The organism is Bifidobacterium sp. LH_512 (assembly GCF_056356435.1).
In genome coordinates this window covers 57,672-115,342 of the sequence record NZ_JBKEUE010000003.1, presented here as the reverse complement: position 1 = coordinate 115,342, position 57,671 = coordinate 57,672, and the positions used below count along the sequence as shown (strand labels likewise).

42 protein-coding genes, 1 tRNA gene and 4 pseudogenes (1 of these 47 only partly in view) are annotated in these 57,671 nt (G+C 58.2%); 39 read left to right on the top strand and 8 right to left on the bottom strand.

Translation table 11 applies throughout. The features are described 5' to 3' along the window. Nucleotides 1-143: 143 nt before the first annotated feature. On the bottom strand, nucleotides 144-1,127 hold the full coding sequence (locus tag AC1AWD_RS07275; RefSeq protein WP_476565134.1) for an FKBP-type peptidyl-prolyl cis-trans isomerase: 984 nt from the start codon (nucleotides 1,125-1,127) through the stop codon (nucleotides 144-146). Nucleotides 1,128-1,215: 88 nt separating this feature from the next. Between AC1AWD_RS07275 and AC1AWD_RS07270 the strand changes: the two genes are divergently transcribed. The 4 genes from AC1AWD_RS07270 (at nucleotide 1,216) to AC1AWD_RS07255 (ending at nucleotide 4,910) form a co-directional block, all read left to right on the top strand. After that, on the top strand, nucleotides 1,216-2,499 hold the full coding sequence (locus AC1AWD_RS07270) for a hypothetical protein (RefSeq protein ID WP_476565132.1): 1,284 nt from the start codon (nucleotides 1,216-1,218) through the stop codon (nucleotides 2,497-2,499). After that, a complete protein-coding gene (locus AC1AWD_RS07265; protein WP_476565130.1) occupies nucleotides 2,499-3,512 on the top strand; it encodes a DUF8094 domain-containing protein in 1,014 nt (337 codons plus the stop codon). Before AC1AWD_RS07270 ends, AC1AWD_RS07265 begins: the two co-directional genes overlap by 1 nt. Nucleotides 3,513-3,676: 164 nt before the next feature. Beyond that, nucleotides 3,677-4,642 (top strand): tetratricopeptide repeat protein, encoded by a 966-nt coding sequence (locus tag AC1AWD_RS07260; protein ID WP_476565128.1) that lies wholly within the window; start codon nucleotides 3,677-3,679, stop codon nucleotides 4,640-4,642. 195 nt (nucleotides 4,643-4,837) lie between these two features. Further along, nucleotides 4,838-4,910: transfer RNA gene (locus AC1AWD_RS07255), tRNA-Arg, on the top strand. A 525-nt stretch (nucleotides 4,911-5,435) separates the two neighbouring features. Here the strand turns inward: AC1AWD_RS07255 and AC1AWD_RS07250 are convergent. Further along, nucleotides 5,436-5,855: a hypothetical protein gene (locus AC1AWD_RS07250; protein WP_476565277.1), complete on the bottom strand. Its 420-nt coding sequence runs from the start codon at nucleotides 5,853-5,855 to the stop codon at nucleotides 5,436-5,438. On the opposite strand from AC1AWD_RS07250, the gene AC1AWD_RS07245 reads away from it, so the two are divergent. The 5 genes and pseudogenes from AC1AWD_RS07245 to AC1AWD_RS07225 all read left to right on the top strand — a co-directional run. Next, a complete protein-coding gene (locus AC1AWD_RS07245; protein WP_476565267.1) occupies nucleotides 5,772-6,485 on the top strand; it encodes a glycerophosphodiester phosphodiesterase family protein in 714 nt (237 codons plus the stop codon). The genes AC1AWD_RS07250 and AC1AWD_RS07245 overlap by 84 nt on opposite strands. A gap of 153 nt (nucleotides 6,486-6,638) precedes the next feature. After that, nucleotides 6,639-7,028: a Rid family detoxifying hydrolase gene (locus AC1AWD_RS07240; protein ID WP_476565126.1), complete on the top strand. Its 390-nt coding sequence runs from the start codon at nucleotides 6,639-6,641 to the stop codon at nucleotides 7,026-7,028. A gap of 312 nt (nucleotides 7,029-7,340) precedes the next feature. Then, nucleotides 7,341-9,137, top strand: coding sequence for an arginine--tRNA ligase (gene argS / locus AC1AWD_RS07235; RefSeq protein WP_476565124.1), 1,797 nt, complete (start codon nucleotides 7,341-7,343; stop codon nucleotides 9,135-9,137). Nucleotides 9,138-9,376: 239 nt separating this feature from the next. Next, nucleotides 9,377-10,021: pseudogene (locus tag AC1AWD_RS07230) on the top strand (diaminopimelate decarboxylase family protein); the annotation flags it as partial. A 111-nt stretch (nucleotides 10,022-10,132) separates the two neighbouring features. Then, nucleotides 10,133-11,029, top strand: a pseudogene (locus tag AC1AWD_RS07225) (diaminopimelate decarboxylase family protein); the annotation flags it as partial. A gap of 313 nt (nucleotides 11,030-11,342) precedes the next feature. Here AC1AWD_RS07225 and AC1AWD_RS07220 read toward each other — a convergent pair. Further along, nucleotides 11,343-11,903 (bottom strand): PTS sugar transporter subunit IIA, encoded by a 561-nt coding sequence (locus tag AC1AWD_RS07220; protein ID WP_476565122.1) that lies wholly within the window; start codon nucleotides 11,901-11,903, stop codon nucleotides 11,343-11,345. An 82-nt stretch (nucleotides 11,904-11,985) separates the two neighbouring features. Next, nucleotides 11,986-13,539 (bottom strand): N-acetylglucosamine-specific PTS transporter subunit IIBC, encoded by a 1,554-nt coding sequence (nagE, locus tag AC1AWD_RS07215; RefSeq protein WP_476565120.1) that lies wholly within the window; start codon nucleotides 13,537-13,539, stop codon nucleotides 11,986-11,988. 387 nt (nucleotides 13,540-13,926) lie between these two features. On the opposite strand from nagE, the gene AC1AWD_RS07210 reads away from it, so the two are divergent. From AC1AWD_RS07210 to araA, 7 genes are all read left to right on the top strand, one after another. Then, on the top strand, nucleotides 13,927-15,240 hold the full coding sequence (locus tag AC1AWD_RS07210; RefSeq protein WP_476565118.1) for a homoserine dehydrogenase: 1,314 nt from the start codon (nucleotides 13,927-13,929) through the stop codon (nucleotides 15,238-15,240). 312 nt (nucleotides 15,241-15,552) lie between these two features. Then, nucleotides 15,553-16,569, top strand: coding sequence for a homoserine kinase (thrB, locus tag AC1AWD_RS07205; RefSeq protein ID WP_476565116.1), 1,017 nt, complete (start codon nucleotides 15,553-15,555; stop codon nucleotides 16,567-16,569). A gap of 309 nt (nucleotides 16,570-16,878) precedes the next feature. Continuing rightward, the gene (locus AC1AWD_RS07200; protein ID WP_476565114.1) at nucleotides 16,879-18,291 is read left to right on the top strand and encodes a Maf family protein; all 1,413 of its coding nucleotides are present in this window, start codon (nucleotides 16,879-16,881) and stop codon (nucleotides 18,289-18,291) included. 102 nt (nucleotides 18,292-18,393) lie between these two features. After that, nucleotides 18,394-19,512, top strand: coding sequence for a LacI family DNA-binding transcriptional regulator (locus tag AC1AWD_RS07195; RefSeq protein ID WP_476565112.1), 1,119 nt, complete (start codon nucleotides 18,394-18,396; stop codon nucleotides 19,510-19,512). Nucleotides 19,513-19,778: 266 nt separating this feature from the next. After that, a complete protein-coding gene (locus AC1AWD_RS07190; protein ID WP_476565110.1) occupies nucleotides 19,779-21,416 on the top strand; it encodes a xylulokinase in 1,638 nt (545 codons plus the stop codon). A 99-nt stretch (nucleotides 21,417-21,515) separates the two neighbouring features. Continuing rightward, entirely contained in the window at nucleotides 21,516-22,208 is a 693-nt protein-coding gene (locus tag AC1AWD_RS07185; RefSeq protein WP_476565108.1) for an L-ribulose-5-phosphate 4-epimerase, read from the top strand. A gap of 47 nt (nucleotides 22,209-22,255) precedes the next feature. Further along, entirely contained in the window at nucleotides 22,256-23,773 is a 1,518-nt protein-coding gene (araA, locus tag AC1AWD_RS07180; RefSeq protein ID WP_476565106.1) for an L-arabinose isomerase, read from the top strand. A 148-nt stretch (nucleotides 23,774-23,921) separates the two neighbouring features. On the opposite strand, the gene AC1AWD_RS07175 is transcribed toward araA, so the two are convergent. After that, nucleotides 23,922-25,742 (bottom strand): AMP-dependent synthetase/ligase, encoded by a 1,821-nt coding sequence (locus AC1AWD_RS07175; RefSeq protein WP_476565104.1) that lies wholly within the window; start codon nucleotides 25,740-25,742, stop codon nucleotides 23,922-23,924. 598 nt (nucleotides 25,743-26,340) lie between these two features. Here AC1AWD_RS07175 and AC1AWD_RS07170 point away from each other — a divergent pair. From AC1AWD_RS07170 to AC1AWD_RS07120, 11 genes and pseudogenes are all read left to right on the top strand, one after another. Continuing rightward, nucleotides 26,341-30,306, top strand: coding sequence for a thiol reductant ABC exporter subunit CydD/CydC (locus tag AC1AWD_RS07170; protein ID WP_476565265.1), 3,966 nt, complete (start codon nucleotides 26,341-26,343; stop codon nucleotides 30,304-30,306). Between the two features lie 239 nt (nucleotides 30,307-30,545). After that, on the top strand, nucleotides 30,546-31,862 hold the full coding sequence (locus tag AC1AWD_RS07165; protein WP_476565103.1) for an ABC transporter substrate-binding protein: 1,317 nt from the start codon (nucleotides 30,546-30,548) through the stop codon (nucleotides 31,860-31,862). A gap of 58 nt (nucleotides 31,863-31,920) precedes the next feature. Further along, a pseudogene (locus tag AC1AWD_RS07160) lies at nucleotides 31,921-32,495 on the top strand (beta-galactosidase). Continuing rightward, on the top strand, nucleotides 32,378-33,208 hold the full coding sequence (locus tag AC1AWD_RS07155) for a beta-galactosidase (RefSeq protein WP_476565101.1): 831 nt from the start codon (nucleotides 32,378-32,380) through the stop codon (nucleotides 33,206-33,208). The pseudogene AC1AWD_RS07160 and the gene AC1AWD_RS07155 overlap by 118 nt, the downstream one beginning before the upstream one ends. A 46-nt stretch (nucleotides 33,209-33,254) precedes the next feature. Then, nucleotides 33,255-34,222, top strand: a pseudogene (locus AC1AWD_RS07150) (LacI family DNA-binding transcriptional regulator). A 107-nt stretch (nucleotides 34,223-34,329) separates the two neighbouring features. Further along, nucleotides 34,330-35,193 carry an aldo/keto reductase gene (locus AC1AWD_RS07145; protein WP_476565099.1) on the top strand — a complete coding sequence of 288 codons (864 nt, stop codon included), beginning with the start codon at nucleotides 34,330-34,332 and terminating at the stop codon, nucleotides 35,191-35,193. A 208-nt stretch (nucleotides 35,194-35,401) separates the two neighbouring features. After that, nucleotides 35,402-36,187, top strand: coding sequence for an HNH endonuclease family protein (locus tag AC1AWD_RS07140; RefSeq protein WP_476565097.1), 786 nt, complete (start codon nucleotides 35,402-35,404; stop codon nucleotides 36,185-36,187). A gap of 18 nt (nucleotides 36,188-36,205) precedes the next feature. Next, the gene (locus tag AC1AWD_RS07135) at nucleotides 36,206-37,429 is read left to right on the top strand and encodes an Nramp family divalent metal transporter (RefSeq protein ID WP_476565095.1); all 1,224 of its coding nucleotides are present in this window, start codon (nucleotides 36,206-36,208) and stop codon (nucleotides 37,427-37,429) included. 519 nt (nucleotides 37,430-37,948) lie between these two features. Then, nucleotides 37,949-38,287, top strand: coding sequence for a helix-turn-helix domain-containing protein (locus tag AC1AWD_RS07130; protein WP_476565093.1), 339 nt, complete (start codon nucleotides 37,949-37,951; stop codon nucleotides 38,285-38,287). Beyond that, entirely contained in the window at nucleotides 38,284-39,285 is a 1,002-nt protein-coding gene (locus AC1AWD_RS07125; RefSeq protein WP_476565091.1) for a HipA domain-containing protein, read from the top strand. The genes AC1AWD_RS07130 and AC1AWD_RS07125 overlap by 4 nt, the downstream gene beginning before the upstream one ends. Continuing rightward, nucleotides 39,231-39,647 (top strand): HipA domain-containing protein, encoded by a 417-nt coding sequence (locus tag AC1AWD_RS07120; protein ID WP_476565089.1) that lies wholly within the window; start codon nucleotides 39,231-39,233, stop codon nucleotides 39,645-39,647. The genes AC1AWD_RS07125 and AC1AWD_RS07120 overlap by 55 nt, the downstream gene beginning before the upstream one ends. A 38-nt stretch (nucleotides 39,648-39,685) precedes the next feature. Here AC1AWD_RS07120 and AC1AWD_RS07115 read toward each other — a convergent pair whose 3' ends face one another. After that, on the bottom strand, nucleotides 39,686-41,326 hold the full coding sequence (locus tag AC1AWD_RS07115) for an MDR family MFS transporter (protein ID WP_476565087.1): 1,641 nt from the start codon (nucleotides 41,324-41,326) through the stop codon (nucleotides 39,686-39,688). Between the two features lie 254 nt (nucleotides 41,327-41,580). Between AC1AWD_RS07115 and AC1AWD_RS07110 the strand changes: the two genes are divergently transcribed. Continuing rightward, nucleotides 41,581-42,012 carry a hypothetical protein gene (locus AC1AWD_RS07110; RefSeq protein ID WP_476565263.1) on the top strand — a complete coding sequence of 144 codons (432 nt, stop codon included), beginning with the start codon at nucleotides 41,581-41,583 and terminating at the stop codon, nucleotides 42,010-42,012. A gap of 179 nt (nucleotides 42,013-42,191) precedes the next feature. Here AC1AWD_RS07110 and AC1AWD_RS07105 read toward each other — a convergent pair whose 3' ends face one another. Both AC1AWD_RS07105 and trxA read right to left on the bottom strand, forming a co-directional pair. Next, complete coding sequence (locus tag AC1AWD_RS07105) at nucleotides 42,192-43,202, bottom strand: aggregation-promoting factor C-terminal-like domain-containing protein (protein WP_476565085.1); 1,011 nt, start codon at nucleotides 43,200-43,202, stop codon at nucleotides 42,192-42,194. A 307-nt stretch (nucleotides 43,203-43,509) separates the two neighbouring features. Next, nucleotides 43,510-43,863, bottom strand: coding sequence for a thioredoxin (gene trxA / locus AC1AWD_RS07100; RefSeq protein ID WP_476565083.1), 354 nt, complete (start codon nucleotides 43,861-43,863; stop codon nucleotides 43,510-43,512). A 365-nt stretch (nucleotides 43,864-44,228) separates the two neighbouring features. Between trxA and AC1AWD_RS07095 the strand changes: the two genes are divergently transcribed. The 11 genes from AC1AWD_RS07095 to AC1AWD_RS07045 form a co-directional block, all read left to right on the top strand. Further along, on the top strand, nucleotides 44,229-44,855 hold the full coding sequence (locus tag AC1AWD_RS07095; protein ID WP_476565081.1) for an NUDIX hydrolase family protein: 627 nt from the start codon (nucleotides 44,229-44,231) through the stop codon (nucleotides 44,853-44,855). A gap of 158 nt (nucleotides 44,856-45,013) precedes the next feature. Further along, nucleotides 45,014-45,892, top strand: coding sequence for an alpha/beta fold hydrolase (locus AC1AWD_RS07090; protein ID WP_476565079.1), 879 nt, complete (start codon nucleotides 45,014-45,016; stop codon nucleotides 45,890-45,892). 318 nt (nucleotides 45,893-46,210) lie between these two features. After that, a complete protein-coding gene (nudC, locus tag AC1AWD_RS07085; protein WP_476565077.1) occupies nucleotides 46,211-47,314 on the top strand; it encodes an NAD(+) diphosphatase in 1,104 nt (367 codons plus the stop codon). A 187-nt stretch (nucleotides 47,315-47,501) separates the two neighbouring features. Then, nucleotides 47,502-47,900 carry a glycine cleavage system protein GcvH gene (gene gcvH / locus AC1AWD_RS07080; protein ID WP_476565075.1) on the top strand — a complete coding sequence of 133 codons (399 nt, stop codon included), beginning with the start codon at nucleotides 47,502-47,504 and terminating at the stop codon, nucleotides 47,898-47,900. Between the two features lie 172 nt (nucleotides 47,901-48,072). Then, nucleotides 48,073-49,305 (top strand): App1 family protein, encoded by a 1,233-nt coding sequence (locus tag AC1AWD_RS07075; RefSeq protein WP_476565073.1) that lies wholly within the window; start codon nucleotides 48,073-48,075, stop codon nucleotides 49,303-49,305. A gap of 221 nt (nucleotides 49,306-49,526) precedes the next feature. Beyond that, the gene (locus AC1AWD_RS07070) at nucleotides 49,527-52,022 is read left to right on the top strand and encodes a S9 family peptidase (protein WP_476565261.1); all 2,496 of its coding nucleotides are present in this window, start codon (nucleotides 49,527-49,529) and stop codon (nucleotides 52,020-52,022) included. 98 nt (nucleotides 52,023-52,120) lie between these two features. Beyond that, on the top strand, nucleotides 52,121-53,161 hold the full coding sequence (locus AC1AWD_RS07065) for a 3-isopropylmalate dehydrogenase (protein WP_476565071.1): 1,041 nt from the start codon (nucleotides 52,121-52,123) through the stop codon (nucleotides 53,159-53,161). Nucleotides 53,162-53,274: 113 nt separating this feature from the next. Further along, entirely contained in the window at nucleotides 53,275-53,856 is a 582-nt protein-coding gene (locus AC1AWD_RS07060) for a TM2 domain-containing protein (protein WP_476565069.1), read from the top strand. Continuing rightward, a complete protein-coding gene (locus tag AC1AWD_RS07055) occupies nucleotides 53,856-54,938 on the top strand; it encodes a lipoate--protein ligase family protein (RefSeq protein WP_476565067.1) in 1,083 nt (360 codons plus the stop codon). Before AC1AWD_RS07060 ends, AC1AWD_RS07055 begins: the two co-directional genes overlap by 1 nt. Nucleotides 54,939-54,987: 49 nt before the next feature. After that, nucleotides 54,988-55,707, top strand: coding sequence for a Crp/Fnr family transcriptional regulator (locus tag AC1AWD_RS07050; protein WP_476565065.1), 720 nt, complete (start codon nucleotides 54,988-54,990; stop codon nucleotides 55,705-55,707). A gap of 121 nt (nucleotides 55,708-55,828) precedes the next feature. Beyond that, nucleotides 55,829-57,671, top strand: partial view of a transglycosylase domain-containing protein gene (locus AC1AWD_RS07045; RefSeq protein WP_476565063.1) — the 5' portion only. Its footprint extends 590 nt past the window's final position; the window shows 1,843 of its 2,433 coding nt (coding positions 1-1,843); it begins with the start codon at nucleotides 55,829-55,831; its stop codon lies beyond the right edge, outside the window.

Genomic DNA, 57,671 nt, shown 5'->3' with positions numbered 1-57,671 from the left:
GACGAAAAAATGGGCCGCATCCGACGCAGTAGTTGGATGCGGCCCGAATTCATTGACCAGGTAGGTTGGATTGTTTGGGGTGTTTGAGTTTTGAATGCGCCTTGCTTAAAGATGCCCGGCTTGCCTCAAACGAATCCACCGGTTCAGCTGAAATCGGTCTGGTAGGCGGCAAGAATATCAACGACGAACACCAGCGTCGAATTTGCAGGAATGGAACCCTGCTCGGTGTCGCCATATCCCAGATCCGGAGGAATCACCATCAGCACCTGGGAGCCGACGGTCTGTCCGACCATGCCCTGCTGCCATCCTTCAATCACGGTGCTGTTGCCGCCGCTGTATGCGTCTGCGGTGAACGTGCTGCCGCGGTCCCACGAAGAATCAAACTGCGTGCCGTCCAGCAGCCAGCCCGAATACTTCACAACGACACTGTCTTTTTCGGTAACGGCGGCGCCTTTGCCCTTGATCAGGGGCTGAGCGATCAGCGTATCGCTGCCCTTGTAGCCGTTCATATCGATCGACGGCTTACCGTTCTTGGCACGAGTCACCTTCGGCAGATCGGCCGGAATATCGGTGACTTCATCGCCGGTGGCCTGCGTGTAATCCTTCGACTTGGATACCAGCGTGTATGCCATAATGTAGGACACGCCAGTCGAGGAGCTCGTATCATTCGAGCCGAAGGCGACCGTCGCATTCAGCTTCAACGATTTGAAAATATTGTAATAATCGGAGTTCAGCGAATCCGACGAAACCAGCACGGAGCAATCCGGGGTGTTGTCTTCCCACGAGCTCGCAATTTCGGTGCCATCCTGCGCATTCAATGCAATGGCCTGCATGCACAGACGGTCGCCGTCTTCAATCTGATCGCCATTGCCTTCCTGCAACACAACATAGCTGTTGTCCTCAACAGTCATCGGCGCCTTAAAAGCGATTTCAGGCTTTTCGCCAGGTTCACCGGTGGCGGTGACACCTGCGATTTGATTCATCGAAATGGACGAATCAGAGGAAGTGGAGGAATCCGATGATTTGGAAGAATCAGAAGAGGATTCGCCGCACGCGGAAACGCCCAAGCACAGCACCAATGCGGATGCCGCGGCCAAGGTCTTAAGGAATTTCGAAGTATTGCGCATGATTCCATAGCCTAGCCGCAAACCCTGATTTATAAACGTCTGCAGCTTCCAGAATGCATCAAGGTTGGATTGTAGAATGGAACGTGTTATGACTATTGAGCAGGAAAACAGCGGATCCGAACAGGACACTGCACAAGCATCCGAAACCGAGCGTGTGTTCGCGAAGCCTACCAAACGTGCGAAGATCATGCGCGGGATCGTTACGCCTATTTTTGGCTTGCTGGCGGTGGCCTGCATCGTTTTGGGCGTTCTGAACGCAACCGAATGGAAGCCGAGTACGTCGGTGACGGCTTCGGCGAGCGTCTCCGGTAGCCGATATATCGTCACGGATCCAGGCGTTCTGCCGCTGGTTGACAAGCAGACGAAGCTTACCGTTTCAACGACGGGGTCGAGCGTGGATGTTTGCATTGCCGTCGGCTCGGCCAAGGACGTCGCCGGGTGGATCGCAGGCGAATCATATACGCGTATTACAGGTCTGGCCGATTGGACGACGCTGTCTACCGACAAGGCGCGGGCGCAGGGGAGTGCCGATACTTCCGAGAACCCCGTAGCGATGGAAGATTCCGACATGTGGATTTCCGCACAATGCGGCACGCGCGAAGTCTCCTTGAATGTTGATGAGCAGGATTTGGGGCCTACTGAAACGAATGTCGCTTTGATTGATTTAGGCGCGAAGAAAAACGCCGATATCGCCATGCACTGGACTCGTACAACAGTGCCAGATTTTGCGATGCCGTTCTATTTGTGTGCAGTGTTGCTTGCGATTATGGCGGTGCTGTCGGCTTCGGTTTTTGCGATGCCGCCGCAGAAGCGCCGTCATCATTCGACAGTGGAAGGCGCTGAAACTGTTGGGGAGACGGTGGAGGAAGTAGCCGTTGGCGCTCCGTCGCCTTGGGCCACGGCGGTGCTGAACGCCATTCCGTCGGCAGCTTCGACGTCGTCATCGCAGCGTCCTCGTCGCCGCCACGCGTCGCATCGTGCTGGAGCCCATACGGCTGAAAGCGTCGATACCGCTGTTTCTGCTGCTGGCGGGCAGCCGGCAACGCCAAGCATCGTGGATCCGAGCACACGCAATCTGGTGATTGAGCATACGGCGGACAGCGCGGCTGGTTCAGGCAGTGCGGACAGTGCAACGAACGGCGCAAATTCTGCGGATACGGAAAGCAGCAGCGCGAATGCTGCAAACGGCGGTGCGGATAATCATGACTCCTTTGAAGATGTCGGCGAAACGACTTCTGTGATCACACCGGACGAATTGCAAGCATATTTCGCGCGTCTCGCGCAGGAGGCCGCTGAACAGGAGGCCGCCAACGCGCAATCACAATCAGACAATAATGAATCTGCACATAGCGAAGACGACAAGGAGGCATGATGGCAAAGAAATCACGCATCACCGCAATCATGGCGCTCGCTGCCGCCATCTGTATGCCTTTCGGCTTGGGCGCGTGTGAAGGCCAAGTGCCAACGGTTTCCGGCACCACCTCATCCGAAGCTACGGCGTCCCCGGATTTGACGGAAACTCAGGAAAAGAAAATCCGTACGCAAATCCTGGAAACGCTTGACCAGGCAAATCAGGATCGCAATATCGATATTCTGCCCACAATTATGTCGGGGCCTGCCCTGCAAGTGCGCACCAGCGAACTGATCACCGCGCGCGCGACGGGTCAGCTGGATAAGAAGGCCACTATTCCAACCGACATTTCACAAACGATCATCCCAACCGATAGCGGCTGGCCTCGTACCGTTTTTGCTATCACCACAACAACGGAAGACCAGCAATCCAAGCGACTGCTGGTGCTGAAGCAGGATTCGCCGCGTCAGAATTACAAGCTGTGGGGCGTTGCGCGACTGTTCCAAGGCGCGCAGCTGCCGAAATTCGCCATTGCCAGCATCGGCTCGCAGATGGGCGATGACGATGATGCCGGTCTGGTGGCAGCACCGAAGGAAGCCGTCGCACAATATGTGGACGTGTTGCAAAATAGCGCGAACAGTCAGTATGCGTCCTTAATTGCGGACGATTATTTCCGTCAGGCGATGGTATCGCAGACGCAAACCGTGCAGGAAGGCATGCAACGAAACGAAGGCACATTGCAGCAGACGTTCAGTGCCGTTGACGGATCCCTTGCTTGTATGCGTGCTGCGGATGGCGGCGAGCTGGTTGTGGCGCAGATCAATAATGAAATGATTCGCGAAGCCGGTGCCGGACGTCAATCGCTGCCGGCCTCCGATTCGGAAACCGCGCTGTTTGGCAGTGCGACGGCCACCAGCACGATGAAAGTCACATATGTGAGCATGGTCGCGCTGTATATTCCTCCGGAAGGATCCGACCAGCAGATCACGGCGGTCGGCGCCGAATGGCAGCCGGTGAAGGTGGAAGCGCTGTAAATTTGCGGGCATCACCTTGGATTACAGCTTGCTGGCTGTAAGCGCAATCACAGCGCGGAATTCTGTGACGCGCAACTATAGTTGGATGCAGCAATGATTTTTGAATAATGCCCTTTCCTAATCGGTGAAAGCGATTGACGAAAGAGCATGAGTCGGGAGGCATAATGGCAGGTCAGTTCAATCCTGGTGTGTCCCTTGCGGGCGCGGTTGATTTGGAAGCGTTGAAGCATCAGGTCAAGGCGGAGCCCGGCGAAGTCGGTGGCGCTCCGGCCGCAGGCGGCTATGTGATTGATGTTTCGGAGAACACGTTCCAGGCGATGGTGCAGACTTCGGCCACATTCCCGATCGTGCTGCTGCTATGGGTGCCGACGGATGACCGCCTGTTCCCGATGGCTCAGAAGCTGGGCGACGCTGTAAATGCGATGAACGGTCAGATTCAGCTGGCTCGTATTGATATTGCTGAGAATCCGTCCATTGCACAGGCTTTCCAAGTGACGGGCGCGCCTGCATTGTTCGGTTTGATTGGCGGCCGTCCGATGCCGATTCTGCAAGGCCTACCGTCGGATACTGAATTGCAGCAGATTGCGGATGAGGTGATTCCGAAGCTGGTTGCCGTCGCACAGCAGGCTGGCGTTGTCGGCAGTGCGCCATACTCGGGAGATTCGGATCAGACCACTGCGGGTGGTGTGGATGCTGGTGCTTCGAGTGAGCCGCAGATTCCTGCGGAACATATGGATGCGTACATGTTGGCGCAGCAGGGTGATTATGCCGGTGCGGCCGCCGCGTATGGCAAGGTGTTGGAAGCTGATCCGAGTGATACGCTGGCCGCGCGCGAGCGTGCGAAAGCGCTGCTGCTGGCCAGGTCCGGCGCGGCTGATGTGCGCGTCGTGCGTGAGGCCGCTGCGGCGCATCCGGATGATGTTGACGCGCAACTCGCCGTCGCTGATGTCGATATGATCGGCGGCCAAATCCAGGATGCGTTCGATCGTTTGCTGGACTTCCTTGCGGCGGGTCATCGCGCCGATATCGAGCCGGTGCGACAGCGCATGCTGGAATATTTCCTGATTCCGCCGGCTGATGACGAACGCCTGAAGCGCGCTCGCCGTCGCCTTGCGACGCTGATGTACTGATACGCTGGCCGCCGTCCACCGGCGGCCGCTTCCCCTGCAAATGTGACCGTTTTTAGGCCTTAAAACGGTCACACCTGCTGACGGGATGCGTGCTGGACAGCAAGTGTGACCGTTGTGGATGGCTCTGATCGCACATCAGAGTATTTTTGGTGTGCTGGTTTAGTCCATGCATGGCATAGAATAGTCAAGTTACTCGGGTTCGTAGCTCAGTGGATAGAGCGTCTGTCTCCGGAACAGAAGGTCGTGGGTTCGATCCCCATCGAGCCCACAAAACCGTGTAATTCCAAGGGGTGTTGGGACACCTTTCATCGCCGCTGTTTAGTCGTGGTTTTGCCGATTCGGTCGCGAACCATATGGTTTTCTGATACCCGTCCATCGCCTTTGCCCAGTTGGGCAACATTCTGGGCATATGGGAATGCTGCCGGCAAGCGTCATTGTCGGTCAATCAACATCGGCGAGCATGCGACAATCGAGTGCCATATTCTCTACTCGTTGTTTTGCTGCTCAGCGACACAAATCTGTGGGTAAATTCTGTTTGGCGTGTCGCTAAGTGCGCGTCGGTGACATGCGGAAAATGCTTGACTACAGATTTGTGTCGCTGGCGGAAATTCGGGGTTTTGAGAAGGTCTTTCGCAGGTTGGCGTCGCTGATGGGTGTTTGGAGTGACGAAGAAGTCCTTTGCGGTTTGATGCATTGATGAGTGTGCGGAATCATGTAAGGCTGACCCTGAGCGTTCCCTGAATTTCTCTTATGTGTTCCCTGATTTTGGCCTGTTCCCGACGCTTTTGCGGTGTTAATTTGCGACAATACAAGTATCCGAAAACAACAACGAAGATGTAATTATCGGTGATTTCGCTTGATATCGATGTGCGGCACTTTTAGTGTGTGAGGAGGCGGCATGAACAATAAGAGGATCGCGCATGAGCTGCTGCAATACGTTGCAACAGCTCGATGGAACATTCGTTGTATGCTTCAGGCGTTTGTCGCCATACTGCTGATTGCGGTATCGCTTGCCGATGTTTCCATGTTTTGGCATGCGGTTGATGTCGTTGCGTCGCAACGGCGGGTTGCGCCTGTTGTCATTGCGCATCGCGGCGATGCGGGCAGTGCTGAAAATTCGTTGCAGGCTGTGTTCCAGGCGGCGAAGAATGGTGCTGATTATGCGGAAATCGATGTTCGTTTGACAAAAGATGGCTGGCCTGTCGCCTTTCATGATCGTAGAACCGGACGTTTGTCTTTGGAGGGACGCGATGTGACCGTGTCGCACGTTTCGTTACGTACGCTGCAGGGGATGCGCATGTACTCGAAGGGTATGCAGTATCGCGTGCCGACATTACGTCAGATGTTTGCTGCCGCGCATTCTTCGGGCATCGGATTGTTGCTTGATTTGAAGGCGGGAAATGATGACGCCATACGCATTGCACGCGCGATTTCACGTGAAACATATCTTGCCGGATATAAAGGTCCTGTGATGGCAATGTCGGCAAATCCGATGGTGATGCATGAAATGCGCCGTTTCCGCCCTGAATGGACGGTCGGCTATTGTGCGAGCGGCAAACCGGAATCTGTTGATTGGAGGGATGACTTTGATTTTGTGGTGTTACGTGGTCGTGAAATGACGATGTCGTTCGCCGATGATGCGCGACGGTGGGGAGTGCCGGTATTTGCGGGATCTGTGGGGGATTCGCGCACCGCGTCATATTGTTTGTTTGAGGGCGTGGAAGGCATGCTGGGAGACGATATGACGATGCTGCATCATTCCGTTGAAAACAGTGAGACGAAGCCGGCGCGAATATTGAGTAGCGTATTGGAAATTTTGGATGTGCATGTCGGTCTCATATAGTCGTCGGATTTTGGTGGGAGTCGCCTTTGCCGACGTATGATGTCGGGCATCGAAAGGATTGATGATTCGGGCTGATGATTTGATTCAAAAAATTGATGTGATGATTTGATTCGATGATTGAACCCGATGATTGAGACCAATGAAGGAGCAGCAATGAACGAACGGCTTGAAGCAGTGGGCACGACAAGTGCGCCGGCCGCATTGGGCGCATACAGCCAGGCTGTGAAGGTGAACGGTTTCGTGTTCGTGTCCGGACAACTGGGCATCGATCCGGTGACCGGCGAACTGGTGGGTGAAACCGCAGGCGAGCAGGCCACGCAGGCGCTGAAGAATATCGCCCACATTCTTGAGGCTGCCGGAACTGGTCTGAACAACGTGGTGCGTACCACGATTTACATGAAGAACGTGGAAGACTTCAAAGAAGTTGACGCCCATTATTCCGAAGTGTTCGTCAGTGGCGTTAAGCCGGCTCGCTGCGCGTTCGGCGGCAACGATATCCCCAAGGGCGCCCTCGTCGAAATCGACGCCATCGCAGCGCTGTAAATCACAAGACCGATAATCGCAAAATTAGAAAGTATTATCGTCGTCACAACGCGGCGGCAGCCTCCAGCCAGTAATCATCGTTGACCGCAGGCCGCTGTCGCGTTGTGCATATACGGCGCCTATACAGAGGCAGCGGATTCTCCGCTTCGGTGACGGGCAGCGACCGATACGCCGTCAAGGCGTCTAATTTTGACAAATCGATAGTCGCGTATGTCATCGGAGTTTACTTGATTGTTCGAATGCTGCTTCCATGCTGCTTCTTTTAATAATGGATGGGCCGCCGCTGTCTGCGTGCTCGGTATTCTTAGAAGAATGAGCCCTGAAGCATTGAGTGAATTGATTTCCGCCATCGCGCACGATCTTGTTGCCGCCGGTGAAGCGGGTAATCTGACTGAAGACCTGATTCCTGACACGTCCAAGCTTGCCGTGATGCGCCCGAAGGATCGCGCGCACGGCGATTGGGCTTCGAATGCCGCCATGCAGCTGGCCAAGAAGGCCGGCATGAAGCCGCATGATCTGGCTGACTTGTTCGCCGCACGCCTTGCCGCCGCCGAGGGCATCAGCAAGGTGGAAGTGGCCGGCCCCGGTTTTATCAACATCACATTGGATTCCGCTTCCGCAGCCGCCGTTGTGGACGCTGTGCTCGAAGCCGGCGCCGCATATGGCAAGAACGACCATTTGGGCGGTGAAACGCTGAATCTGGAATTCGTGTCTGCCAATCCGACCGGCCCGATTCATATCGGCGGCACCCGTTGGGCGGCTGTCGGCGACTCCATGGCCCGCGTGTTGGAAGCGAACGGCGCGAAGGTCGTGCGTGAATACTATTTCAACGATCACGGTGAACAGATCAACCGTTTCGCCAAGTCGCTGGTGGCCGCCGCGCACGGCGAGGAATGCCCGATCGACGGCTACAAGGGCGCGTATATCGATGAAATCGCGCAGCGCGTGATCGACGAGGCCAAGGCTGAAGGCATTGACGCTTTGTCGCTGCCGCGCGTCGACGGCGGCGTCGACAATGACGGTAATCCGCTTGGCGAAGGCGATTCCGAGCAGCGTGAGGAATTCCGCAAGCGCGCAGTGCCGATGATGTTCGACGAGATCCGTCGCTCGATGAAGAACTTCCGCGTCGATTTCGACGTGTGGTTCCACGAGAACAGCCTGTACGAGCAGGGCGCGGTCGACAAGGCGATCGCCGACCTGCGCGAACGCGGCGACATTTTCGAAAAGGACGGAGCCACCTGGTTCGCTTCCACCAAGCATGGTGATGACAAGGACCGTGTCATCATCAAGTCCGACGGCAACGCCGCATATTTCGCTGCGGATATCGCTTACTACTATAACAAGCGTCATCGCGAGCAGGATCCGGCCGATGTGGCGATCTACATGCTGGGCGCCGACCATCACGGATACATCGGCCGCATGATGGCCATGTGCGCCGCCTTTGGCGACGAGCCTGGCAAGAACATGCAGATCCTCATCGGACAGCTCGTCAACGTGATGAAGGACGGCAAGCCCGTGCGCATGTCGAAGCGCGCCGGCAACGTCGTGACGATCGACGACCTGACCGAAGCGATCGGCGTGGACGCAGCCCGCTACTCGCTGGCCCGCACCGACTACAATTCGCCGGTCGACATCGACCTGAACCTGCTGGCCTCCCATTCCAACGAGAATCCGGTGTACTACGTGCAGTACGCGCACGCGCGCTCCTGCAACGTGGACCGCAATGCCGCCGAAGCCGGCATCAGCTACGAGGGCGCCGATCTGGCATTGCTGAATACCGTCGCCGACGGCGAAGTGCTTGCCGCCCTGGCGCAGTGGCCGGCTGTGCTGCGTGAAGCCGGCGACCTGCGCGCCCCGCATCGCGTGGCCCACTATTTGGAAGACCTCGCCGCCACGTACCACAAGTGGTACAACGTGGAACGCGTCGTTCCGATGGCCCTGACCGAGCCGGAAGAGCGTGCCGATGATGCCGAACGCGAAGCCATGCGCATCGCCAAAGCTCCGGAACCGGCCCGTGCCGCAGCCCGTCTGAAGCTCAACGACGCCGTACAGGCCGTCATCGCCTCCGGCCTTGACCTTCTGGGCGTCACCGCACCGGACAAGATGTGACATAACGCCCGGCCCCCTCGCCAATGCAACACTGCATAATGTGACGCCACGGAATGTGACGCTACGGAATGTGACGCCACATAACGCGAGGGGGTCGTCGCGTATCCATCGCCAATCCCAGATCGTCATAACAGTACTGATATGACAAAAATGCAGGCCAAGATCACATGTCACAAATACCAATAGCAAGTATCAGTAGCAAACATCAATACCTAGCGGAACATTTGCGAAGGAGCATTATGCCAGTCACTCCGATTTGGCCCAAGGCCAGTAGTGTCAACGACGACGGCGTCATTGAATTCCACGGTCGTACCGCCGAATCATTGCTGAACGAATTCGGTTCGCCGCTTTACCTCATCGACACCGACGAAGTCGCGGATCGCGCGGCGCATTTCGTCAAAGCCGCGGCAACCGCCTTCTCCACCACGACCACGCACGTCAGCTTCGCAGCCAAAGCGTTCATATCCAAGGAAATCGTGCGCATCGTCACTGAACAAGGCATGCTCGTCGACACCTGCACCATGGGCGAAATGCGCATCGCGCTCGCCGCGGGCGTACCAGGCCGCCGCCTCGTGCTGCACGGCAACAACAAAAGCGATGAGGAAATCGCGCTCGCCATTGAACAGGGCTTTGCGAAGATCGTCGTCGACGAACCGAATGAGCCGGCTCGCATCGAACGCATCGCCAAACAGTTGGGCAAGCGTGCGCGTGTGATGTTGCGCGTTACGTCCGGCATTCACGCGGGCGGTCACGAATTCGTGTCCACCGCGCATGAGGATCAGAAGTTCGGCGTGCCGCTACTGCCGGTCGGCGCGGATGCCTCCGTGCTGGATATGCTGGAGGATTTGGCTGAGGTGACGCCGGCTGGGGCGAATGCACGGCTGCGCGAGCATGCCGTTAATGCTGCTGCCGGTGTTGCCATTTCCACTGATGCCGCTGTTCATGCTGCCGACGATACCATTGCCGTCGAGGTTGGAGAAACAACTCAGCAAGGCCGCGCCCTGCGTTATGACATCAAGTATCCGTACGATCTGAACGCCGCCGACGTGTCCGATGATGATCGCATGCTGGCCGCCGCTATGGAAACTGTGGCCGAGGGTCCGGCGATTGCCGTGCTGAAAGACATTCTGCGCCGCAGCGACACGCTGGAATTGGTCGGTGTACATTCGCATATCGGATCAAATATCCACGATGCGGACGCCTTCATCCAGGCGGCCCGCCGCATGATGCTGCTGCGCAAAACCTTCTACGCCACCGACGCCTACACGCTGCCGGAAGTCGATCTGGGAGGCGGCTATTCCGTGGCGTATACGGATGGCGAAGATTCCATGGACGTGGATGTTGAACTGGCCCGCCTTGCCAAAGCGGTCACCGGTGTGAATCGTGCGTTGGGAATGCCCGCTCCGGTGATCTCCTTCGAACCGGGCCGTTGGATCGTGGCGCCGGCCGGTGTGACGCTGTACCGTGTGGGCACTGTCAAAACCGTGGCGCTGAGCGACGCCAAAGACGAGCGGGACAATCCGGTGACCGAACGTGTGTACGTGTCCGTCGACGGAGGTATGAGCGACAACATTCGCCCGGCCCTATACGGCTCAAAATACGCGGCGCATATGGCGAATCGCGTGGGTGCGGCCGAAACAAAGCTATGCCGCATCGTCGGCATGCATTGCGAATCGGGCGACATCATCGTCAGCGAATGCCAGTTACCAGCCGACATTCAGCGCGGCGACATTCTGGTTGTGCCGGTGACGGGCGCATACGGTCGCACGATGGCGAGCAATTACAATCAGGCGCTGATTCCGGCGGTGGTCGCGGTAAGCGAGGCCGATGCGCATGTAATGATTCGCCGTCAGACTGTCGACGATTTGCTGGCCTTGGACGTCAGCGAATGATTGATCGATATGGATGATGTGGATTAAGGCCGCCGGACTGCGGAATTGCCGTTTTATGGCCCGTGTCGTTTTACGGCGCGTGACATTGTGCGGTGTGTAGCGCTGTGCGGCGGCCACTTCACAGAAGAGCACGCCGGTGAGACGTTCACTGGCAGGGCCCAATATGCGATAGGTCGTGATTGCGTTCGGTATTTTTTCGTTGCGGTGATTACCGGATTGTCGATGCCGGTGATCACCGCAACGTCCGTGATGTCGGTGGTGACGATGGTGTCGTCGATGTCCACGACGTCCATGACACCATCACCGATACCGGTTACGCTTTGACGACGAGTTTGCCGATTTCCGTGCCGGCTGCGACTGCGCCCGGTTCGGGTACCGTCAACGTTTCAATGCGGTCGGGATTGGTGAATACGACGATTACGTCAGTGGCTTTTTCTGCGGCGACAACCGCGTTAATATCGACGTCCACAATCGGATCGCCGGCCTGAACGGTTTGACCGGTGGTCACATGCATGGTGAACGGAGCACCGTTCAGCTGCACGGTGTCCACGCCAATATGGATCAGTACCTCAACGCCGCCTGGAGTAGTAATACCGACGGCATGCTTGGCATTGGCGATAGTGGTGATGGTGCCGCTGACCGGAGCGAGTACCGATCTCGTCGTCGGCACGACTCCAAAGCCGTCGCCAAGGATCTTTGCTGCGAAGGTTTCATCGGGGACCTCGTCGATGGGCTTGCAAGCGCCATCGACCGGAGCGATGATCGGCAACGTAATCGGCTGGCTCGGCTGCGGCGTCGTGACAGTGGCCTCCGCCGGCTCTGCATCTTGGCCAGGCTCGTTGCGGCGGAATAGCGATGAAAGAAAACCTGCCATGTGGAACTCCTTATCTGTGATTTGACGTGAGACGTGGGGTTCGCTGTGCTGTTGCAGCGAACCCCACCGTACGGGTTTGGGATTAAGCCTTGGCGTGAATGTCACTCATCGCATCAGCAACGGCTTGCACCTGTGTGCCGACAATGACCTGAACGTTCTTTTCGTCCAACACTTTGACGCCCGGAACCAGTTTTCTGATTGCTTCCAGATTAACCTTGGACGTGTCGTTGACGCCCATGCGCAGACGGGTCACGCAGTTTTCGATATCGACGACGTTGGCCTTGCCTCCGAGAGCCGCATACAGCTTGGAGGCAAGCTCGGCGTACTTGTCGGCCGCTTGGGCGACCGGCGCGACGGTCGGAGAGGCCGGAGCCGGCTCGTCGAATGCGGCGGAGGCGATCTCCTCGTCGTCGTCGCCGCGGCCAGGGGTCTTCAGATTGAACTTCTTGATCACGAACATGAAGACGAAGTAGTAGATGACCGCGAAGACCAGACCCTGCACGATCAGCATCCACGGCTGATGTGCCTGCGGCACGCGCAGCGACAGGAACCAGTCGATGAAGCCTGCGGAGAAGTTGAAGCCCGCGATCCACTGGAAGGCCGCCGCGATGAACACCGACAGGGCGGTGAGCAGGGCATGCACCACGTACAGCGGGAAGGCGGCGAACATGAAGGAGAACTCCAACGGTTCGGTGACGCCGGTGAGGAAGGCGGCGAGTGCGCCGGCCAGCATCAGCGAGCCGACAGCCCTACGTTTTTCTGGCTTGGCACAACGGTAGATGGCGAACGCGCCCGCCGGCAGGCCGAACATCATGATCGGGAAGAAGCCAGCCTGATACATGCCGGTGACGTAGGTACCCCACGGGTGGAAGCCGCCGGTCGCCCGTACCGCAGCGACGTCGCCGGACAGGCCGCCGACACCGTTCCAGAACTTCGTGATGTCGTCGATACCGGCCAAGTTGAACCAGAACACGTTGTTCAACGCGTGGTGCAGACCGGTCGGGATGAGCAGTCGGTTGAAGAACGCGTAGATGCCGGCGCCCACTGCGCCCATGCCCATCAGGGATTCGCCGAACCAGACGAGGCCGTTGTAGACGAGCGGCCATACGAACAGCAGGACCAACGAGACGACCGACATGATGGCCGCGGTCAGGATCGGCACGCAGCGGCGGCCGGAGAAGAAGGCCAGGAAATCGGGCAGCTTCGTTTTGCTGAATCGGTTGTACAGCGCGCCTGCGACGCAGCCGACCATGATGCCGAAGAACACGTTCTTGTTGCCGATGGCGCCCGCTGCGAACGCCGGATGCTCCTTATCGACGGTCGCCGGGTCGAAGCCGAGGAACATCGAAGCGGAGCCCATGATGGTGGTGACGGTCATGAAGCCGACGAGGCCGGAGAGCGCGGAAGCGCCGTCCTTGTTACGCGCCATGCCGATGGCGACGCCGACCGCGAACAGTAGGCCAAGATTGTCAAGGATTGCGGAACCGGTTTTGCACAGATAGGCGGCGACTACGTTATTACCGCCCCAACCCGACGGATCAATCCAATAGCCGATGCCGAGGAACAGTGCCGCGGCAGGCAGTGTGGCGACCGGGAGCATAAGCGCTCGGCCTAGCCGCTGGATATAGGCTTTCATTTCCAGACTCCTTTGTTTGTTCTTTTCGCGATATCGTGAACGTTCTTCTTTGAATCTTCACGGCCATGCACAATCATTGGGCACGGCCGCTCCCACATATGCAGGATGCGGCATCGCTTGTGTTCCATCATACGCTGTGTCAGCGTAGTAACAGGTAAATTGTTAAGTTATCTTTCAAAAGATCATCTATAGAGAAATGCATACACACCGGATGCTGCTCATTACTGTGTAGTCGTCGCGTCTACTGCCGTCTACTGATATCGCGTTCGCATCGTTCTCGGAACGTATTTTCACGAATTACGAATATGAGACGAAATACGGCGTGTCGAATTTCATTCGTACAATGAGACCAGTCAATAAGGCGTATCGACCGCAAGGAGACAGTAAGTGGCACAGGAACAGGCTTCCCCGATTCGCGTCGGATTGTTGGGCGCAGGCACCGTCGGCTCGCAGACCGCGCGACTGATTGTCGAGCAGAAAGAAGAACTCGCCGCACGCATCGGCCGGCCGATCGAACTGTCCGGCGTAGCATGCCTCAATCCGGATGAAGTCGATTTTCCGTGGATCGACCGCTCCCTGCTGACCAGCGATACCATGTCGGTATGCCGTAATGCCGATATCGTCGTCGAACTGATCGGTGGCACCAATGTGGCGCGTACTTTCGTGCTTGAGGCCATCAGCAACGGCGCTTCCGTCGTCACCGCCAACAAGGCGTTGCTCGCCAAATACGGCGAAGAAATCTACGCCGCCGCCGAAGCCAAAGGCGTCGACATCTACTTCGAAGCAGCGGTCGGCGGCGCAATCCCGTTCCTGCGCCCGCTGCGCGAATCCCTCGTCGGCGACAAAATCGTCAGCATGCTCGGCATCGTCAACGGCACGACGAACTACATCCTCGACGAAATGACCACCAAGGGCCTCGATTTCGACGACGTGCTCAAGGATGCCCAGGCCAAGGGCTACGCCGAAGCCGATCCGACCGGCGACATCGAAGGCTATGACGCGGCCAACAAGGCTGCCATCATGGCCACGCTCGGCTTCCATACGAACATCACCATCGACGATGTCAGCGTCGAAGGCATCACCAAAATCACCGCCGACGATATCGCCGCGGCGGCCGCGGAGAACAAAGTCATCAAACTGCTCGCCGTCGTCGAAAGCAGCGAAGCCGGCGTTTCCGCCCGTGTCTACCCGGCATTGATCGGTACTGACCATCCGCTCGCATCCGTACATGGTTCCTTCAACGCCGTTTTCGTCAAAGCCGAAGCAGCCGACGACCTCATGTTCTACGGTCGTGGCGCAGGCGGCGCTCCGACCGCATCCGCCGTCGTCGGCGACATCGTCACCGTCGCGCGGCATATCGCCTCCGGCTGCACCGGACCGTCCATCCCGCTGTACAAGAATCTGCCGAAGGCCCCGGTCAATGCGTCCAAGGCCGCGTTCGCGGTGCGCTTCGTTATTCACGACAAGCCGGGCGTGCTTGCCGCAATCGCCGAAAAGTTCGCCGACCATGGCGTTTCCATCAACGGCGTGAATCAGGATCTCAAGCCGACGCTCAACGAGCCCGGCTACGACGGCGAGCTGCAGCAGCTGCGCATCGTCACGCATCTGACCGACGAACAGACGCTGCGCGCCACCGTCAAGGACGTGTGCGAGCTGGATTGCGTGGCCGGCGAGCCGTCCATCCTGCGCGTGCTCGACTGATCCGAATCGATTGGTTTTAATCGGGCTGGTTTTAATCGGGTTGGTTTTAATCGGGTTGGCCCTGGCCCCATCAGTCCTTACTGATCTAATTAACCGGCGCCATCATGGGCGACCTTTTCGTGGGGTCGCCCATTTGTAATACCGGAATGACGCATGCGGCGTACTGCAATGTGGCATAAATCAATATTCCATGCTGCAATGTGTATAACAATGGGTATCGCGATATGGCATCACAAGGTGACGTCACGCAAGTGACACGGCAATGTGACATCACATAATGACGCAGCAAAGTGAAATGCGAAGGAGAAGGCCATGATTCCGGTAACCCAGCAAGTGCACGTGCATGTACCAGCCACCAGCGCCAACCTTGGCTCCGGTTTCGACACCGTTGGCTTGGCTTTGGACTATCACGACGAACTGGTATTCACCCTGACCGGCGGCACAGCTGATACTGCCGCCACCGATACTGCCGCGCACGTCATCATCGAAGGCGAAGGTGCGGAAACACTGCCGCGCGACGAAACACATCTGGTCGTCTCCACCTTCCGTCGCGCCTGCCAGACCTTCGGTCTGGGACGCATCGGCTTTACGCTGGAAGCGCACAACAATATTCCGCAAGCCCGCGGCATGGGATCGTCCGCCGAAGCGATCGTCGCCGGCATCGCAGCGGCCGCTGCCTTCGCGCAGGACGGTCAGCTTAATCGCGACGCCATTTTTGAATTGGCTGCGGCCATCGAAGGTCATCCCGATAATGTGGCGCCGGCCGTGTATGGCGGTCTGACCATGTCGTGGAACCTGCAAACCGGCGAAGGTGTCGGCTCCGTGCCGATTCCACAAGGCGAGCCGCTGCGCGGCGGTTTCCACACGGTGAATTATCGCGTTTCCGACGATATGACCGCCGCTGTATTCGTGCCGGACTTCGAACTGTCCACCGAAAAGGCGCGCAAGGCGTTGCCGGGCGATATCGCGTTCAAGGATGCCGTCTACAATGTGTCACGCGTAGGGCTGTTGCCGGCTGCCATGAATCCCGATACGCTGGCCGCCGCCAGTACCGACCCGAACGCGCTGCTGTACGTCGCCACACAGGATCGTCTGCATCAGCCGTATCGTGCTGGACTGATGGAGCCGTCATGGGAGTTGATTGAAACGTTGCGCGCTCGCGGTTATGCGGCGATGGTGTCCGGTGCTGGTCCTTGCGTACTCGTGCTGCATCATGGCGACGCGTGCGAGGCCATCGAACAGGTTGCTGCCAAACAGCTCGACAGCGGCCACTGGCGTGTTCTGCATTTGGCCATCGATACCAACGGCGTCCAAGTCAATCGCTGCTAATTCCGTCCTGATTTCACCCAGCCCCGGTCCGTTCCGTTACGTTCAAATCGGTCACTTTTGCTGATGTGGGCGTCCTTCCTCCGCAAATGTGACCGAAACTAGCCCCGAAATTGGTCACTTTTGCTGATGAGGGTGGTCTTTTTCAGCAAATGTGACCGAAATCTACCCTGAAAACGGTCACGCTTGCTGGCCGGCAGACCGACGGATTCCAGAATCAGCCAAGTTTCTGGTCGCTTTCATGTGTGCAGTGCCTTTCCGGGCTTGTGCTTATGGTGGACGGGCCGCATCCGCATTGGTAAGGTTGGAATCATGACGATTCCGCTGATTCTTGCCTCGAAGTCTCTTCCGCGCCGCAACGTGCTGTTTTCCGCCGGCATTTGCCCGACGATTCGTGTATCCCATGTTGATGAGCCGGCCGCATTGGAACGCGCCGCCGCCGAAATCGGCGTCAGTGTCGATGAACTTGACGTCAATCAGCGAGTCATGATTCTGGCTGAAGCCAAAGCACGCGTCGTATACGACGCCTATCGAAACGTTGCCAACGCTGCGGCCGCGGCTACCGGAGAACAGATTACCGGCCGCCCGCTCGCTGCAAAAGCTGACAGCGCCCACGAATCGGCAGAGCATCCTTCCGACATCACGCGCACGCGTGATTTTTCCAATGTCGCCATCCCAACGGAATCCTGCCCGATGTCGGCGATTGGCGCCAGCGAACACGGTGGCCTTAACGCCAGCGCCGTTGGGCCGCTGATTCTCGGCTGCGATTCCATGTATCTGATGGACGGCGAATGCTACGGCAAGCCGCATAGCGCCGATGTCGCTCGCGAACGCCTGCATGCCATGCGCGGAGCCACCGGCGAATTATGGACGGGACATTGCCTCATTGATTTCGCCACCGGCCGCGTCGCCCGTGGTGCCAGCAAGGCGACGCTGCATTTCTGTGAGTATTCCGACCGTGACATCGAACGATATATTGAAACCGGTGAACCGTTGGAAGTGGCAGGCTCCTTTACGATTGACGGATTCGGCGGCGCTTTCATCGATGGCATTGAAGGCGACCCGCATGGCATCATCGGCCTGAGCCTGCCCTTGGCGCGACGTTTGACCGCCGAACTTGGCATTGAATGGACCGACCTGTGGAACGTGAAGCGCGACGACCAGTATCCGAGCGCCGTAACCGATTCGAAGACGGGGGAGAAGACGGTGCCGCCGCCGAAGGAGAATGTGAAGCAGCCGGGCGATGGCTGGATCGATTGCGATTGCGGGCGCAAGCATTGGGGATTGAATGGCGCGTCCGGCATCCTGCTGGTGCGCCGCAACGCGCAAACTGGCGAACCGACGCATGTAGTGATGCAGCATCGTGCACTGTGGAGTGCGGAAGGCGGTACGTGGGGCATTCCGGGAGGCGCCAGTGCGGACGGCGAGACCCCGATCGAAGGCGCGCTGCGTGAAGCGTACGAAGAGGCCAACATCACGCCGGAGGACATTGATGTGGTCGGTGCATACCGTGAGGATCACGGTCCTTGGGGCTACACCACGGTCTTCGCATTCGAAAAGCCGGGGCATACCGTTGATCCGCAGGCAAACGACGATGAAAGCATGGAAATCGAATGGGTGCCGATCGACGACGTGCCCAATCGCAAGTTGCTGACCGCCATGCGCACGGATTGGCCGGCCTTCCGCGCCCGTATTGATGCACTTGCCGCGGCGCAGCCGGCGTGACGCGCCAACTGAACACGCTGACTGTGAGCGCTCACTATGAATCTTGTAATAGCGGTATCCTCGCAGTAACAAGAAGAAATAGACGGTAGCAGGGAGGCAAATATGGCAGGCAAGCGTAGTACCGGCAGCAAACGTCCCTCGATCTTCGAAGTGGCGAAGCTCGCCGGCGTCAGTCATCAGACGGTTTCCCGTGTCATCAATAATTCGCCGTCCGTTTCCGATGCGACGCGCGTGAAAGTGCAGCGGGCCATCGATGAGCTCGGCTACCGGCCCAGCAATTCCGCGCGTGCGCTTGCGTCACGCCGCTCTCGTACGATCGGCCTGATTGCGGGCGGCCAGCGTTTCTTCGGTCCGATCTCCGCGATTTCGGCGATCGAGTCGACCGCGCGTTCGCATGGCCTGTTCGTCTCGGTATCGATGGTGCATGAGGCGTTGTGCACGCAGCGTGAATTCGACGATTTGTGCCGCACTTTTGACGAGCAGAACGTCGATGCGTTCATCTTCCTGGCGCCGACGGACGTGATGTTTTCCGCCGCCTGTCGTACGCAGATCATGCAGCCGCGTGTCATCGTGACGTCTACGCATGGCGCCGTGAACGTACAGGAGGGGCTGCGTTTGATGCGCGCCGTGGAACGCCGGCGCGTTTCGGTGGTCGGCGTCGACCAGTGGGGTGCGATGGCGAATGTGATGCGGCTGGTCGCGCGGCAGGGGCATCGTTCGGTGCTGTATTTTGCGGGGCCGAAGGAGTGGCGTGATGCGGCGACGCGCCTGATGGCGTGGAATAAATTGTGCGCTGCGAATGCGGTGAGTTCGGTGACCGTGCAGTGCGAGACGTGGGATTCGGCCGAGACCTACGGCAAGATGAACCATGTGCTTGACAACATTGGCCGGTCAGGCGGCAGGGCGCCGACCTGCGTGGTGACGGCGAACGACAGCCAAGCCGTCGGCGTCGCACGCGCGTTGCACGAGCATGGCGTGCGTATTCCGCAGGATGTGAGCCTGATTGGTTTTGACGATATGCCGGCGATGGACAATATGTTCCCGCCTTTGACGACGGTGCGTCCTGATTTCGAGCAGCTTGGCGTTGCGGCGATGCGTGAGGCGCTGCGTTTGCTGGGGGAGGGTGATGGGCCCAGTTTTGCGATGGTGCAGCATGGCGCCGGCCTGATTCCCGCGGAGGTGGTGACGCGCAGCTCCCTTGGCGTCGCCGTTGGCCGATGATGGTACGACGTCGGTGACGCGGTGTTGCCGCTGCGGTGGCGTCGGTGACGATGCGGTTGTCGTTGGAATCTGTCGCATGGTCACAACGCGGTCGTTTGTGCCGCGTGTCGGATTCCTGTTTTCGGTTGTGTCGTCTATGGGATTTGCTTACAATAGTGAGCGTTAACAGTGAGCGCTAACAATCGCACGACGATGAGGTTGTGTCGCGTTCGGAACATTGACGTCGGCGGCGTGGAGCCACCGGTAGGAAAAGGAGCCCAGCGTCCATGGCAGTAACGCAGAATCTTGACGATCAAATCGCCGCGATCTCCGAGAAGATTCGCGCCGGCAAGACCTCCCTCGGCATCGAATTCGGCTCGACCCGCATCAAGGCCGTGCTCATCGACGATACCTACACCGTCATCGCCGCCGGTGATTACAGCTGGGCCAGCCATCTGGAGGACGGTTTGTGGAGCTACACCGTCGAGGAAATCTGGAACGGCCTGCGCACGGCCTACGCCAACATGGCGCATGACGTCGAAAACGCCTATGGCGAAAAGCTCACCAGAATCGGCCATATCGGATTCTCCGCAATGATGCACGGCTACCTCGCCTTTGATGAGGACGGCGAACTGCTTGTGCCGTTCCGCACCTGGCAGAACACCAATACCCACGAAGCCCACGAAAAGCTGTCCGAACTGTTCCAATACAACATCCCAGAACGCTGGTCCGTGGCGCATCTGTACCAGTGCGTGCTCAACAACGAAGAACACGTCGGCAAGGTCGACTTCTTCACCACCCTCGCGGGCTACGTGCATTGGAAGCTCACCGGTCGGAAGGTGCTGGGCGTCGGCGACGCCTCCGGCATGTTCCCGATTGACCCGACCACCCACACGTGGGAGACCGAATTCATCGACCGATTCGACGCCCTGCCTGAAATCCAGACTCAGCCATGGAACATCGAGGACCTGCTGCCGGAACCGCTCGTCGCGGGCACTCCGGCGGGCGAACTGACCGCCGAGGGCGCCCGACTGCTGGATCCGACCGGTACCCTGCAGCCGGGAATCGTTCTGGCCCCGCCGGAAGGCGATGCCGGCACCGGCATGGTCGCCACCAATTCCGTGCGCGTCCGTACCGGCAACGTCTCCGCAGGCACCTCCATCTTCGCTATGGTGGTGCTGGAACATAAGCTTGAGCGCCTGCATCCGGAAGTCGACCTCGTCACCACCCCGGCGGGCGACCTCGCCGGCATGAGCCACGCCAACAACTTCACCTCCGACCTCAACGCATGGGTCGGTCTGTTCGGGCAGTTCGCCGCGGCCATCGGACAGCCGGTCGACGCCGGCACCCTGTACGGCACGCTGTTCCGCGCGGCTATCGCCGATGACGTCGATTCCAACTGCGGAGGCCTCGTCAACTATCCGTTCCGCTCCGGCGAATTCCTGGCCGATCTGCCGGAAGGCCGTCCGTTGTTCGCGCGCGGCCCCGAAGCCAGGATGACCCTCGGCAACTTCATGCGCGCGCAGCTGTTCAGTGCGTTCTCCCCGGTCAAGATCGGCATGGACGTTATGACCAAGGACGAAGGCGTCGCCGTCGATTCGCTCGTCGGACACGGCGGCATCTTCACCACCCCGAAGGTCGCCCAGAAGATCCTCGCCGCGGCGTTCAACACTCCGATCAAGGTGATGGGCACCGCAGCCGAAGGCGGCGCATGGGGCATGGCCGTTCTTGCCGACTATCTTTTCCACGCCGATCAGGCGCTCGACGACTATCTTGACGCCCGCGTGTTCCGCGACGCCCAGTCCACCACCGAGACACCGGATGCGGGCGACGTCGAAGGGTTCGAACGGTTCTTCGACCTGTTCCGCAAGGGGCTACCGATCGAGCACGCGGCCATCGAGACCATCCCGTTGGAAGCCAAGTGACGGAACGTCCGCCGCGTCGCAGGACGCGTGCGGTTCGATTCCGATCAGCGAAAACCATTTGTATATAGAACTTCATCGATCGAAGAAAGGAAACCAACAATGGCAACACTCGCCGATTTCGGGCCGGAGGTCCGTGCTGAAGTCAAGCAGGTGCGCGAAGTCGTCTCCAACCTGCACGACCAGCTCATCAAATGGAACCTGGTCGTCTGGACCGCAGGCAACGTCTCCCAGCGCTTGCATACCGCCGACCTGTTCGTCATCAAGCCGTCCGGCCTGCGCTACGAGTACCTGACCCCGAGCTCCATGGTCGTGTGCGACCTCGACGGCAACGTCGTTGACGGCAGCGAAGCACCGTCTTCCGACACCGCCTCCCACGCCTACATCTACCGCCACATGCCCGACGTCTACGGCGTCGTGCACACCCACTCCACCTACGCCACCGCATGGGCCGCCACCGGCCAGAACATTCCGTGCGGGCTGACCATGATGGGCGACGAATTCGGCGGCGAAGTCCCGGTCGGCCCGTTCCGCCTCATCGGCTCCGAAGCCATCGGCGAAGGCGTCGTCGAGACCCTGAAGAAGTACCCGAAGTCCCCGGCGGTCCTCATGCAGAACCATGGCCCGTTCACCATCGGCAAGGATGCTGAAGGCGCCGTCAAGGCCGCCGCCATGACCGAAGAAGTCGCGCACACCATGTGGGCTGCACGTCAGCTCGGCGACATCATTCCGATTTCGGCTGAAGACATTGCGTCCCTGAACGACCGTTACCAGAACGTCTACGGCCAGCACTGAACAGCAATCTTTTATCATCAACAAACAACGAAGTGAGGAAACCGATTATGGTTATGGCAAACCCGTTTGAGGGCAAGGAAATCTGGTTCGGCGTCGGCTCGCAGGACCTGTATGGCGAAGAAGCGCTGCGCCAGGTGGCCCAGCAGTCCGCCGAAATCGTCGACACGCTCAACGCCACCGGCAAGATCCCGGCCAAGATCGTGCTCAAACCGACGCTGAAGTCCTCCGACGGCGTCAAGCAGTTCATGGTCGAAGCCTCCGCCAACCCGAACGTCATCGGCGTCATCGCCTGGTGCCACACCTTCTCCCCGGCCAAGATGTGGATCCGTGGCCTCGAAGTGCTCACCAAACCGCTGCTGCAGCTCAACACCCAGCACCACTTCGAGATTCCGTGGGAAACCATGGACATGGACTTCATGAATCTGAACCAGGCCGCCCACGGCGACCGTGAGTTCGGCTACATCGTGACCCGTCTGGGCATCAACCGCAAGATCGTCGTCGGCCACTACACCGATCCGGAAGTCGCCGAGAAGATCGGCACCTGGGCTCGCGCCTGCGCCGGCTGGGATGCTTCCAACAACATGAAGGTCATGCGTTGGGGCGACAACATGCGCAACGTCGCCGTCACCGAAGGCGACAAGACCGAAGCCGAGCGCGTGTTCGGCGCCTCCATCAACACCTGGGCCGTCAATGAGCTCGTCGCCGCATACGACGCCGTCAAGGACAGTCAGGTCAAAGACGTCATCGAGGACTACAAGGCCAAGTACGACGTCGATCCGGCCCTGCTGGACGCCAAGTACGACTCCCTGTTCATCGCCGCCAAGGAAGAGGCCGCCATGGTCAACATGATGATGGCCAACGGCTGCAGCGCCGGCGTCGACAACTTCGAAGACCTCGGCGCCCTGCCGCAGCTGCCGGGCGTCGGCCCGCAGCGCTTCCCGTCAGAGTACGGCTTCGGTTTCTCCGCCGAAGGCGACTGGAAGACCGCCGTGCTCGTGCGCATCGGCGCCGTGATGGGCTACGGCCTCGAAGGCGGCGCCTCCCTGATGGAGGACTACTCCTACAACTTCACCCCGGGCAACGAGATGATCCTCGGCTCCCACATGCTGGAAGTCTCCCCGTCCGTCGGTACCATCGCCAAGCCGAAGCTGGAAATCCACCCGCTCGGCATCGGCGGCAAGGCCGATCCGGTGCGCCTCGTGTTCACCGTCGCCCCGAAGAAGGATACCGTCGTCGTCTCCATGGCCGACGTGCGCGAACGCTTCCGCCTGCTGATGAACGTCGTCGACGTGGTTGAACCGCTCGGCGAGCTCAAGGCCCTGCCGTGCGCCCGTGGTCTGTGGAAGCCGGCTCCGGACCTGAAGACCTCCGCCGAATGCTGGCTGCGTGCCGGTGGCTCCCACCACACCTGCATGACCACCTCCGTCGGTCGTGAGGCATGGGAGGACTTCGCCCGCATGGCCGGTGTGGAACTCGCCGTCATCGACGAGAACACCAACGCCCGTGATTTCGAGCGTGACCTGCAGGTCTCCGAAATGTACCACCGTCTCGAAAACCGTCACTGAGCGGTAGGCGGCCGCCGTCGATTCCGGCGTGCGGTCGCCGTATGAGCCGTATGACCGCATATGAGGATGCCGCCGTGCGAAATCATCCGCACGGCGGCATCCTCATATGGCGCGCGTATCGTGTGCGTCGCGCATCATCATGACGGCGTCACTGCCGAACGCCATACACCTCGTGCGCAATCACATCGGCGAACACGCGGTTCACCATCGGACGCACCACCTTCAGCGACGGCGTCAAACACTTGTTCTCCTGAGTGAACTGCGTATCCAGCACCACAAACTTGCGCACCGACTCAGCGCGGGACACCGCCGCATTCGCCTTATCCACATACTTCTGAATCTCATCATGCACAGCAGCCGCAACGGCAACACGCTCCAACGGGGTGTCGGCGCTCAGGCCAACCGTCGGAAGCCACTGCTCCAATCCTTCCGGATCGAGCGTGACCAGCGCGGCGATGAACGGACGATTATCGCCGACAACCACCGCATGCTCGACGATCGGACACTTCGTAATCTCCTGCTCCATCGGAATGGGGGACACGTTCTTACCGCCGGCAGTGATGATGATGTCCTTCTTACGGCCCGTGATTGTCAAACGGCCGGCATCATCAAGCGAACCCAAATCACCAGTGCGGAACCAGCCATCCTCGGTGAACACCTCAGCAGTCTTCTCCGGCAGATTATGATAGCCCCGGAACACGTTCGCACCCTTCACCTGCACCTCGCCATCGTCGGAAATACGCACCGAAGCGCCCGGCGCGGGCTGACCAACCGTGCCGATCAGATTGTCGTTCACACGAGTCACCGTAAACGGCGCGCACGTTTCCGTCAGGCCATAACCCTGAATCATCGGCAGGCCGATACCGGCGTAGAAATGCGCCAGATCAACAGGCAGAGGAGCACCGCCGCACGCCACATACCTGATATTCGGACCCAAAGCGCCGCGAACTGTACGATACACCGACGCCTCATAGCCGGCATGTTCGGCAATCTGACGGGCGGTCGGTCGCACGCCCTCCTGCCGCATGCGTGACCATTCGCGCGCCGCCTCGGCGGCCTTATAGAACAGGCGGCCCTTCAATCCGGTGCCGGCCTTGCGAGAGGCCGCGTTATACACCTTTTCGAACACGCGCGGCACGCCCAGCAGATACGTCGGCTTGAACGAGCGCAGGTCCGGGAGCAACGACTTCGTATCAGGCAGATAACCCACCACGCCGTAGTCGGAGCCGATGGAGCAATACTGCACATAGCGTGCGAAACAATGCGCCAGCGGCAGGAACAGCAGCAGACGCGGATTGTTCTCGCACAGCACTTCGCCCAGGCATTCATAGCCGGCGCGCACGATGCTCAGGAAATTGCGATGCGTCAGCTCGGCGCCCTTCGGTGTGCCCGTGGAGCCCGACGTGTACACGATCGTCGCCAGATCATCGGCCTTCACCGAAGCAATGCGCTCATCTAACTCTTCATCGGAAACGACTACGCCTAGGCCTTCAAGCGCACCCAGCGCGTTCGCGTCCATCATCAGAATGCGGTTCAGCGACGGGCAATGGTCGATTACGGAATCCAAACGGTCAAAGCGCTCGCGATTGTCGGCGATGGCCAGTTTCACATCGGAATCATTTAGAATACGTTCGGCCTGTGCTGCGGAATCCGTATCGTAAATCGGCACGTTCACCGCGCCAATCGAGGCCAACGCAAAGTCGAGCACGCCCCACTCGTAGCGGGTGGAAGAGAAAATCGTGACCGCGTCGCCCTTCTGGATACCGAATGCGATAAAGCCTTTGGCGGCTGCGGTTACGGCGCGGTTGAATTCGCCGGTGGTGACGTCTTGCCAGTGGCCCGGACTGATTTTGCGTGACGCGATGACGGTGTCTTCGCCGGTGCGGGCGATGCGTTGGGGGAGCAGGGAATACAGAGTTTCGTTGTCGGCCACTTTGATGGAACCAGGAGTGGTGTATTCGCTGAGCATTGGTAGGTCTTCTTCTTTTCTGCGAATCGCCGATTCGCTCGGGCCGGCTTAGCCGGTATTTATTGGCTATGGCCATTCTAAGTTACGGATGCGTAGCTCGGTTTTGTGGGAACCGACAAGAACACTCCGCAGCCCTTTGTATGAACTGACAATCTTGTGTTACGGTGTCAATTTTTAGGTGTTTGTGGAGGCAGAGCAGCGTTCAGTGGGTGCTTTTCGGCTTCACTGGGTGCCCAAAAGCCGAGTTTTTTCAAAAAAATGGCGTTCGTGCCCCGAATTGGGCACCCAGTGAAGCCGAAAAGCACCCACTGAATCGGGCACACCGAGTTTCGGTGGACATTATTCGCGTTCAGTGGGCATTTTCCGTTCAGCAGGCACCCGATCAAGAAGATCCGTCACGGAGAATAGCCAATGATGGCGGTCGGCACTCCGAATTGAATGTCTACTGAACGCAAAAAGTGCCTATTGAAGCTGAACTGGTGTGAAAAAGCTAACAGAGGTCTGTTCAAAGCGTCGCGAAATTGGTAGGTTGAAATACGTAATGCGCGAGCAAAATAATGCGCGCAACACCGACGATTCAATCAGCAGCGAGGTTGGAATGTTCGACAAACGACTGTTTTCATTGGTTCCTGGCGTCAAAAGGCTGATCGCCGGTAAGGTTATCTGCCTGTGGGCCGGCCTGATGGCGAATATCGCTTTCGCGTTCATCCTCGTGCGACTGCTCAGCCAGCTGCTGGTCGCTTCCGATTCGAAGCTTTTTCAGTGCGATATTCAAGCTAGCCTGATCTGCCCGGCGAACCTCTATTCTCTCGGCTACGAGGAGATTGCCGCGCCTGACATCGCGCAGACGCTGTTTTCGCTTGCCTTGATCATGCTGGTGCGTTTCGTCGTCTCTCGCCTGGGCGCCCGTTTCGGCACTGAGGCCGCGGAGCGCGTCAAGCTTGCTTTGCGCGGCGCGCTCTACCGCAAAATGCTCGCTCTCGGGCCCTCCTACGCCCGCCGCGTGCGCACGTCGGATGTTATCCAGTCCGCCGGCGAGGGCATTGAGCAGATTCAGAGTTTCTTCGAATTGTTCCTCCCGCAGCTGTTTTACGCGGTTCTCGCTCCCATCACGCTGTTTTTCGTGGTTGCCCCGCTGAATATGCCGGCTGCGGTGACGCTGCTGGTGTGCGCGCCGCTGATTGTGCTGATCGTCGGCATGGTGGCCATGAGTGCTTCCCGCGTGTTCAAGAAGTACTGGGGACGTTATACCGACATGGGTGCCGCCTTCCTTGACGATCTGCAGGGTTTGGAAACGTTGAAGACTTTTGACGCGGATGCCGCGGCCGCCGGGAAGATGGATGAGAATGCGGAACGTTTCCGTGTGATGACGATGAACGTGCTGCAGATTCAGCTGCGTTCGCTCACCGCAATGGATGTCGTCGCGTATGGCGGCACCGCGCTCGGCATCGGCGTCGCTGTTTGGCAATATTTCAGCGGTGCGACGTTGACGGTTGCCGGTGTGCTGCTGATTGTGCTGCTGTCGGCTGATTTTTTCATTCCGCTGCGCCAGTTGGGTTCGTTCTTCCATGTTGCGATGAATGGCATGACGTCGACGAAGCGTATTTTCACATTGCTTGATGCGCCGGAGCCGCAGTATGGCGAGTGTCGCTTTGCTGCCGGCGGCCGTGGCGTTGCGGTGACGTTCGATCATGTTGGATATTCGTACGACGATTCCGGCAGTGCTGCTGGTGATGCAGCCGCTGGCGATGCTGTGAAGCGCAAGGCGTCTCGTGCGGCGTTGTCTGACGTGAATTTTGCGGCTCTACCGGGCATGTTGACTGCCATTGTCGGCGTTTCGGGTTCTGGAAAATCCACTGCCGCCGCCTTGCTGACTGGTTTGATGGATGATTATTCCGGTTCGATTGGCGTACGGCATGCTGTGACGTCTGATCTTGGTGGCCCGTCGACGAACGGTGTTGCGTCTGACGCTGGCCGATTGGTTGATGATGCCGTTGAACTTCGCGACCTTGATGCTGAATCCTTGACCGGTCTCGTTGCTTTGGTGTGCGCGCGCAGTCACTTGTTCGCCGGCACGTTGCGCGACAATCTGCTGATGGCCATGCCCAATGCGGGCGCCGCCAACTCGGGCGTCCCCGGCAACGCCGTTTCCGACGCCACTCTGTGGGACGCCCTGCGCCGCGCACGTATCGATGATTTCGTGCGCGAACAATCCGACGGGCTGGATATGCGCATCGAATCCGGTGCCGCCAACCTGTCTGGCGGTCAACGCCAGCGCATCGCCATCGCCCGCGCGCTGCTGAGCGACCGCGCGATCTACGTATTCGATGAGGCGACCAGCAGCGTCGACGTGGACAGCGAAGCGAAAATCATGGATACCATCCGCGATCTTGCGCGCGAAAAAACGGTGATCATGATCACGCATCGCATGGCCAACGCCGTCGACGCCGACCGAATCGTCGTCTTTGACCATGGTGCAACCGTCGAATGCGGCCGCCATGCGGTATTGATGCGTGCCAACGGCACGTATGCGGCGCTGTTCCGCGCGCAGCAGAACATCGAACAGGTCGGCCGCCGCGTGCGCGCCGGCAATCCCACGAACAGCGAATCCTTCGCGGCCGCGGTCACGTCCGCATCGCTTAGCGGCGGTGCGGTCGAATCCTCGGCGGATGTTGAAACCGTCCAAGCGGCCGTCGACGCCATGCCCATGTCACATCGCGCCCGCCGTGAAACCGTCCGCAACACGTCGCGGTCCAATCGCGGTGATGTAGGCGGTGCCGATAGCAATGCCAATCGCAGCAATGCCAGCAAATCCGCCGATTCCGAATTCTCATGGCCGCTGATCGCCCGACTGCTCGGCATGGTCGGTCCACTGCGCCCGTACATGATCATCGCGTGCACTGCCGGCACCGTCGGTCACCTCGCCGCCGCATTCCTGCCATTCTTCGGCCTGGCTGCCGTGCTCGCCGCCTCCGGCAACCCCGTGTGGGGGCTCGGCGTCGAACAGTCGCTGATCGCCATGGCCGTGTGCGCGCTCATCCGCGGCGGTCTGCGCTACGTCGAGCAATACATGAACCACAATGTGGCCTTCCGACTGCTTGCCCTTTTCCGTGCGAAAGCCTTTGCGGCGTTGCTCCGACTCGCCCCCGCGAAACTCGTTTCCAAGGGCAAGGGCGACATGATCGCACTGATCACCACCGACGTGGAACTGTTGGAAATCTTCTTCGCGCACACTATTTCCCCGACGGTGATAGCGCTTGCAACCACGCTGGTTTTCGCCGGCGTGCTAGCCGCAATCAACCCGTGGATGGCCGTGCTGTTGACCGCCGTCCATGTGCTCGTCGGCATACTGCTGCCGCGACTGTTCGCACTCGCAGTCGGTGGCATGGGCGGAAGCATCCGCAAGGAATCCTCCGAACTGGACGATGTGATGCTCGACGACATGCGTGGCCTCGACGAGATCATCCGCTTTGCGCAAGGCGAGCGGCGACTGGCCGACATTCTTGCACGCACTCGCTCGCTGTGGTCGCGCCGTCTGAAACTGAGCCTGCGCAATGGCGATTTCGCTGGGCTGGGTGGCGTGCTGGTCGTTGCGATGACCGCCGCTGCGGCGTTGCTTGCGATTGTGCTGGCGTTGGGGAACCCGTATACGACGCCGCAGCTGCTGACCGCTTTCGTGCTGATCGCCAGCTCGTTCGGCCCGACACTGGCGTTGAGCGCGCTGCCGGCCAGCCTGACGCAGACGTTCGCGTCGGCACGTCGCCTGTTCGCCCTGATGGATGAAGAGCCCGCCGTCGTGGAGAGCGGTGCCAGGAAGCCCGCTTACAGCGGCATGGCTTTGCGGGATGTGACCTTTGCGTACGATGCTGCTGGCGATTTTGCCGGTGGCGCATCCTCACATGGGGCTTCGTCTTCCGGTAGCGCAGTGCTGCAGAATGTTTCGTTGGATGTTCCACGCGCGGGGATCCTTGGAATTCAGGGCCCGTCCGGCCGTGGTAAGTCGACGGTGCTGAAGCTGTTGATGCGCTACTGGGATCCGCAATCCGGCAGCGTTGCCATGTCCGGCGTGCCGCTGCCTGAGGTTGACGCGTCGCATCGCCGCCGCGTGCAAACGATGATGAGCCAAGAAACCTACCTCTTCGACGGTACCATCCGCGCCAACCTCCTCCTCGCCCTCCCCAAGTCGGACGTTGCCGGTGAATCCTCTGCCGGGGTCACCTCTGCTGACACTGCCGCGACGGACGATCTGTTGTGGGCGGCGTTGCGCAAGGCTGCGGTTGCCGATTTGGTGGAATCCTTGCCGCAGGGCTTGGATACTCCGGTCGGGGAGCTGGGCGGTCGCCTGTCGGAGGGCGAACGCCAGCGCATCGGATTGGCTCGAATGTTCCTGCGCGACGCCGACCTGGTGCTGTTCGACGAACCGACCAGCCGTCTGGACGCTTTCAACGAATCCGTTGTGTTGCGTTCCATCAACGCGCTGGCCGAAGAGGGCGACGCCGCCATTGTGTTGGTTTCTCATCGCGACTCCACCATGCGAATCGCCGACCGCACCCTTCGCATGTAGCACTCCGCCGGCTTTTCCTTCTATCCCGAACCGTTGGAACCGCGTGGGTTTGACGGTTTGGGATTGGGGCGGGTTTTGATAGGGGTTTGACGGGGAATGGTGGGCATTTGACAAATTGATACGACTGTGTGTCATGGTGATTGCTGGTACACAGCTGTACCAAATGGAAGGCATTCGAAGGGCGTATTTCGAACGGTTAAAGGAGACTGGGAACGCGTAATCTTAAGAAATTCGTCGTGATGACGGCAAGTGTTGCCATGGTTGCGGGTTTGGCGGCGTGCGGTGGCGGCGATACCACCAACAATGCTTCCAACGCAGGTGACGCGGATAATGCCGATCTGGTGTTTTGGGGCTGGGATTCCGGAAATTCCATGAAAGATATCATCGCCGCCTTTGAAAAGGCGAATCCCGGCATCACCGTGAAATTCAACAGCACCGGTACCGCAGACGACACCTCCACCGCTTTGACCAACGCCATCGAGGCGGGCAATGGCGCTCCGGATGTAGTGATGTTGGAAGATCCGACCGTCACCCAATTCGCGGTCACCGGCGGTCTGGCTGGCCTCAGCCAGTTCGGCGCGGATGGCTACGCAGACGATTTCACCTCCGGCCCATGGAACAAACTGCAGTACAACGGCAAGCCGTATGCGCTTCCCATCGATTCCGGCCCGGAAATGTTCTTCTACAACAAGGCCGTTTTCGACAAGGCCGGTGTGAACGGCGAAGACATCAAGACGTGGGATGACTATTATGAGGCCGCCAAGAAGATTCGCGCCACTGGCTCCTATATCGCCAACATGACCGACTACCAGCCGTTCACCGCGCAGGTCTGGCAGGCTGGCGCTAAACCTTGGAAAGTTGACGGCGACAACATCACCATTGACATGGTCAACGATGAAGGCATGCAGCGTTGGGCGGATTTCATGCAGAAGCTGATCGACGAGGACCTTATCGATACCAAGACCGTCAATTGGAGCGACGAATGGAATCGTGAGCTCAACGACGGCACCATCGCTTCGCTGACCATCGGCGCCTGGATGCCGATCAACCTGATGAACGGCGCACCTGACCAGGCAGGCAACTGGCGTGTGGCCCAGCTGCCTCAGTGGAATGAGGGCGATACCGTTTCCGCGGAAGACGGCGGATCCGCATTGGCCGTGGTCTCCCAGTCCACCAATCAGGCCGCAGCCTACAAGTTCGTGGAATTCATGACTCATGGCGAGGGCGCTCAGATGATGGCCGACACGGGCACTTTCCCATCGCTGAAATCCATTCTGCAGTCCGATGATTTCGTGGACCCGAGCGTTGGCTCCCATCAGGAAACCAATGATTTCTTCGGCGGTCAGAACGTCAATGAGATTCTTGCTCAAGCCGCGCAGCGTCCGACCGAAGAATTCCAGTACCTGCCGTACAACCCGTACGCCCAGGCCACCTACAGCGATGAAATCACCCGCGCGTTCGTCGGCGAAGTCACCATGAAGGAGGCTTTGCGGAACTACGCGCAGAAACTGGCCGATCATGGCACCCAGCAGGGGTATTCCGTGACGCTGAAGTGATTCGCCGGCAGGCGGACGTATCTTGCATACCGTACACATCAACATATAAGGAGCTGCTATGCGGCGACCATTCAAATGGCCGGCACTGTTGACCTCGGACGGCAAAGGAATCGCCTACGGCGGGAACTATAACCCCGACCAGTGGCCGGAAAGCGTGTGGGACGAAGACATCCGCCTGATGAAAAGGCCGGTGTCAACACGGTCGCCCTTGGCATCTTCAGCTGGAGCCGTATCCAGCCCACAGAAGACACATGGGATTTCGTTTGGCTTGACAAAATCATCACCATGCTCGGCGAGGCCGGCATCGCGACGGATCTTGCTTCCGCCACGGCCAGCGCGCCGATGTGGTTGTATGAGAAGCATCCTGAAGTGTTGCCGCGCGATCGCTACGGTCATGTCATCAACCCGGGTTCCCGTCAGTCTTGGCGCCCGACCAGTCCTGTATTCAAGGAATACGCGCTGACCATGTGCCGCCGTCTTGCCGAACGTTACGGAGACAATCCATACGTGACCGCATGGCATGTGGGCTGGGCAACGAGTACGGTTGGAACAACCGCCACGACTATTCCGACGATGCGCTGCACGCCTTCCGTGCATGGTGCGAACGCAAATACGGTGATATCGACGCGTTGAACCACGCTTGGGGCACTGCTTTCTGGTCGCAGTGGGTCAACGGTTTCGACGAGGTGCTGCTGCCATATCACATGGGCGGTGATTCCATGGTGAATCCCGCGCAGCAGTTGGATTTCGAACGTTTCGGCAACGACATGCTCAAGGGTTTCTACTGTGCGGAGCGTGATGCGATCGCTGAAATCTGCCCTGACAAGCCGTTCACCACGAATTTCATGGTGTCGACCGATCAGTGCGTGATGAACTATCCGCAGTGGGCCGATGAAGTGGATTTCCTTTCCAACGACCACTATTTCCACGAAGGCGAATCGCATCTCGACGAGTTGGTCTGCTCGGATGCGCTCATGGATTCCATGTCGCTCGGCAAGCCGTGGTATGTGATGGAACATTCCACGTCCGCCGTGCAGTGGAAGCCGTTGAACGCCCGCAAGCGCAACGGCGAGCTGCTGCGCGATTCGCTGGCTCATGTGGCGATGGGCGTGGACGCGATCTGCTTTTTCCAGTGGAGGCAGTCCGCATCGGGTGCGGAGGCGTTCCACTCCGCGATGGTGCCGCATGCCGGCGAGAACACGAAGCTGTTCCGTGAGGTGTGTGATTTGGGAGCCGCATTGCAAGCGCTTTCGGACGTTGGCTTGCAGGGCAGTGAGTTGCAGTGCGGCGAAATGGCGTACACGTTGCAGCGCAACGGTATTCTGATTGTTACAACCGCGCAATGATTGCGTCATAAGAGAACAGTCAGACCATAGAAAGACGAAAACAGTGATGGAAGCGGGCAAAACGTCCCAAAAACGCGTCACCCTGCGTGACGTCGCCCAGGAAGCCGGGGTTTCGCTGAAAACCGCATCGAATGTCATCAACGGAACCGGCCGAATGGGCGACGCCACGCGCCAAAAAGTCAAGAAGGTCGTACAACGGTTTGACTATCGCGTCAACGTTGCGGCCCGCAACCTCAATCGCGGCAAAACCGGTGCCATCACGCTCGCAGTCCCCACGCTGACCGCGCCGTACCTGGCGGAACTAGCCAATCGCATCATCGATGAAGCCCGCCAGCGCAACTACCAAGTGTATGTCGTCACATATGGCGAAGGGTCGGCGAAGGACGCACGAAAGCTCCTGGAATCATTCAACCCCACCGTATGCGACGGCATGATCTTCTCCATGAGCGAGGTCGTCGACATCACCCCCGACGACCTCGACGTGGACTTCCCGCTCGTTGTGGTCGGCGCCCGCACCACATCGCCGTCGTCGGAGCGCATCGCCCCTATGATGAAACGCAGCTCGCCCAAGCAGTGGAAGGCAATGCGGAACTGCGTTTGCGCGGCATCATCCAAGCGCATCTGGAACAAGGTCTCACGCCCGATCCGGCGCTTGTCGGCGTCACCGGCCAAGACTGGACCATCGGAGCCGGCGCCAAAACCACTCAGCAGCTCATCGACTCGGGCATGCCGTTCGATGGCATCATCGCGTTGAACGACCAGCTTGCCATCGGAGCCGTCTCCGCGCTTACTGCCTCCGGCATCAACATTCCCAACCAAGTCCAAGTCATCGGCTTCGACAACATCGAAGAAGCCGCCTACCTGCAAATCCCACTCACCACCATGGACTCCTGCCTGGAATGGGTCAGCCGCAGCGCAGTCGACTGCATTTTGCGGCGCATTCAAGGCGAAGATCTCCTTCACGAACTCATTCGATGCCTATCGCACGTCATAGCGAGACAAACCACACGCTAAGCTGAACTGTAGCGAATACGGCTGGCACTGCCGTCGGCGGCAGCGGCAGATAACGGCATCATCGGCGACAGCCGGCATAGGAGGCCGACAACAAACAAGGAGCACACATGAGCACCCCCAATAATTCCACCATCCCCAACATCGCGCTCAACGACGGCAACAGCATCCCGCAAATCGGCCTCGGTGTGCTGCGCATCGATGATGAAGGCGTCACCCCAGTCGTCGAAAGCGCAATCGAAGCAGGCTACCGACATATCGATGGCGCAGCCGGTTACAACAACGAAGGCGGCGTCGGACGTGCGCTCGCCAGCCTCGGCTACAATTCCGGCGAAAAGCGCGCCGATATCTGGGTCACCACCAAACTGCGCGACTCCGAACAAGGCTACGACTCCGCGCTCGCCGCATTCGACCGCCAGATCGGTCTGCTGCAGCTTGACTATGTGGACATGTACATGATTCATTGGCCGACCCCATTTGACTGGCGTTCCGGCGAAACCTGGAAGGCGTTCGTGCGTCTGCGCGAGGAAGGACGTGTGCGCACGCTCGGTGTATGCAATTTCCTGCCGGAACATCTGGAGCGCCTGCATGATGAGACCGGTGAATACCCGGCCGTCAACCAGATCGAACTGCACCCCACCTGGCAGCAGCGCGAAGTCGTTGCATACTGCCGTGAGCACGGCATCGCCATTGAAGCGTATTCGCCGATGGCACGCGGCGCCGACCTGAATGCGGGCGACGGCACGATTGAACGCATCGCCGCCGCGCACGGTGTCAGCTCGGCGCAGGCGATTCTGCGTTGGCATATCGAAAACGGCACGATCATCATTCCGAAGTCTGTGCATGCGGAACGCCAGCGTGAAAACCTGGATCTGTTCGGCTTTGCGCTCACCGCCGACGAGCATGCCGCCATTGATGCGCTTGACGGACCGACCCGAGCCGGCCATGATCCGCTGACCTTCTCCTACGCCTGATCGGCCGGGCGAATCGGCCGCCGGTGGCGGACGTCTTATATGGCGGGGCTGCTAGCGGGCCTGTTGCCAGATCGTTACTGTGGTGGGCCGATTGAGGTTGCATCCAACTTGTTCAACTATTGGATGCAACGGTCTGTGACAGTCTGGAATACGGCGGCTGTAAGTTTGTGGGTTGCAAATTTTGCAAAGAGATGTTGGGTGATGCTGTATGGCGAAGCGACGTTCTTCTGATGTGCGGCGCGGCAACAGGCGGGGCAGTGTCGGCGCGCGTTTCTCGCGTCGCCTCTTCAACGCGTCCAATCCTCTGGAACGTCTGCTGATTCTTGCGATTATGGCAGTCGTCGTCGGTATCTTTTCCGGCGTACTGTTGCCGGAAATCAGTCCGATCATCGGTGATATCACCGGCGAATACACGGCAGCCGGCAGTGCGGCAGAGACCCTGCAACGTCTTATCGTCGACGACAATCAAAACGCTTCCGGCTATGATCGCGATGCTTTCGACTATCGCGGCACCGACGATGATGGCAACGGCTGCGACGTGCGCGACGACGTGCTTGCCCGTGACTTGACCGACGTCACCTACAGCGCCGCCAAAGGCTGCCAAGTCGAATCCGGTACGCTGCAGGATCCGTATACCGCGCAAACCATTGATTTTGTGCGCGGGCAGGCCACGAGTTCGCGTGTGCAGATCGATCACGTGGTCGCCTTGGAGAACGCGTGGCAGTCGGGCGCACGCGACTGGGACGCCGCCAAACAGCGACAGTTCGGCAACGATATGTACAACCTGCTTGCCGTGGACGGCCCGGCAAATCAGGAGAAGGGTTCCGCTTCGGCCGCATACTGGCTGCCCACGAATGGCGATTATCGCTGCGAATACGTGGCTCGCCAGATCGGAGTCAAAGACAAGTACGATCTGACCGTCACCACCGCCGAAAAGCGCGCCATGCTGGCCGTGCTGCACAATTGCCCCGCCCAAGAAATCCCCGCAACATAGATGCGGTAGGGTAGCGGTATGGAAGAGAAGCATGACCATGCCATCGCAGACATTCTCGGACCTGCGTTTGTAGCGGCCGTCGCATACGTCGACCCGGGCAATGTGGCCGCCAACATCACCTCCGGCGCACGATACGGCTACCTGTTGGTGTGGGTGCTGGTGCTGGCAAACCTCATGAGCGTGCTCATCCAATACCAGTCTGCCAAGCTGGGCATCGTCACCGGCAAGTCACTGCCGCAGCTGCTGGGTGAACGCATGGGTAATGCGGGGCGGTTCATGTTCTTCATGCAGGCCGAGGTGATCGCCATCGCCACCGATTTGGCGGAGGTGATCGGTGGCGCGATCGCCTTGCAGCTGCTGTTCGGACTGCCGTTGTTCTGGGGCGGCTGCATCGTCGGCATCGTATCGACCGTGCTGCTGCTGTTGCAGGGCGGGCGTACCCACCGCATATTCGAACGCATGATCATTGGTCTGCTGTTGGTGATCACGTTCGGCTTCATCGCGGGCCTGTTCATCGACCCGCCGGATGCCGGGGAATTTGCAGGCGGTCTGATTCCGCGCTTCGACGGCGTGGATACCGTGCTGATGGCCTCGTCCATGTTAGGAGCGACGGTCATGCCCCACGCGATCTATCTGCATTCGACGCTGGTGAACGACCACTATGTGCTGGGGGAGAGGCGGCCGAGCATCCGCAGGCAGCTGCGCGTCGGCAAAATCGACGTGGTATGGGCGCTGCTGGTCGCCGGCATGGTGAACTTGGCACTGCTCGTGCTGGCGGCGAATTCGCTGCACGGCATGAGCGGCACCGACACGATCGAAGGGGCTCAGCAAGCGATCCAAACGGTGTTGGGGCCTGCGGTCGGCACGGTTTTCTCCATCGGACTGCTGGCCTCCAGCCTGAGTTCGACTTCGGTGGGCACATACGCCGGTTCGGCAATCATGCGTGGATTGCTGCGCTGGGAGCCGCCCATGTGGGCCTGCCGCGTGGTGACGCTGGTGTCTGCATTGTGTGTGCTGTGGTTTGCGGAAAATCCGACGCAGGCGCTGATCGTAGGGCAGGTGATTCTGTCGGTCGGCATTCCATTCGCAGTGATCCCTCTAACCCGCTACACGCATGATCGCGAACTGATGGGCGAATATGCGGACGGTCCGTTCAAGCACGCCCTTTGCATCGTCGTGACTGCGCTGGTGGTGGTGCTGAACGTCGCGCTCGTGTTCCTGACGCTTACCGGCCAAGCGTGATGCTATGTTGTTATTCCCCTTGACGCGCACAAAATGTATGTGGCACATGCGATACGCGCACAATGTGTATGTGGCATAGCGCATTGTGCTACTAATACGCACGCAATGTGTATGTATTGCTGACACATTGCGCTCAGACCTTATGATGGGGCGCGCATTGTGTATGTGACGCCTGCACAATGTGCATGTGCCACCCACACATTGTGCGTCGCCCCACCGGTTGGCGCACAATGTGCCTTATTTGAGCAGCACATTGTACGTTTGCGTTGCTGCGTTACATGGCGATGTCGTTGGATACGGCATGGTTGGTGTCGGCCTACGCTATCGCTGCGCGGCATAGCTACAGTTCGTCGTATTTGATGTGTGCGAGATTATGTGTCAATCGCTGGTTGGGCGTAGTAAGAACGCGAAAGGCTGGCGATTTAACCAAATTAAGAAGGTTTGACTGCCGGGCTCTTGCCGCGCACAAGAAAAGTGCAGAATATTTCACTCTGTATTATTGTGTGATATATTTTGCACATGTATGTGACTTCGGTAGTCGGATATGCCAAGCTGCTGCGTAATCGGCGTCAGCATTTAGGCATCAGTCAGGAAACCATGGCTGAAAGCTTGGGCGTCTCACGACGTTGGCTGGTGGACTTTGAGAACGGTAAAGTGCCGAACCCTGGATTCGCGACGATTTTGAGCGCCTTACATATCGTGGGCCTCACGCTTGATGTGCAGCAGACGGTGACCCTCGACCGTATTGCGGAGGAGTTTGCTGACCGCGCTACCGCGAAAACCAGCCGTCCGAGTTCGAAAGTTTCCGATTTCGTAAACGGCGTATCTCGAGTGGCTTTACAAGATGGGGATGAATGATGTCGGTACATTCAGAACGCGCCAAGCGGAGCGAAAATGGGGGAGGCGTTACCCTTTATGCGTTTTTGGATCGCACTCTAGTTGGCCGCTTCTTTAAGGGATCCGGTTTTTCGCGGGCTCTTGGCCGGAATGCGGGACTGTCGTCTCATATCACGTTTTCGTACGATGAACGGTATCGGTGGCAGTCCGGTGCGACGCCTCTCTCGTTATCCCTCCCGATTGAGGAGGGCGATTTTTTCGATGACCGACCGGCGATTTTCTTGGATGCGCTAGTCTCCGAATCCATGGAATCGCGTGAAAACACAGCGCGTTTGCATAAGTCCGGGTCTGTGGATGCGTTTGATTTGCTGATGGCGGTTGGCTTGGATTCGTCCGGTGCACTGCGCTTGTCTGCTGATTCGACCATTCCGCAACGTGACGACCGCGTGTCTCCGATATCCGATGCGCAAATCGCAGTGCGCCTTCGCGAGGCCGCCCCTTCGGGCCTCCAGCCGGCTACGGAGCAGGAGCACTGGGCGGTTGCGGGGCAGCAGGGTAAAATTGCGTTGTTATGGAAAAATGGTCAGTGGTATTCGGCTGAAGGTACGGCTCGGACCACGCATATTATCAAGCCGGGGATCCCCGGCTTGCCGGATCAGGCGTTTGACGAGCATTTCACGATGCGAATCGCGCATTTTTTGGGCTTAAACGTTGCCGAAACGAAGTTCGTGCTGTTCGAGGGTGTTCCGGCGATTGTCGTGACGCGTTTTGACCGTCATCTGAACGAGCAAGGAAAAGTGGAGGCCGTTCATCAGGTTGATTTCACGCAGGCTTTGGGAGTCTCCGCTCGGGAAAAATATGAAAAGTATGGTGGTCCGAGGTCGGAGCGGTATGCGGTGATGCTGCGTCAGCATGATGCGTTTCATGAAGCTGAACGTAACGTTCAGGCTTTGCCGATGGAATCATGGCAAGCTATCTACTCGGCTCCACGGATGGCCACGCCAAAAATTATTCGCTGATTCTGGAAGGTACTCGTGTGACGTTGGCGCCTTTGTACGATCTGGCTTCCGTCTTTCCGTATGCGGGGTCTGTGGCGCATGGATACAGCACGACTTTGGCGATGACGATTGGTGGGCAGCGCAAATTGCTGCAATTGCGTGCCAAACATTTGCGTCGATTCGCGCAGCGCATGCATCTTGCTGAGGATGCTGTACTCGGAAGATTTGCCATGTTGGTGCATGCATTGCCCGAAGCGTTTGATGCTGCCGTGGAGGAGAACCGTGCTTTGCTGCCGCGGTTGGCGAACGAACATTTTGTTGATGCATATGGGAAGCGGCTGCGTTTGACATATGATGACGCATTGTCGTGGATTGCCGCATGATGCTTGTTCCGTCGTGTTACGCCGCGCCCCGCATCACCTCACACGGTGTGATCGTGATGATGCGGCAGCACATGCACGGCGTGCATGTGCGAGATCGCACGCCGCGCCACATCATGCGATGAGCCTGCGCCGTCGCCTTTCACGCCGAAGAACACGGTGAGCACCATGCCGAAGCAGATGAGTGCGCTGACGCGTAGCGCCCACTGGATGCCGAACACGTTGGCCGCAATCGCCACGTCGGCGCCGCCGCCGAGATACGTCTGGCGCAGCTGGGTGAACGTTTCCATCAGGATCACGAGGATCGGGGCGCCGACGGCTCCGGAGATCTGCCGGACCGTATTGGTGACGGCTGAACCGGCGGACACGTCGCGTGGTTCCAGGCAGTTGAGCGACCATGTGGTGACGGGCATGAGGACGAAACCCATGCCGATCTGGCGTGTGAACTGCCAGATGGACACCCACCAGATCCACGAGGTCATGGATACAAGGCTCATCATGATGGTGCCGAACAGCAGCGTGAGGGTGCCGGCGAGCACCACCGGGCGCGCACCGAACTTGTCGAGCACCTTGCCGCCGAAGAACTGCGCGATGCACTGGCCGAGCGCGCCCGGCAGCATGACCAGGCCGCTGATGGTGGCGGAGTAGCCGCGGCAGTCCTGGATATAGAGCGGCATGATCACGGTGATGGAGCTGAACGCGAAGAACGACAGCGCGGCGGTCACCGTGCCGATGGTGAAGCTGCGGTTCCTGAGCACCATGAGATTGAGCAGCGGCGGCTGCATAGCTTTGCCGTTGCTGCCCGCATCCCTAGCAGCCTCGGCAGCTTCGAATCGGCGCTGTCCATGAATTTGACGCATCACAAACCAGATAATGCCAATTATGCCGACAAGCATCGGCACCCACACCATCGGATGCGTGAAGTCGTAAGCCTCAATATTGGTAAAGCCGAACATCAATCCGCCAAAGCCGAAAACAGACAGGCCTACGGAGAAGAAGTCAGTTTTGGCGTCAGGATCGTTCGTGCCGAAATTGCGCAATCCGAATGCAGCCAGAATAAGACCGATCGCGCCGACGATAGTCAATGTCAGGAAGATGGAACGCCATCCGCTCAAGTCGGTCTGCAGGCCGCCCAAGGTTGGTCCGATGGCGGGCGCGACACTCATCGCCATGCCGACGGTGCCCATTGCCATACCGCGGCGCGATAGCGGGTAGATGGAGAACACGGTGATTTGCAGCACGGGCCACATTACGCCGGTGCCGATTGCTTCAAGCGTTCGTCCGGCCAATACAAGAATGAACGAGGGACTGATCCATGCGAGTACAGAGCCCAATGTGAACACCATCATGGACGTGATAACGATCTGCCTAGTGGAGAAACGACGAGTTAAGAATGCGGTAAGCGGCACCATCACGCCCATGACGAGCTGGAAAATCGAGGTGAGCCATTGTCCGGTGGTTACGGAGATTCCGAATTCGGAGACGATAGTTGGCAGTGCTGCGCTCAGTTGGAGTTGTGTGAAGTTGCCGACGAAAGTAATGAAGGTAAGAATGGCGATTGACACGAACGCGACATGTGTTAAATGTCCGTCTTTATATGATTCTTCGCGAGTGAGGGCGTGCGAGAGGCTGCTGTGTCGCGTCTTCGCTATTTCGTCGGGTTCTTCGCTGTTCTGTGGCATAGTGCCTTTGATCATATTTCACTCGTTTCTTGCTGTTTCTCGCACGGAATGGTGCCTTGTTGCACAGGTAACCTTCGCATCTTACTCCTTTCTTCTGTCATCGCAACACGCATGATCTCCGGATTTGAATTACAATATGCATTTTCAAATATTTTGATCAATTATTAATCTAATAATAAGAAATATATTTATTTTTATAACGGTGCTTTTTGTTATAGAATCAATATCAATTGTTATATTGAGATGGAGGGAAAATCATGGCATTATTGCAAGGTTTTGAAGAAATTAAATTGGTTGCCCCAATCGGTAAAGTTGTTGTGACCATTACGGAATCTGCTATTCGTTTCAATAAGTCCACTGCAGCTGCACTCGGATATCCGGCATATGTAAAAGTGCTGGTCAATGAAAAAACCAAGCAGATTGCACTTCAGGCATGCAGTGGTCGTGAGGGAAACGCCATCAAATTCAGCAAGCCGGAAGGCAAGCAGAATGCGTCTGTCAGCATCAAAAATGATGTCGTGCTGAACGCCGTAAAAAAGTTCTTTGATTTCCCTGAAGTTTCGGACAATGAAATCGCATACTATGCCATTACCGGAACCGTCTACGGCAACGAAAAGGTCGCCATCTTCAATGTCGATGACGCCACCAACGGCACTATGAAGAAGCGCGGTCGTAAGAAGGCCTGATCCCATACTCCTCATTCCAAAAATCGTCATATCAGCACTGATATGACGATTTCAGGATTCCACCCGCCGGGCTGTAAAACATCAAACCGTTGTAGCGGAATGGCCGCCTAAATCAGGCCAAACCGTTACGGCCGCAGGGGTTTTATGTTTCGTGTCAGCAGAATGTAATATCGGAATTTTTAATACCAGCCGTTGGCGACCCAGAAATTATAGGCGCCTTGCAGGGATCCGTAACGGCCATTGCAATATCCGACGAACCACTTGAACTGCGTCTGGTAATTGGTCGCCCAATCTGCGCCCGCGGAAGCCATCTTGCTGCCGGGCAGTGCCTGCGCCAAACCGTACGCGCCGGAGGAAGGATTCGTGGCGGTCGGATTCCAACCGGACTCATGATTGATGATGTACACGGCGGCGGAGAAATCGGCTTCGCTGTAGCCGTTGGAAATCAGATAGTCATGCGCCCAGGACTGCATTTCGCTGGCCGGAATGGTGGTACCAAGGCCGGAGCCGCTTGAGCTGCCGGAGACGTTGGAATCGCTTACGGCACCGGTTCCTACGAGAATCACGCGGTCGACCGGTGCTTTCTTCACATATGACGCGAACACGTTAGAGGAGATCACGGCATCGCCGGAGCGCGTGACCAGGCTCGTGGTCTCCATCACGCCTTCCTCGCCCTCCGACTCCACCTTCTCGGTGCCGGCCGGCAGCTCGCTGGTTTCCTTCTTCACCGTGTTGAAGGCGATTGGCTGTTCGGAGGTTTCCAATTCGGCGCCGGCGCGTTCGATTGTGATGACGGTTTTTTCGGTGACCTTTTCATCCAGCGCGGGGGAGACCGTGTCGTCCGGCTCAAGCGTGATCTCGCCGGCATCAAGCACGGACTTCACCGTCGTGAAATCGGTGCCGAGAATCACGCGCGATTTGCCGTTGATCTTGACAGTGATATACGAGGTGTCGCCGGACAGTGCGTCACGGGCGTTGCCGCGGGATGCGGCGGAAGATTCAGTCGCGGAATATGCTGTAGCTTGAGGGTGGTCGTCGGCGGTGACGGTGCCGTACATGTTCTGGGAAAGCAAGCCGCCGGTGGCAAGCAATCCGACCAGTGCGACAGAGGCTCCAATCATGGTCCACTGGTGTTTGGTCGGCATGGACAGGGTTCGCAGCACGTTGCGCTTCCTGCGGTGGTTGGCCATTATGCTCCTCGATACGGCTACAGTTCCTCGGCGGGATTCATGACGTCGGGCGTGCGCATGGCCTGCATCTGACGCGTTGCGTGCGCTTGCGCAGAAGCTTCGCCGGAAAGCACGCACGAGTCATAGTCTATAACATGTGCCCGTCTTTCCGCCATTGTATGACGTGGTTTCGGCGGACGATGACGTGAATGACGAGCGGGAACGGCCGCCGGCGCAGACGGCGTGATCGCAACGAAAACGGCGGCTTCTATTGGAAGGAGCCGCCTGTGAACGTCTGCATGTGTTCTGAACCCGTGGAAACGCGATCCTATTTGGTCGCTGCGCCTTCGACCTTGCTCAGGTCGAGCGCCTTGGCCTGAGCGATCAGGTCGTCCAGGTCGGAGGCGCGCAGGGCGCCGGCCTGCTGGAAGATCACATTGCCCTGCTTGACCACCATCAGAGTCGGCACGGCCTGCACGTGGGCGGCAGCGGCCAGATCCTGGTTCTGGTCGATGTCGACCTTGGCGAAATACACGTCCGGATTCTTTTCGCTGGCCTGCTCGAATGTCGGTCCGAACGCGCGGCACGGGCCGCACCAGGTCGCCCAGAAGTCCACAAACACCAGGTCGTTGCCGGTGATGACCTGTTCGAAGTCCTTTGAAGTCACTGCATGCGTTGCCATAAATGCTCCTTACATGTTGTACGTGTTATGCGTTTCGCAGTCGTATCTGTGCGTAAGCTCCGCCTTCGTAAAGGCGCAAGCCGCATCTGGTCCGCACAAAAGATTGCACAAGGGGTTGTCCGTTTTTGTCCGCGCCTGTCATTGGGTGTGTCCGTCCGTGTGTCGTGCGTGCCCTGTACTTCTTGTGGAAGTCGCTGGCGGTCGCTCGTTCGCGTGAGGAAACCGGGCATGGCTGCTATGACCGATACAACCATGAGCGGGCGTCCAAAATTCCCATTCCCACCTGTAATCAGCCGACAGACGAATTTTGCGACATGAACGTATGCTTACAGGTTCTTTGGATATGAGCGGTGATAATGGACGGTATGCGAGTTCTGAACGACGAAGTGCCCGACGACGACGATTTTGACGCCGGTCGTAAGCGCGGCGAATTCGACAATATTACGCCCGAAGATTTCATTCGGGGATCAGGCCGCGGCAATCCGCCCGGATGGCTTGACCGCGCCGAAATCGATGCGATGCGTCGTCGCATGCCCATTCCGTATGTGTGTATCGTGCCTATCCGCACTGACGATTTTGGCCGGATCGTCCAGGTCGGCTCGCTGCTGCGCGCCTCGTCGGACGGCAACATCGAACGCACGCTTATCGCCGGCCGCGTGTTGTACCACGAATCGATCCGCGAAGCTATCGCCCGAAATATCGCCAAAGATTTGGGCGATATCGCCCTGCCGCAGCTGCCCGCGGTATTGCAGCCGTTTACGGTCGCAGAATATTTCCCGACTCCCGGCATCGGCCGATACCATGATTCGCGCCAGCATGCGATCGCCCTGTGCTACGTCGTGCCCATTGCCGGCGATTGCAAGCCTCAGGATGAAACGCTGGATGTTGAATGGGCTTCGCCGGATGACGAGATTTTCGAGACCTTCCTTCGTCAGATGGCTAACGGCGAAGACACGATCGTGCGGCAGGCGTTGTCGATTTGCGGTCTGTGACATCGTTGCGATGCGGCCTTGCGACTGTGACGCAGTGATGTTGGAATATTGGGATGTGGCTTTGCGGCTGCGGCGTTGCGATGTTGTGATGCGATCTTGTGAATGTGCCGCCGTGTATGGCGCCTCACGTTAAGTAATGACGGATAGGATGTGACGATATGACGATTGAATTGCATAACAATGTGTACCGCGCAGTCGGTGACGCCGACAGCATCCCCCTGATTCTGGTGCACGGATTCCCCGTGGATCATCGCATGTGGGATCAGTGCGCGCAAGAAATCATCGGGCAGGCCGACGCCGCCGGTGTCAATCCTTTCCCGATTTGGGCGCCTGACATGCCCGGTGCCGGCGAAGGGCCGATCCCAAACGTTGAAGCCAGCGGCGGCGCCTCCGAAGACGGCGCATATGAGCATGCGCTTGATCGCATGGCGGACGCCTACGTGGAACTGCTCCACCAGCATGGCTATCAGAAAGCCGTATGGGCCGGCCTTTCCATGGGCGGCTATCTGGTACTTGATATTCAACGTCTGCATCCCGAAACCGTCGCCGGCGTCGCCTTATGCGACACCAAAGGTGACGCCGATTCGCCGCAGGCACGCGCCAATCGTGTGCGCATCGCCGGAATCTGCGAAACCACCGGCAGCCACGAGCCCGTCATGCATTTCGCCCAAGCTAATCCCGACACCGATTCCACCATCAAACAGTCGCAGCAATACATCGACCAGTTCACTACATGGATCAACGAGCAACCGGCCAACGGCATCGCCTGGCGCGAACGCATGGCCGCCGGCCGCCCCGACCTCAACGATCAGCTGCCTGCAATCACTGCGCCTGCAGCCGTGATCTGCGGCGACCTCGATCCTTCCAGTCCGCCAGCAGCCATGAGCTCGCTCGCCGCCAAGATGAGCAAAACCCGCGTCAAAAAAATGGTAATTGACGATTGTGGGCACTTCAGTGCGTATGAACACCCTGATGCGGTCGCTCAAGCATTGGTGACGTTAATGCAAGAAGCCTTGAAAACATTGAGGTCCGAGTGAATCGGCGTGAATGAGGAAAACGGGCGTAAAACGTCTGCTATGTGAGGGAGGTACACACAATCGTGAGATACGTATTTTCTGAAGCCGTTTTTCGGATGACGCCCGTCGAATTCCAGTCGCAAATCGGCTGAACTCCAGTCGGGAATCGACTGAATGCTTGTTCGGAACCCGTCGGAAGCCTTCCCGAATCGTCATATCGGTACTGTTGTGACGGTTTGGGGGTTTGCGGAGGTTCAAAACCGTCACAACAGTACCGATATGACGAAAAGTTGGTAAATGGGCGGCCGAAGATGGCCGCTGCATAGGAGGCATAAGCACATGGGATTCTTTTCACCGTTGTCATTGACGCAGGCACTGCCGTTCCTGCCATTGGCACAAGGCGACATTGACTACGAGTCTGAGCGTCGCGCGGATCCGGCGCTTATCTCGTCGCTGCTGCAGAAGCCGCAAACCAAAGTGATCCTCACCCGCGGCGGCAAAGTCGCCGTGCCACACGGTCAAAGCAACATCGGATTCACCAATGTGAACATGCGCTTGGCCACCCTGCCGGGCGAATATGTGCTCGAATCGCTGCGGGTCAATTCTGAAGCGGTGGCCATGTTCCTTGGATCCTATGGTGGTGGGCGCGATGAGCACGTGATCGCCGTGGATATCACGCGCGTTGAAGACGCGAACATCGCAACATGCATGGTGTCGGATTCCGCCGATGAAGGCGCGGACGACGCTTTCGACGACAGCATGGGATTGACGATGCGTCCACGCCGTTCGAAGCTGTCGCTGCTGCAATCCGCCATCCAACGATTCGATTGGGCGGATTTACGTGTATTTGCACCGCACGCGTCCTCGCGTGAAACCGGCCAGGCCACGACGGCGGTGTGTTTGAGCATCTGGCATACGCGCCAACGTTGCTGTCCGACATGCGGTGCTCCGGTGGAAACGTCGATGAGCGGATGGGCGCAGCGCTGCACATCCACTGCGGACGGCAATCGTCTGCTGTTCCCGCGTATCGAGCCGGCTGTCATCACCGTGATCGTAGATTCCGAAGATCGTATTCTTCTGCAACACAACAGCGCGTGGAATGATTCCAACCTGTACTCGGTATCCGCGGGATTTGTGGAGGCCGGCGAAAATCTGGAGCATGCGGCCCGCAGAGAAGCCAAGGAAGAAGTCGGCATCACGCTGGGGGAGATGAAATATCTCGGCTCGCAGCCATGGCCGTTCCCCGCGTCTCTGATGGTCGCTTTCAAGGCCCGCGCATTGGACACCGATATTCGCGTCGACGGCTCGGAAACGTTAAACGCTCGCTGGGCCACGCGCGACGAATACATGGCTGAGCTGACGTCCGGTCGTATGCAGGCGCCTGGCAAGGCCACGATCGCGCGCTACATGATTGAGGAGTGGGTCGGCCACGAGTTGCCGTAAGGGCTGCCGCGATGCCGATGCCTCGTCATGAGTCTGTCGCGTGCCGCTGTCGCAGTATGGCGTCGTTGTCGTGCATCGTCGCTGCAATGTGACGTCATTGTCGTGCTCATCGCCACACGTGCCGGCCTCACGTTCCGTGAACTTTATTGTGCTCGGAAACCGCTGTGTTATGTCGTACACTGGTTTCATGAGCGAAGCAAATGAAACCGTGAACCTGTCCGTCCCCGAACATCTGGAATATTCCGACGAGCATGTGTGGGTGGACGCCTCTTCCTCTCCGGCCGTGATCGGCATCACTGAATACGCCGCCGGTCAGCTCGGCGACCTCGTCTACTTGGACATGCCTGAAGCCGATTCGCATGTGCAGGCTGGCGACGAAATCATGGAATTGGAGTCTTCCAAGGCTGTTTCTCCGTTGGTCAGCCCGGTTTCCGGCACGATTCGTTATGTGAATCGTGAGGCCGCCGACGATCCGAGCATCATCAACGGCGATCCGTATGGCGAAGGCTGGCTGCTGAAAATCGAGCTGGATGACGACGAGCCGGAGCTGCTGAGCGCCGAAGAATACGCGAAGATCGCACAGTAGCGTCGCCTTTCGGCAGCGTAGCCGTTGCGGTTTTGTCGACTGTGATTCGCTGATTTTCCGCTTGATATATACCCTTTTCATTTGGCTGATACCACATATGTTGGTCGGATGAAGAGGGTCTTGTTATATTCATGTTCGCTTTTGGGTAATGCGTACCTTCTATAGTTGAGGTATGAGCAACCCAATTGAGCGGATGAACGAAGCGGTGGCGCCTGCGGCGGCGGACGATACTCCGACCGTGCCGATTCCTGCGCATCCGGACGTTACGACCTTCGATTCCGCGTCGCGTCATGAACGCATTGAACGCAAACCTTTGCTGGTGCGTCTGATGCGTCGCACCATCACGCATGCGTTCGGTCTATGGGTGCATTTTTCCACGAATATGGCGCATCGTTTGGGCTGGTTCTCCCAAGTTGAACCGTATGTCGGCTATGGTACGGAGGATTTCTCCCGATTGATCTGCCGCACGGTGTATGGCCCGGCAAAACAGATTCCCGCGCAGTGGCGTCGCGGCATCTACGGCATGTTCGCAGTTCCCTCGCCTCGCGTGCGCGTGCGCATCGCCATTGATGGTACGCCGTTGCAGACCGTGCAAGTGGGCGAATCGGAATCGTACGACAAAGTCGATCATTCCCGTGAGCGTAACAGCCGTTATGCGGTGTCGGATTCCGCAGGCTACCTTGATCTTGTGGCCGAGCACACGTTGGAGCCTGGAATACATCGTGTCGGCTATTATGTTCGCCACCGCAAGCCGGTTACGGCGAACCTGTTCACCATTCCGACGGGCAGCCGTGTCGGCATTATTTCCGACGTCGACGACACGATTATGGTTACACAAGCGCCTACGTTTTGGAAGGCCGCCTACAATCTGCTGCTGCTCGATCCGAAGAAACGCGCTCCGGTGCCCGGTATGAGCGTGCTGTTTTCCAAGTTACAGGACATGTTCCCGGACGCCCCGTTCTTCTACCTGTCGACATCGCCATGGAATGTGGAAAGTTCGATTCGTCATTTCATCACGTATCACGGCTATCCGGAAGGCCCGTTGCTGCTGCGCGATCTTGACCCGCGCCCGAAGACTTTCGTGCCTTCCGGCGTGCAGCACAAGCTGGAATACACCGAACAGTTGATGGCCGATTTTCCTGATATGAAATTCATTCTGATCGGTGACGACGGTCAGAAGGATCCGACCACCTATGCGACGATCGCCCGTCGGTATCCGGGGCGTGTGCTGGCCATTGGCATTCGTCAGCTGTCGCCGCGTGAAGCGTCCGGTGGTCTCGGCACGATAGGCGGCCGCGCCGTCACCCAGCCGATCCCCGTCACGGATGTTCCCGTGTTCACCGGCACCACAGGCTCCAATCTCATGAAAACCATGCTCCCTTATCTGGAGCACGTCACGCACTAGCTGAATGCTTGCGGCAGTGGCATTTCGCAGTAAGCAAGAAATCCAATTATGCGCTTTGGCCGGATGTGTCCCAGGTGGTGTAGACGCTTGTGGACGAATGCACTCGCGTTTTGGGATGCGACATTGCTGCGGAATTGTGGTTTTTGGCTGGCAATATAATCGCGTGCATGAGTGTGAGTGAGAGGGTACCGGTGTCCGAGCCGAACGCAATGCAAGTCGCAATGTCCGTCGCGGATTCCGCCGTATCTCCAGTGGGAGCGCCTGTTGCCAAGCGCGTCCCGCAGGAGCGGTGTTTCCACGGCGATGTGTTCGTGGACCAGTATGAGTGGCTGCGAGACAAGGATTCCGCGGATGTGCGCGACTATGTGACCGCGCAGAATGCGTATTGCGAGTCTCGTATGGAGCCTTTGGCGGGGCTTCGTCAAACCTTGTTCGATGAGTTGAAGTCGCATGTGCAGGAGACCGACATGTCGGTGCCGACGCGCATGGATGGTTTCTGGTATTTCACTCGCACGCAGCAGGGTCGCCAGTATGCGGTGCAATGCCGTCTGCCGATTCGCGATGAGAACGATTGGGATCCGCCGGCGGTCGATGCCATGGATGAACCTGGCGCAATGGCCGGCGAGCAGATTGTGTTCGATGCGAACCGTGAGGCCGAAGGCCATGAGTTTTTCCGCATCGGCGGCATGGATATCAGCAAGGATGGCCGTTGGCTGCTGTATGGCGTGGACTACAGCGGTGACGAACGCTACGATTTCCGCATCCGCGACCTTGAAACCGGCCAAGAGCTGCCGGAAGTGTTTGAAGGCATCGCTGGAGCCTGTTTTACGCCGGATGCCCGGTGGGTGTTCTATTCGGTGTTGGATGATGCGTGGCGTCCGTGCGCGGTGCGTCGTCATAAGGTCGGCACGCCGGTTGAATCCGACGTCGAGGTGTTCTGCGAGCAGGATGAACGTTTCTGGACCGGTGTGGGACTGTCGTTTGATGAACGCAATATCGTGATCGGCACAGGCTCGAAGACGACGACGGAAGTGTTGATGCTGCCGGTGGCGACGCCGGAGGGTGATTTCAAGCCTTTTATTACGCGTGAGGTGGGCGTTGAATATGATGTGAGCTTCGCTTGTTTTGAGGGCGCTGGTGAAAACGGTGAGGATATTCCGCTGGCTGTGGTGTACCACAACGCATACAATCCGAATTTTGAGATTGACGTGATTGACATGCGGTCCCATGAGCCGCCGTACCGCCTGGGGGAGGGCGTGTGTGTCGCGTCAGGCTCGCCGTACGGCTGTGAAGAAGGCGACCGTGTTGAGATTGGCGCTTCCCGCCAGCCTGTCGGCAAGGCGTATTGCAATACGCATAATCCCGCTATTTTGCAGGGGACGCACGGGCTCGGCATTGAAGGCATCGCAATGCATCGGCATTACGTGTCCTTGTCGTACCGCGCCGACGGCATGAGCCGCCTTGCGGTGATGACGAAGCAGGATGCTGCTGAGGATTTTCTTGCAGGCCGACCATGGCGTTTTATTGAACTGACGCCTCCTGTGCTGCAGGACGACTGGGACGCGCCGGAATTCATGGACGATGACGATGTCGCCGCAGACGTTGCCGGCAATGCGACGCTGTGGATGACGGACGATGACACCGCCGGACCGCATGCCGCCGCCCATTCATCGTCGATCGATATGTCGGACGGTGCCACGGCCGATGCGCTGCCAGGAGAGACCCGACGCCTGTACACGATCGGTACAGGCGGCAATCCTTCATATGATGCGCCGCGCATGCGCTATTCATTTTCCAGCTACACGCGTCCGGGCGAATTGCACGAATACGATCCGGCCACGGGCGAGGATTGCTTGCTGAAGCGCGCGAAAGTATTGGGCGGGTTCGATCCTCGCGATTATATGGAACGCCGCGTGTGGATTACCGCGCGTGACGGCGAGCATATTCCGGTATCACTGGTGTGGCGTCGTGATGTGCCCACTTGCGCATGCCCCATGTTCATTACCGGATATGGCGCGTACGAAATCAGCTCCGATCCGGGCTTTTCCGTGGCACGCCTGAGTCTGCTCGATCGTGGCGTACTGTATGCGGTTCCGCATATTCGCGGCGGCGGCGAAATGGGACGTGCCTGGTATGAGCAGGGCAGGCGTCTGAATAAAAAGCATTCTTTTGAGGATTTCATCGATGCGACGAAGGTCTTGCAACATGCAGGATTGGCCGATCCTGCGCGCACGGTCGCCGATGGCGGCTCCGCAGGCGGCCTGTTAATGGGCGTCATCGCTAATATGGCGCCGGAATGCTATGCGGGCGTTGAAGCGGATGTGCCGTTCGTTGACGCATTGACTTCGATTCTCGACCCGTCATTGCCACTGACAGTCACCGAATGGGACGAATGGGGAGACCCGTTGCATGACGCCGACGTATACGCGTATATGAAATCGTATACGCCGTATGAGAACGCGCCGGAAAACTCAAACGATAGTCGTGTCGCCGATTTTCCGAAGATTTTCATCACCACATCGATGAACGACACTCGCGTGCTGTACGTCGAACCGATGAAATGGCTGGCCCGATTGCAGTCGGCCGGTGTGGACGCCATGGCGAAAATCGAAGTTGAAGCCGGCCATGGTGGCACCTCCGGTCGATACAAGCAATGGGAGGAGATCTCCTACGAGAATGCGTGGTGCCTATATATCATGGGCGTAGTCGGAGCCTGAAACCATCGAATATTCGCGGTGTCCACATATATGACGCCCATGTCCACCTGGTGAAAGCCTCGCGCTCGCTCCATGCGGGCGCGAGTAGTGTCGCCGCTATGAGCGAAACAACGAAGAAGTACACCATCGCCGTCATCCCGGGTGATGGTATTGGCAAGGAAGTCACCCCGTGGGCCCAGAAGGCTTTGGAAAAGGCTGCCGAGGGCGTGGCTGAATTCGAATATGAACCGTTCGATTTGGGCGCGGAGCGCTATCTGCGCGATGGCGCGATCCTTCCCGAAGATGAAGAGGAACGTATCAAGAAAACCGATGCGATTCTGCTGGGCGCAGTCGGTGACCCGCGTATCAAGGCCGGCATTCTGGAACGCGGTCTGCTGCTGAAACTTCGTTTCGATTTGGATCAGTATGTGAATCTTCGCCCGTCCAAGCTGTACAAGGGCGTGGAGTCCCCGCTTGCCGATCCGGGCGATATTGATTTCGTCGTCGTTCGTGAAGGTACCGAAGGCCTGTACTGCGGTGCCGGTGGGGCTGTCCGTCGCGACACCCCGGCCGAAGTCGCCACCGAAGTGTCCATCAACACCGCATACGGCGTCGAGCGTGTTGTCCGCTACGCTTTCGAACTGGCTATGAAACGCCGCAAGCATATCACGCTTGTTCATAAGAAGAATGTGCTCGTCAACGCCGGCGACATGTGGCAGCGTCTTGTCGACAAGGTCGGCAAGGAATATCCGGAAGTCTCCCACGACTACTGCCATATCGACGCGGCCACTATTTATATGGTTTCCAACCCCTCCCGCTTCGACGTCATCCTGACCGACAATCTGTTCGGCGACATCCTTACCGATGAAGCGGGCGCCGTCGTCGGCGGCGTCGGATATTCCGCATCCGGCTGCATCAACGCATCCAACGAATACCCGTCCATGTTCGAACCCATCCACGGCTCCGCTCCCGACATCGCCGGCCAGGGCGTCGCCAATCCGACTGCTGCGATTCTGTCGGCCGCCATGCTGCTGCGCCATCTTGGTTTTGACGACGCCGCTGCACGCGTCGACGCCGCAGTGGAAGCCGACATCGAAGAGCTGGGTGCAACCAAGCGCAGCACCGACGAAGTCGGCCGCGACATTCTCGCACGCATGTAACACAGCGCATCACATAATGCAGGGTCTCGCAATTGCGAGACCCTGATTGTTTTCAGGGAGAAATCGGGGAAAGGAATCTGTACCTGCCGAATGTCATACGTTATCGTTGATGTATGGAAGAAAATAATGTGAACAATCAGCTCAATGACGGCCGGCAGCCCTACGGCCAGCCGCAGTCGAGCCAGCCGGGACAGTCTGACTACGGTCAGTTTGCTTATGGGCAGTCCCAGCTGGGCCAGCAGGGCTATGATCAGACCCAGTATGGCCAGCAAGGGCATGGCCAATCCCAATATGGTCAACCCCAGTACGGTCAGCAATCTTACGGTCAGGCTCCGTATAGCCAGCCAGGATACGGCCAGCAGTCGAACGCCGGCCAGTTTTACGTCCAACAGCCCTACATGCAACCGCAGTATGGCCAACCGACGAACATCCCATACGGTTACGTGCCGCGCAAAAAACTTGTGGCAGGCCTGCTTGGCATTTTCCTCGGCGGATTCGGCGTACACAATTTCTACCTCGGATACAACGGCAAAGCCGTCGCACAGCTGCTGCTGACCCTGCTTGGCTGGATCCTGTTCGGTTTGGGCCCCATCATCGCCTGCGCATGGGGCTTCATCGAAGGCATTCTGATCCTGTGTTCCAATATCGGCGACACATGGCATCGTGATGCGCGCAACGTGGAACTGATCGACTGATGAACCAGGCAAGAGGCGAATACAAAACCCCCGGCGGCAAACTCGTCGGGGTCTCGCTGTTTATCGACGATGACGGGCAGGTCGTGCGCGGGCAGCTTGATGGCGACTTTTTCGTCGAAGGCAATGACATTGAATGCAAAGCGTTGATTCGGCAAATCGAACAATTGCTTGCGCAACGCATTCGCAGCGAAAAGTATGAATACACCATCGCCATGGCGATGAACGGCCACCCGGACGTGCACCTTATCGGCACGGACGCCGCCGCAATCGCGTGCGCATGGAACCGTGCATGGCGCTCATACAGCGGCAGCGGCAGCGACGACACGGTTCCCGTAGTGCACAAGCCATCGCACGGGCGCAGCGTATCCGACGCGGAACGCGAGGAATACATAAAACGTTGGCGTGCGCAGGATTGGCTGATCGTGCACGACCATCCGCGCTCGCCGCAAGACCAGATGGACACCGATGTGCAGTGGGCACAGGAGGTCGCCGCCGGCAGACGTCCCGCAACGTTGCGCATGTGGGAATGGTCCGGCGAAGCGGTGGCCATCGGACGGTTCCAATCCGTGGATAATGAAGTGGATACGGATGCGGTGCGTCGGTATGGCTTCGAAGTGGTGCGCCGCTGCACGGGCGGCGGGGCCATCTTCGTACGCCCCGGCAGTGTCATCACCTATTCTCTTACCGTGCCGCATTCTTTCGTGGACGGCATCAGCACGGAAGCGTCATACAGGCTATGTGATTTCTGGGCCGTCGACGCGCTGCGTGATTTGGGCGTCGATGTGGGCTTCAGCGGATTGAACGACATTGCAACGTGTCAAGGCAAAGTCGGTGGCGCTGCGCAGCGTCGATTCCCTGCAATCGGCAACGGCCCGGGGGCGGTATTGCATCACACGTCGCTCGCATATGACATCGACACGGAAACCATGTCGAAAATATTGCGTACGTCATCGGAAAAAGTGTCCGACAAGGCGGTGAAATCAGCGCAAAAACGCGTCGATCCGCTGAATCGTCATCTTGAGACGAGTCGTGAGGATGTTATCAATCACATGCTGGACGTTGCGAGGCGCGTTACAATGTGACGGTGATCGACGATGATGCGAATCAGTCCGTGAGCTTCAGGGAGGTGTGATGGCCGCGAGTACGCCGAATGCGTTCCGGGAAGATGACAACATGTTGCTGCAGACCGCACTGTTCAAACAAGTCTCGCCGCAGCAGGCGAAAGAGTTGCTTCCGTTCCTCCAGCAGGCTGTATATGAGAAAGGCGAAGCCATCTTTCGGGAGGGCGATACCGACCATCGCATGTATGTACTGGAGGAAGGCAGGGTCAAGCTGATTCGCGAATCCCGGGATAAGCGTGTACAGCTGCTCAGCATTCATGCACATGGTGAGCTGCTTGGCGAAATCCCCGTATTCGACCCACACGGTGGCCCTCGAACTGCATCGGCAGTCGCCATGTCCAACGGCACGCGCGTAGTGTGGCTGGAACATGACGCCCTGTTCGCATGGCTCGATAAGTATCCGCGCGTGGCTGTGGACATGCTTCAGGTGTTGGCGCATCGTATGCGCGACAATAACGAGCGCATTTCTGACATGGTGTTCATGGATGTTCCGGCACGCTTGGCCAAAACGTTGCTCAGCCTTGCCGCACGATTCGGCGAACCTGTGGAAGAGGGCCTGAAAGTGCCTCACGATCTGACCCAAGAGGAAATGGCACAGCTGGTCGGCTCTTCACGTGAAACCGTGAATAAGGCGCTGATGGATTTCGCCAATCGCGGGTGGATCGCTCGAGAGGGACGTTCCATCATCATCTATCAGCCCGGCATGCTGATTCGACGTTCTCGTCGTTGACATGCTGATTCTTTTCGGCGGTTTTCCAGCGTTTTTCAAGATATTCAATACGTATGCGATGAAATCGTGAGGGTGGCTTGCGAATCATGGCGAAGTAGACCCGCCACCATAGAATGACAACATGCCCAACAACACCATGCCTAACAGTTCTTTGCCCGGTGACCCGGCAAGGCAGAAGAAGAAACTGACTATTCAGCGCGTGCTTGCACTGGTGCTCGCCTATCTGACACTGTGCATCGGCGGCGGCGCAGTGACCAGTTTCTTCCTGCTGCCGGCCGTGGTCGGCATGAATAATGTCGCCCAGGCGGTATTGCCGTCGCTGCAGGTCGAAGGCATCGACTTCGATGTCACCAGTCTGCCGCAGAAATCGACGATGTATGCGAATGACGGCACTACCGTCATTGCGGAGTTCTATGAGCAGAACCGAGTCGTGGTGCCGCTGAAGGAGATCTCCAAGCCGATGCAGCAGGCCGTCGTCGCCCGCGAGGACAAGCGCTTCTGGCAGCATTCCGGTGTGGACGTTCAAGGCGTGATGCGTGCATTCGTGCAGACATACATGATGAAGGGCGACCAGCAGGGCGGATCTTCCCTGACCCAGCAGTATGTGAAGAACGTGCTGATCATGCAGGCGGAGGAGAGTAACGATCCGATCGCCCAATACCACGCTTCCGAAGACACCATCGCCCGCAAGATCCGTGAGATGCTGATTGCCGTGCAGATGGAGAAGGTGTATTCAAAGCCGGAAATCCTGCAGGGCTATCTGAACATCGCTCAGTTCGGTCGCAACAATCTGTATGGCGTGGAAGCTGCTGCGGAGCGATACTTCAATGTTTCCGCATCCGAACTGAATATAGTGCAGGCCGCCACCATCGCCGCCATCACGAAGAATCCTGAGAACTACGACCCCTCGGTGGAAGAGAATCAGGAAGAAGCCGAAAAGCAGCGCAACGTCGTACTGCAGCTGATGTATGAACAGGGCTTCATCGAAACCGAAAAAGAATATCAGGACGCGGTCAACACTCCGCTGAAGGATACGTTGGACATCCAATCGGTGGCCAGAGGCTGCATGGCCGCGCAGTATGACGCGGGCTTTTTCTGTGATTACGTCGTGCATAAGATCCAGAATTCCGAGGAATTCGGCAAGACTGCAGCTGATCGTAACGCTTTGCTGAAGGAAGGCGGTCTGAAGATCGTCACGACTTTGGACATCGACGCCAATACGCTGATGAACGAGACCGCACGCAACACCATCCCTCCGGACGATTCCAGCGGCATGGAGATCGTCATGGCCTCCGTCGAACCAGGTACCGGCAAAGTGCTGGGCTTCGGCCTCAACCGAACCTATGACGCCACGGACGCGGCGCAGACCGATCAGACGCTTGACTCGATGAACTATGCCGTGGACTATGTTGACGGCGGCGGCCAAGGCTTCTCCATCGGCTCCTCATGGAAACCGATCAATTTGGTTGCGTGGATGGAAGCGGGGCATTCCATCAATGAGAATCTGCAGACCACCACGCGTTATCCAACAAGTGAATTCGCCTGCGACGACTACACCGGCGGCAGCGAAGTGTGGAACGTCACCAACGCATTGACCAATAGCACGGTTAATCCGGAAAGCCCCTTCCTGGGTCTTGTTCGCTCCCATAACACCACGCAGGCTTCAATGGGTGCCATCATCGGCTTGTGCGCGGTGGCCGACACCGCTACGGAAGTCGGCTATCATGATGCCTACACGGGCGCGGAACTGAAGGATTCCCCGTCCTCCTTCGTGCCCGCCATGCTCGTGGGCAATGTCAACGTTTCTCCATTGACCATGGCCAGCATTTTCGCCGTGTATGCCTCCAACGGCGTGCAGTGTGATCCGATTGCCATGACCGAAGTCACCGATAAGAGCGGCAAGAGCCTGGACGTTCCGTCGGCCAACTGTCATCAGGCCGTTGATCCGGAAATCATCCAAACGC

Coding starts and splice junctions, on each gene's coding strand:
- AC1AWD_RS07275 (WP_476565134.1), bottom strand. CDS start 1,127: ATGCGCAATACTTCGAAATTCCTTAAGACCTTGGCCGCGGCATCCGCA.
- AC1AWD_RS07270 (WP_476565132.1), top strand. CDS start 1,216: ATGACTATTGAGCAGGAAAACAGCGGATCCGAACAGGACACTGCACAA.
- AC1AWD_RS07265 (WP_476565130.1), top strand. CDS start 2,499: ATGGCAAAGAAATCACGCATCACCGCAATCATGGCGCTCGCTGCCGCC.
- AC1AWD_RS07260 (WP_476565128.1), top strand. CDS start 3,677: ATGGCAGGTCAGTTCAATCCTGGTGTGTCCCTTGCGGGCGCGGTTGAT.
- AC1AWD_RS07250 (WP_476565277.1), bottom strand. CDS start 5,855: ATGAAAGGCGACAGGCCAGCCATCTTTTGTCAAACGAACATCGATTTC.
- AC1AWD_RS07240 (WP_476565126.1), top strand. CDS start 6,639: ATGAACGAACGGCTTGAAGCAGTGGGCACGACAAGTGCGCCGGCCGCA.
- argS (WP_476565124.1), top strand. CDS start 7,341: ATGAGCCCTGAAGCATTGAGTGAATTGATTTCCGCCATCGCGCACGAT.
- AC1AWD_RS07220 (WP_476565122.1), bottom strand. CDS start 11,903: ATGGCAGGTTTTCTTTCATCGCTATTCCGCCGCAACGAGCCTGGCCAA.
- nagE (WP_476565120.1), bottom strand. CDS start 13,539: ATGAAAGCCTATATCCAGCGGCTAGGCCGAGCGCTTATGCTCCCGGTC.
- thrB (WP_476565116.1), top strand. CDS start 15,553: ATGATTCCGGTAACCCAGCAAGTGCACGTGCATGTACCAGCCACCAGC.
- AC1AWD_RS07200 (WP_476565114.1), top strand. CDS start 16,879: ATGACGATTCCGCTGATTCTTGCCTCGAAGTCTCTTCCGCGCCGCAAC.
- AC1AWD_RS07195 (WP_476565112.1), top strand. CDS start 18,394: ATGGCAGGCAAGCGTAGTACCGGCAGCAAACGTCCCTCGATCTTCGAA.
- AC1AWD_RS07190 (WP_476565110.1), top strand. CDS start 19,779: ATGGCAGTAACGCAGAATCTTGACGATCAAATCGCCGCGATCTCCGAG.
- AC1AWD_RS07185 (WP_476565108.1), top strand. CDS start 21,516: ATGGCAACACTCGCCGATTTCGGGCCGGAGGTCCGTGCTGAAGTCAAG.
- araA (WP_476565106.1), top strand. CDS start 22,256: ATGGTTATGGCAAACCCGTTTGAGGGCAAGGAAATCTGGTTCGGCGTC.
- AC1AWD_RS07175 (WP_476565104.1), bottom strand. CDS start 25,742: ATGCTCAGCGAATACACCACTCCTGGTTCCATCAAAGTGGCCGACAAC.
- AC1AWD_RS07170 (WP_476565265.1), top strand. CDS start 26,341: ATGTTCGACAAACGACTGTTTTCATTGGTTCCTGGCGTCAAAAGGCTG.
- AC1AWD_RS07165 (WP_476565103.1), top strand. CDS start 30,546: ATGACGGCAAGTGTTGCCATGGTTGCGGGTTTGGCGGCGTGCGGTGGC.
- AC1AWD_RS07155 (WP_476565101.1), top strand. CDS start 32,378: ATGGCATGTGGGCTGGGCAACGAGTACGGTTGGAACAACCGCCACGAC.
- AC1AWD_RS07145 (WP_476565099.1), top strand. CDS start 34,330: ATGAGCACCCCCAATAATTCCACCATCCCCAACATCGCGCTCAACGAC.
- AC1AWD_RS07140 (WP_476565097.1), top strand. CDS start 35,402: ATGGCGAAGCGACGTTCTTCTGATGTGCGGCGCGGCAACAGGCGGGGC.
- AC1AWD_RS07135 (WP_476565095.1), top strand. CDS start 36,206: ATGGAAGAGAAGCATGACCATGCCATCGCAGACATTCTCGGACCTGCG.
- AC1AWD_RS07130 (WP_476565093.1), top strand. CDS start 37,949: ATGTATGTGACTTCGGTAGTCGGATATGCCAAGCTGCTGCGTAATCGG.
- AC1AWD_RS07125 (WP_476565091.1), top strand. CDS start 38,284: ATGATGTCGGTACATTCAGAACGCGCCAAGCGGAGCGAAAATGGGGGA.
- AC1AWD_RS07120 (WP_476565089.1), top strand. CDS start 39,231: ATGGCAAGCTATCTACTCGGCTCCACGGATGGCCACGCCAAAAATTAT.
- AC1AWD_RS07115 (WP_476565087.1), bottom strand. CDS start 41,326: ATGCCACAGAACAGCGAAGAACCCGACGAAATAGCGAAGACGCGACAC.
- AC1AWD_RS07105 (WP_476565085.1), bottom strand. CDS start 43,202: ATGGCCAACCACCGCAGGAAGCGCAACGTGCTGCGAACCCTGTCCATG.
- trxA (WP_476565083.1), bottom strand. CDS start 43,863: ATGGCAACGCATGCAGTGACTTCAAAGGACTTCGAACAGGTCATCACC.
- AC1AWD_RS07095 (WP_476565081.1), top strand. CDS start 44,229: ATGCGAGTTCTGAACGACGAAGTGCCCGACGACGACGATTTTGACGCC.
- AC1AWD_RS07090 (WP_476565079.1), top strand. CDS start 45,014: ATGACGATTGAATTGCATAACAATGTGTACCGCGCAGTCGGTGACGCC.
- nudC (WP_476565077.1), top strand. CDS start 46,211: ATGGGATTCTTTTCACCGTTGTCATTGACGCAGGCACTGCCGTTCCTG.
- gcvH (WP_476565075.1), top strand. CDS start 47,502: ATGAGCGAAGCAAATGAAACCGTGAACCTGTCCGTCCCCGAACATCTG.
- AC1AWD_RS07075 (WP_476565073.1), top strand. CDS start 48,073: ATGAGCAACCCAATTGAGCGGATGAACGAAGCGGTGGCGCCTGCGGCG.
- AC1AWD_RS07070 (WP_476565261.1), top strand. CDS start 49,527: ATGTCCGTCGCGGATTCCGCCGTATCTCCAGTGGGAGCGCCTGTTGCC.
- AC1AWD_RS07065 (WP_476565071.1), top strand. CDS start 52,121: ATGAGCGAAACAACGAAGAAGTACACCATCGCCGTCATCCCGGGTGAT.
- AC1AWD_RS07060 (WP_476565069.1), top strand. CDS start 53,275: ATGGAAGAAAATAATGTGAACAATCAGCTCAATGACGGCCGGCAGCCC.
- AC1AWD_RS07055 (WP_476565067.1), top strand. CDS start 53,856: ATGAACCAGGCAAGAGGCGAATACAAAACCCCCGGCGGCAAACTCGTC.
- AC1AWD_RS07050 (WP_476565065.1), top strand. CDS start 54,988: ATGGCCGCGAGTACGCCGAATGCGTTCCGGGAAGATGACAACATGTTG.